The sequence below is a fragment of the Acrocarpospora macrocephala genome (genome assembly GCF_009687865.1).
GTDB classification, from domain to species: Bacteria; Actinomycetota; Actinomycetes; order Streptosporangiales; family Streptosporangiaceae; genus Acrocarpospora; species Acrocarpospora macrocephala.
The window spans coordinates 21,436-69,161 of sequence record NZ_BLAE01000061.1 but is presented as its reverse complement, the minus strand read 5'-3'; the positions used below and the strand labels follow the sequence as shown (position 1 = coordinate 69,161).

Here is a 47,726-nt window from a genome sequence, read left to right as displayed (position 1 = left end):
CGAACAGCAGGTCCTCCGTCTCGCCCACGCACAACCCGGCGCTGTCGGGCAGGTCGGTCACCGCAATCCGGGAGGCGAGCTGCCGGAACTGGGCCACCAGCACCCCCGAACCCACCGGCTCGCCCCAGGCCTCCGGCCCTGCCGAGCGGCCAGCGTCAGCCGAGCGGCCAGGATCGGTGGAGGGGCCAGAGTCGGGGGAACGACCGGCGTCGGCCGATCGGCCAGGCTCGGGGGAACGTCCAGAGTCGGTGGAGCGGCCGTGGAGGAACTGCTGCCGGGTGTTCTGCTGTGGAGTGTTCTGCTGCCCTGCCTCGCCGTATGTGTCGCTGTGCGCGTCGTCGTGGGTGTCGTTGGCGGAAGGCTGGGGCGGGACGTAGTCAGGGTCCAGCACGGTGCCCTTCAAGAACGCGGGCAGCTCGCGTCCGCGGACTCGAGCTGCACGGGAGGAATCCCGCCCGTCGAGCAGAGAACCGAGCATGAAGACGCCCCCCTTTCGCTCCAGCGGACCCGAACAACCACCCCCACGCTATCCAGCAGCTACGACAAAACCTGGACTTGATCTGCGGCAAAACCGCAGGTCACGCTGCCGGTGAAAAGATCTACCTACCCGCTGGCATCCGAAGATCCATCCGCCACGCTCGACCAGGAGCAGGACATCAACCCGCGGAGCCTCAACCGCGAATCTGGGTCGATGCTCTGCCCGTCGTCGATTCGTAGCCACACCCCCGAGCTGAGCCGAGGTCAAGGTTTTGCTCGGCGACCCCGCGGTCTCTGCGGATAGGTATGAAGCCCAGTTCTGCGATCGATTCGCTTATCCAGCCGTCATTGTCGGTGCGGTGCCCCCAAGGGCATATCGGGCACGAACACGTGGCGCGGCACCGTGCGGAGCGTCTGCTCCACAGCGCTGCTGGTCACCCCGCCCCAGCTCAGGAGCTGGCCCACCATCGCGTCATGCAGGCTCTCAGCCCTTGAGTTCACCACCGCACCAGCATGGGGATGAACACCTCCGAGGACCGGGCAAGGACGACGCCGAGCAGCTGGGCTCCCACCACGAGCTGGTGGCCGTGAAGGGAGCCTATGCCGCGCTCTGGGACAGCTGGCACGGGAAGTCGCGCTAGTCGAGGGCTTTCTTGAGGAAGTCCAGTTGCAGGTGGAGCAGGTTCTCGGCGACGACCTCCTGGGGGGTTATGTGGGTCACCCCGGACAGTGGTAGCACGCTGTGGGGGCGGCCTGCCGCCAGGAGGGCTGAGGAGAGTCGCAGGGTGTGGGCGGCTACCACGTTGTCGTCCGCGAGGCCGTGGATGATCAGTAGGGGGCGCTGGAGTTTCTCCGCGTCGGCCAGGAGGGATGAGCGTTCGTAGTGGCCTTCGGTCGGGTCGCCGAGGTAGCGCTCGGTGTAGGCGGTGTCGTACAGGCGCCAGTCGGTGACCGGGGCGCCCGCGATGGCCGCGTGGAAGACGTCGGGGCGGCGGATCACCGCGAGCGCGGCCAGCCAGCCGCCGAAGGACCAGCCGCGGATGGCCACCCGGGTGAGGTCCAGGTCGGGGTGGGGCATCGACTGGAGGGCGTCCACCTGGTCGTCCAGGGTGAGGGTGAAATCGTGCAGGACCTCGCGCTCCCAGGCGGGGGAGCGGCCGGGGGTGCCGCGGCCGTCGGTGATGATGACCGCGAAGCCCTGCTCGGCCCACCACTGGGACTCCAGGTAGGGGCGGCTGGCGGCGATGACTCGCTGGGCGTGCGGGCCGCCGTAGGGGTCCATCAGGACCGGGAGCTTAGCCGAGCCCTCGACGTGCCAGGAGGGCAGCAGGACTGCTGTGGACAGGCCGCGTGAACCTGTCCTGACCAGGGAGATCCGCAGGTCGAGGCCGGGGCGTTCGGCCGCGGAGCGGATCGGCAGGACCGTGCCGTCGGGGCGGATCGCCCGGACCGAGGTGCCTTCCGAGGTGAGCGTCTGGCCGGCCACGACGGTGACGCCGCCTTGCCGGCGGCCGGCGTACGCGCCCGCCTCGGTGACGACCGGGGTGAGCGTTCCGTGGGCGTATGTCCAGAGCATGATCTCGGTGGGTTCGCCGCTGGCGCGGAACAGCACGGTGTCGCCGTCGATGTCGAGGACCTCGCGGACCTGCAGCGAGGGCGGGGTCACCGGGCGGTCGCCGATGACCAGGCGGCGGCCGCCGTCGGAGTCGGCCACCCAGACCAGGGTGCCGTCGGACAGGTGGCCCGGCACGCCGGGGATGGCCTCCACCCAGGCCGGGTCGGTGTCCTCGCGGACCAGCGTGCTCGCGCCGGTGGCCGGATCGATCTTGAGTAGCCGCATGCTGCGCTGGTCCCGGGAGAGCGTCACCAGGGCCATGCCGTGCGCGTCCCAGAGGGCTGTGACGAGGTATTCCTGGTCGAAGTGCACCTCGACCCTGGGGCCGCCAAGGTTGTACACAAACAGCCGTACGTCCGCGTTCGGGGTGCCTGCCGCCGGATAGGCGACGATGTTCGGTTCGCGGTCGGGGTTGGCGGGGTCGGCGATGTGCCAGCGCTGGACGGGGGCCTCGTTCACCCGGGCCACCAGCAGCGCGTCATTGGTGGGCGACCACCAGTAGCCGCGCAGGCGCATGAGTTCCTCGGCCGCGATGAACTCGGCCAGGCCGTAGGTGACGCCCTCCTCTTCGGCGACCTCGACGTCCTCGCCGGATTCCACGTGATGGACCCGGAGCGCGCCACCGGTCACGTACGCCACCCGCTCCCCGTCCGGGGACAACCGGGGGTCGATGACCGAACCAGGGGTGGCCAGGGACCGTACCGCCCCTGACTCCCACAGGAACAGGTTGCCGGACAGGGCGAACACGATCCGGCGGGCCGTGGCGTCGGTCGCGTAGGCGACCACGCCGCCGGCCGACTCGCGGGCGCGCTCGCGGCGGGCGCGCTCCTCCGCGGGCAGGTTCTCCTCGGTGGCGTCGAGCGTCAGCGGGTCCACCAGCAGGCGCTCCGCGCCGGAGGTCAGGTCGAGCTCCCACAGGCAGGTGACCGCGTCCACACCCGAGTTGCTGCGCAGGAAGAGCACGCGGTCGGGGGCGATCGTGAAGTTGCGCGGCACCCCGAGGGTGAACCGCCGGGTACGGGCATGCAGTCGCGGGAAGCTCTCACTCATAGTTCCTCATAGTGCCAGTTAGGCTCGGGGCATGATTGATCGGCGATTGCTGCTGGTGCACGCGCATCCCGACGACGAGACCATCGGCACCGGCGCGACGATGGCCAGATACGTTGCCGAAGGCGCTCAGGTCACGCTCGTGACCTGCACGCTGGGCGAGGAGGGGGAGATCATCCCGCCCGAGCTGGCGCATCTGGCCGCCGACCATGAGGACGCGCTGGGGGGCCACCGGATCGGCGAACTGGACGCGGCCTGCGCGGCCCTGGGCGTCACCGATCACCGGTTCCTCGGCGGGGCGGGGCGCTGGCGCGATTCCGGGATGATGGGCGTGGCGAGCAACCGCGACCCGCGCTGCTTCTGGCGGGCCGATCTGGACGAGGCCGCCGGCGCGTTGGTGGAGGTCATCAAGGAGGTACGGCCTCAGGTGATCGTCACCTACGACAGGATCGGCTTGTACGGCCACCCGGACCACATCAAGGCCAATCGCGTCGCCTGGCGGGCCTTCCAGATGGTTCAGGACACGCCCCTGGAAGTCGCGAAGTTCTATCACACGGCCATGGTGAAATCCGTGATGAAGCGGGGCGCAGAGGCCATGCACGAGGCCGATGTGGCGTTCTCGGCCCCGGAGTCCGTGCCTTTCGGGGCCGATGATGGGGAGATCACCACCGAGATCGACGCCCGGCCGTACCTGGCGGCCAAGCTCGCGGCATTGCGGGCGCATGCCACCCAGGTTTCGGTGCGTGAGCCCTGGTTCGCGCTGTCCAACAACATCGGGCAGGAGGCGTTCGGGGTCGAGCATTACGTCCTGTGGAGTGGTGTGCGCGGTCCTGCCGGGGTGGGCGCGCCGGTCGAGGTGGGGGGCATCGGCGAGCCCTACGACCGGGAGGTCTGCCTGTTTGCGGGGATCGGCTAATCTCGGCGCATGATGGGTACGGCGGCGCCCGAGGTCACCGAGGGGTCCGAGATCGAGGCGGGCTTCGGGGCGGCGATCGCCGGGGCCGCGTATGGAACGCTGGCTGTGCTCGGGGTGGTGCTCGGGGTGCTGGGCGGCTTCTCGCATGCGTGGGAGGTGCTGGGGGTGCCGGCCGCTGCGATCGGGTGGGTGGTGGTCTTGTTTGCGGTGCCGTACGGGATGGGCCGGTTGATGCGGACTCGGATGGCGGCGCTGATTCTGGTGGTGGGCTGGATGGCCACGGTGTTCTTGTTCGCCGGGAGGCGTCCGGAAGGTGATCTGACCATCGCGGCGAACGTCGCGGGATATGTCTACCTGTATGGCGGCGCGGTGGCTGTGCTGGTCGCGATCCTGTTGATCCCTTCGACGGGGGGCTCCTGGTTGATCCGGCAAAATGTCCGAATAAAGTGACCTTTGTGCAAGTAGACAGGGATCTTTACCGGAAGGTCGTCGGTCGTTATGCCAGCGGCATCGCGATCGTCACCACCGTGGACGAAGGCGTGGATCACGCGATGACGGTCAACTCGTTCACGTCCGTCTCCCTGGATCCCCTGCTCGCGCTCTTCTGTGCCGAGAAGATCGCCAGATTTCATGATTCGGTGCTGAAAGCGGGCGTCTGGGGCGTCTCGGTGCTTCCCGAAGACGCCGAGGAAACCTCCCGCTTCTTCGCCCGCCGCGGCCGCCCCCTGGAAGGCCAACTCGCCGACCACCCCCACCACCGCGGCTTCCTCGGCGTCCCCCTCCTGGACAACGCCATCGCCACCCTCGAATGCCGCACCACCGGCGCCCACGACGGCGGCGACCACACCATCATCCTCGGCACCGTCGAACACGTCGGCACCCCCCGCGACGGCGAACCCCTCCTCTACCACGAGGGCCGCTACCGCCGCTTATAAGCCCCACCTGGCCGAAACCTCCGCTTGTACGCCCCCGCCTGGCTGGACCTCCCTCCGCTTGTACGCCCCGCCTGGCCGGGATCCCCCCTTCGCCCAGTGAGCCCTGCCTAGCCGGAATCTCACCTCCCCTTGTGAGACCCTGCTTGCTATGTGGTACCGGATCCGCCGCATCATCAACTGGATAAACCTGTCCACACCGGCCGGGCTCCTCATCGCCAGGATCGGCGGCGCCCACACCCGAAAAGGCGAGTTCGGCCTCGTGTACGCCCACGACTACCGCATCCCGTTCCCCATCGCCAACGCGTTCACCGTCGGAAACGTGGTCCTCACCAAATACCCGGACGGCTTCCTCCAAGGCAGACTCCTGGCCCACGAATCCCGCCACGCCTCCCAGTACGCAGCCTGCATCGGCCTCCCGATGCTGATCCTCTACCCGCTCTCGCTGGTCATCTCGGTCGCCGTCTGCGGAGACATCGCCTCCTGGAACCTCTTCGAACGCCTAGCCAACCTGGAAGACGGAGGCTACCGCCGCCACCCCCCACGCTGGAGAAGGACATCTCCACATTAAGGACGGTTTGTCACTGGGTGGGTGGGAACCCTACCGGGTCCAGGTTTGGCCGTCCGGGGTGTCGGCGACCTTGACGCCGAGTTCGGCGAGGGCGTCGCGGAGGCGGTCGGATTCTGGCCAGTCTTCGGCGGTGCGGGCGCGGGAGCGTTGGTCTATGAGTTCGGCGGCGCCTGGGGGGAGGACGGGGATGCGGCCGATTTCGGAGGAGAGGTCGAGGCCGAGGAGGTGGTCGAAGTGGAGGAAGGTCTCGAATTTTGAGCCTGGGGGGATGGCAGGGTCGCGTTCGAGGGCGCGGAGGAGGCGGAGGGCTTGGGGGGTGTCGAGGTCGTCGTTGAAGGCTGACTGGATTGCGGGGGCGGAGTCGGTTGCGATGGGTTTGCTGGGGGATTCGGCCCATTCGGCGACTTTTGAGCGCCAGCGGTTCAGGGTGCGGTCGGCGGCGTGGAGGGTGTCCCAGGTGAGGTTCATCTGCTGGCGGTAGCGGTGTTCCATGAGGGCCAGGCGGACGGCGAGGGGGTCCAGGCCAGCGTCGGTCACGTCGCTGAGCAGGACCACGTTTCCGGTGGATTTGGCCATCTTGCGGCCGTCGAAGAGGAGGTGTTCGCCGTGGGCCCAGTGCCGCACGACCTCGTGGCCGACCGCGGAGTCGGTTTGGGCGCGCTCGTCCTCGTGGTGGGGGAAACGTAGGTCGATGCCGCCGGTGTGCACGTCCACGTGCTCGCCCAGGAACGCCAGCGACATGGCGGAGCACTCGATGTGCCAGCCGGGAAAGCCACGGCCCCAGGGGGTGTCCCAGGTCAGGTCGCGGTGGGCGGGCTTCCAGAGGGCCCAGTCGGCGTGGAACCGTTTGCGGGGGTCCACGCCGCCGACCCGGTGGCCGGGGTGCAACGCGTCGAGGCGGTTTCCGGAAATTTCGCCGTACGACGCGAAGGATTCGGCGGAGAAGAACACCGAGCCGTCGGGGCCCTTGTAGGCGTGGCCCTTCTCAAGGAGTTTGATGATCAGTTCGATCATCAGGTCGATGGTCTCGGTGGCGCGCGGCGTGCGCTCGGGCACGCGCAGGTTGAGGGCCCCCGTGTCCCGCCGGAACGCGTCCTCGTAGAACCGGGCGATCTCCAGCGCCGACCGCCCCTCGGCCCGCGCCTGGGCGAGAACCTTGTCCTCGCCCAGGGGATCGATCTCCGCGTCATCGGCCAGATGACCCACATCGGTGATGTTCTGGCACACCATCGCCCGCACCCCCTGCCGCTCCGCCACCCGCCGGATCAGATCCGCGAACAGGTACGAGCGCAGGTTGCCCAGATGGGCATAGCGGTAGACGGTCGGCCCGCAGGTATACATGCGCAACGCTCGCGCCCCCACCGGCAGAATCGGCTCGACCTGCCGGTGACGTGTGTCATAGAGGCGCAGCATGCCCCGAGCCTACCCAGACGCCCGCAAGGTCAGCTTCAACGAGCCCACCTTCAGGTTGATCCCGACGGGCCCGGTCGCCTTCGGCTTGGTCGCCAGCGTGAGCTTGACCGATTTGCCGGGCGCGATGGAGGTCAGCGTGCACCGCAGCACGGTCGAGGTGATCTTGCATGCCCGGGGCGCCTTCACCAGCTTGTTCCCCCCGAACGTCTTCCCGTACACAGACAGCTTGCCGACCGTCCGCGGCCCGGTGTTGCTGATCGTCACCGTGTACGCGTTCCGCCGCACCACCAGCCCCGTCGCCCAGTAGGTCGCGGGCGGGAACGCCAGCCGCTGCAGCTGCGCCTTGCTCCCGTTGAACCGATCCTCGCCCCCCGCGTGGTTACCCTTCTCGGCCGACTGCCAGAATGTGTGCCTCTTCCAGGACGCCGGCAGCGGCCCCGCCGACGTGCCCCACCGGGCCACCCAGAGCGGATTCTTGCCGAAGCCCTTCGCGTCACCGGTGCAACTGCGCCACCACGCCGTGGTCGTGTAGATCACCACATCCCGGTGCGTCCTGGCCCGATACCGCTTGGCGAAGTCGCTGATCCACTTCACCATCTCGTCCTGGCCTAACCCGTAGCAGTGGTTCAGCCCGTTCCGGTTGTTGTACGGATTGTCCTCAACATCCAGCACCCCCGGCAGCGTCTTGCTGTCGGCGATCCAGCGCCCCCCGTTGCGTACGAAGAAATCGGCCTGCGCGGCCCCGCTGGACTCGTGCGGCTGCGCGAAGTGATAGGCCCCCCGGAAGATGCCCGCCTCCTTCGCCCCGCCGAACTGATCGGCGAAACGCGGATTGCGATAGTCCAAACCCTCGGTCGCGTGCACGTACGCGAACCCGGCCCCGCCATCGGCCACCGAATCCCAGTCGACGTCCCCGGTCCAGTTGCTGACATCGACGCCGAGGACCTTGGTCGCCGCCTGCGCCGGAGCGGCCGTCGCCACTCCCAGCACGCCAGCGAGCATCACCGCCGACCCGGCCCATATCGCCGGAAATTTCACGCTAAATCCTTCCCCGAACGGACAATTGCCCCAAGATCCTGGCAGATCCCGACAAAGGCCGTTACAGGAACGTGAGAATGTCCCGGTCGCCGCGCTCGCGCAGCCGGGCCAGCACCTCATCCCGCGCGGCTCCGTCGGGCAGCCCGATCCGGGCCCCGATCAGCCGCAACCCCTCCGCCTCCGAAGCCACCGGAGCCGTGTACCCGATCAGGTGCAGGGCGCGGTTGAGCGTCGGCAGCCCGGGCGGGCTGGCGGGCAGGAACCGGGTCAGCAACTCGCCGCCGTCCGACACGGTCAGGAAGACATGATCGCCCTCCGCCGCGTTGTACTCCGCGAGCACCGGCCGGATCGACCCCATGGTCGGCTGGTTGTGCCAGCTGATCACGACCTCGCCCGACGCCGTGGACGCCGTCAGCTGCCCGCCGGGCGCCATGCCCAGATGGGCCGCGAACCCGGTCGGCAGCGGCGAACCCGAACCTCGCAGATGCTCGGCGTTCACGTCCACCCGATGCCACCAGCGCCCGTCCCGGCTGCGGAAGCAGCGCCGCGTCATCGAGACGTCCCGGCGCGGCTGGTACTCGCCCTGCTCCGCACCGGCCACCCGGATCCACCCCCGCTGGGTGCGCTCGAACCCCGGCCCGCCCGCGTACGCGCGCACCGAGCTCTCGCTCACCTCATACCGCGAGGTCAGGCTGGTCACGATGGTGTTCACCGACGCCTCACCCCCGGCCCGTTGGATCTCCCTGGCGATCATCTCGCGGATGCCCAGATATTCCTCGCCGCCCCACCGGGTGAGTCCGTACTTGTTGCGATCCAGCCGCAGGAACCGCTCATCGGCGGTCAGCTGGTTACGGATGCCGACCAGGCTGTAATCTTCGCCGATCCTGGTCTGGATCTCCTCCGGCGACAGCGGCATCCCAGCCACCGCCAGCACCGCCTCGGCCTTGTCGTTCACGCTGCGCGGCCACGGCACCACGTGCCCTTCCAGCACCCGCAGGTGCGGCACCGCCGCCAGCCACCGCTCGGCCACGTCCTCGCGCACGCCCAGCTGGGAGACCATCACGATCGCCTCGGCCAGCGGCACCGGGCCGTCGGTGAACAGGCCTCGGGTCTTCTCCCGCAGCTCGTCCGCGCCGCCCGCGATCAGCCAGCCGTCCACCTGCTCGTAGCCGGTCAGCAGGGTGCGCACGAACCGCCAGGCCGGGATCCCCAGGGTGGCCAGCTCGGTGCGGTGCCACGGCACGGCGGCGGTCAGGTCGTCGGCCGGCACGGCCGAGCCGAGCCGGGTGCGCAGCCAGCTCAGGTGCGCGCTCAGCGGGGCCGCGTCCTGGCTGGACAGCCAGGCGTCCACGTGGTCGCGCAGGTCCCGCTCGATCTGCCTGATCCGCTCCCGGGTGACGGAGAAACGCTGGGCCAGCTCGTCCAGGGTGGCGCGCTGCTCGGCGTACAGCCGGTCCCTGGCGATGGCGCGCTGGCGGTCGTCGAGCCGGGCGAAGACCTCGTCCACCAGCTCGGGCAGCGGCCGCTCCGGCACCGCGGGCGGGGCCGCGACCCGGTCGCCCGGCTCGGTCTCCAGCAGCTTGTCCAGCACGCCGGAGAAAAGCTGGAGCACACTCTCCCTGGTCCCCGGCAGCTGCTGGCTCTCCACCGGATTGGTGAACCTCAGCAACGGCATGATGTCGCCCAGCACCAGATGACCCCAGCACGCTGTGGTCAGATCGGCCAGCCGCGACGCCACCCGCTCCGTGCCCACCGCGGCGCACGCGCGGTCCAGCGGAAGCGCCTGCCACCACGCGTCGGGGAGGCCGGGGTCGCTGGCGATCGGCTCGACCTGGCTGGGCGCGGTCCAGCGCAGGGAGGGCACGATGTCGCTCAGGCTTAGATTCATGCAGGTCCAACCGGCAAGGGGAGTATCTCCGCAGTTCAGATTAGGGGATCAGGTGGGCAGGAAGGGACTCGCCCGGCCGGAGTAGGACACGTAGAGCAGCTCGTTCGCCCGCGTGCAGGCCACATAGAGCAGCCCCCGTTCTCGTTGCAGGTCATGGGCTCGGGCCGTGGGATCTTCCGAGGCCGGAGTGAGCTGCTCCGGCGCCGGAACGATCCCGTCTGCAACGCCTATCACGGCCACCCGGCGAAACTCCAGACCCTTCATGCCGTGCAGCATCGTCACCTTCACCTCGATGCCCGCCGCGCGCAGCGCCGCCCGCGCGGTCCTGACCAGTTCCACGGTCCTGGCCGCCACCGCGACCTGGTTCGGCGGCACCCCGTCGGCCAGCCAGTCGGTCACGTGCGCGACCAGCCCGGTGATCTCCGCCTCCGGGCTGACGTAGTTGCGCACCATCGGCCGGGGGCCGTGCTGGAGCGAGCGGTAGCCGTACATCTCGGAGACGCCCTCGGCGAGGCCGTCCACCGGGCCGCCGCCGCGCAGCCGTACGCCGAAGGAGAGGATCTCGTGCGGCAGCCGGTGCGAGATCTTCAGGTGGAACCGCCGGACCGGGATGCCCATCCCGGCCAGCGCCGCCCGGGTGTCGAACATGCGCTGGTGCGGGTCGCCCACCACGAACAGGTCGTTCGGCCCCGGTGGCACCGCCGCCCGCAGTAGCCGCCACTGCGCCGGGTGCAGGTCCTGCGCCTCGTCCACCACCACATGCTTGTACGGCTCACGCCCCGGCGCCTGGTCCCCCAGCATGTCCCCGGTGGCCTGCCCGAGCAGATCGGCGGCCTCGCTGACCAGCTGCAGCAGCGTGCGCCGCCCCGAGGCCCGCAACTGCCCCTCCACGTGCTCGACCGCCCGCCACACATTGCTCTTGATCTCCGGCGACAGCTGGGTGCCCCGGCCAGGCCGCTCGGCCGCCAGATACTCCTCCAGCGAGCGCAGGTTCTGCGACAGGATCACCTGCTCCCACTCGCGCAGCAGGAACGCGGCCCCGAACCTGCTCCCGGCCGCCTCCTGCCAGAGCTTGGCCACGTCCCCGACCACCTTCGGCGGCCGCCCCTCGTGCTCGGCCACGATCCGGTAGGCCAGCCGGTCCACGTTGGTCACCTCGACGCGCTTGCGCAGCACCTCGTCGTCGATGATCATGTCCAGCTTGGTGGCCAGCTCGTTCACCAGCACCTGCGAGAAGGTGGCCAGCAGCACCGGCCCGGTGCCGTGGCGGGCCAGATGGGCGGCCCGGTGCAGCGCGATGATCGTCTTCCCGGTGCCCGCGCCCCCGGTGATCAGCGCGGGCTGCTCGTAGTTCTCCCAGTTGGAGTACGTGTGCTGCGGCGGGTACAGGAACGTGCACCAGTCCGGCACGGTCAGGATCCGGTCCAGCTCGATCCGGTCGGCGGCGAACGCGGCCTTGCCGGGGCTGCGCAGCAGCGCGGTGGCCAGGTCCTCGGTGTCGATCACGTCGGCCAGCACGCACCGGCACCCGTCCAACTCCCGCCAGGCCTCGGCCAGCGAGCCGCCCTGGGCCAACGCGCTCAGCGGCGCGAACTGGCTCTCCGGCAGCAGCGGCTCCACCGCCGCCAGGTGCGCGTCGGTGCTCATCAGCCGCAGCAGCGGCAGCAGCTGGGGGTCGATGCCGATGCTGAGCAGGTCGCTGTCGCAGACGTGGCCGTACAGGCGGCGGGGGGAGCCGGCCGAGGAGCGGCGCAGCGCGGGCTCGACCCGCTCCAGCGCCTCGGCGTCCCAGACCTCGATCACGCCGATGGCGGGGTTGACGGTGAACCGGTGGCGCTGCGCGTAGGTCCAGGCCTCGGCGTCGGGCAGGATCGCGACCAGCCAGTAGACGTCGCGCTGGCGGAGCACCACGCCCCGGTAGCGGTCGCTGAGGCGCAGCGTGAAGACGCGGGGATCGCGGGCGTTGCGCACCCGTTCTGGAGTGGGCCCGGCGGGGGAGTTGTGCAGGAAACGGCGCACCGCGACCACGGCGTCTCGGCGGACTGGCCGGGCCAGCGCGCCGAGTTCCTTGGTGAACTCCAGGGAGACCGCGAGCCGGGGCATGGGCGGCTACCCGAGCAGGGACAGCAGATCGCGGTCCCCGCGTTCTCGGAGTCGGGCCAGGAGTTCCACGGTGCCGACCGGGCCGGTCAGGCCGATCCTGGTGGCGATCACCCTGGTTGCCTGGTCGGGGGTGCCGCCGGGGGCGGTGTAGCCGACCAGGCGCAGCGCCCGCGAGGTGGCGTCACCGCCGGTGGCCGAGGGCAGGTGCCTGACCCGGAGCATGCCCTCCTCGGAGAGGGTCAGGAAGATGTGGCCGCCCTCCTTGGCGGCGACCTCGGTCAGGATGCGCTGGAGCGAGCCCACCGCCGGGCGGCCGTCCCAGGTCAGTTCCACGTCGCCGGCCGCGCTCCGCACGCTCCTGCTCTCGCCGGGGGTGAGCCCCAGATAGGAGGCGAAGCCGCTGGGCAGCGGGATCTCCGCACCCGCCAGGTGGTCGGCGGTCACGTCCACCCGCAGCCACCACCGCCCGTCGGGCTGCCGGAAGCAGCGCACGGTGTGCGCCACGTCCTTCAGTCCCGGCTCGGCTTTGGGCTTCGGTTCGGTCCGCGGCGGCGGCTTCGGCACCGGCTTGGGGACGGGCTTCGGCACCGGCTTGGGCGCGGGTTCCGGCTCCGGCTTCGACTCGGGTTCGACGTCGATCGCCGGTTTCGGCGGGGGAGCGGGCTTGGGGCGCGGCCGGGGCCTGGGTTTGGGCGGGGCGCCGTTGGTGCCGCTCTGGATGCGCAGCTGGGGCACGTTCTCCAGCCACTCCTTGGCCACCTCGGGCCGGATCCCCAGGCTGGAGACCAGCTCGCGGGCCCGGTTCACCGTCGGCGGCCGGTCGGAGTTCACGATCAGCTTGCGGGTCTTCTCCTGCAGCTCGGCCATGTCCCCGGCCACCAGCCACTCGCCGGACACCTGGTAGCCCGGCAGCGAGGCCAGCACGAACTGCCAGGCCAGCACGTCCAGCGAGCGCAGCTCCTCCTCGTGCCAGTCGGCCGCGTTGATGAGCCGCGTCTTCGGCGCGGCCACCCCCAGCAGCTCGGCCACCCGCTCCAGGTGGGCCCGGAACGGCGCCGACTCGGCCGACTCCAGCCACTCCTCCAGCCGGGCCCGCAGCGCCTTCTCCATCGCCTCGATCAGCCCGGCCGGCACGGCCAGCAGCCGCCCCAGCTCCTCCACGGCCGTCGGCGTGTCGGTGAAGACCCGGTTCTGCGCCACCATCCAGGTCTGGTCGTCCAGCGCCGCGAACACCCCGTCCAGCAGCGCGCACAGGTCTTCGGAGGCGGGCCGCACCACCACGGCCACATCGGCGGGTTCGGCCGCCAGGGCGGGCCGCACCGTCAGCGCGGTCCGCGGGCCCTGGGTCTGCCCGAGCCGGGTGAACACCGCGCCGAACAGGGCGATGAGCACCGGCCGCACCTTCACGAACGGCTGGTCGGCCAGCTCCCTGCCGGTCAGCGCCAGCAGCCCGGTCCAGGATCCGGCCCGGTCCAGCGCGATCGCCACCTGCGGGTCGTCGGCCTCGTCGGGGTGGAGCACGTGCAGGGCGGGCAGGATGTCGCCGACCGCCGCGGCCCGCCACTGGCTCAGCGTCAGATCGGTCAGCAGCTCGGCGAGGTTGTCGGCCCCGACGGCGGCCAGCACCCGGCTCATGGGCAGGCTCCGCCACCAGGCCGCGGGTAATTCCGGCGGGGTGGGAATGGTGGCGGCATCACTCCAGCGCAGCGGTGGCACAAGGTCACTCAGGCAGAAGTTCATCGCCATCCCCATCACGTACGTAAGACCAGACCATAGTCTGGCAAATCCCCCGCGTTGGCGGGAGTTTCTCGGTGACGACCTTGATTTTGGCGGCTACTGCCGAACCGCCGCGAACCGCAGGCGCACGTAGTCGGCCATCCAGCCGGACTCCCGGCGCAGCGCGGGCGCGGCCAGCTCGTTCACCCGCCGCAGCAGCGGCTCCACGGTGGCCACCGGCACGCCCTCCAGCAGCGAGGGAGCGAACATGCGCACCCAGTCGGCGGCGCCGTTGGGGCAGTCGTCCAGCGGGGTCGGCCGGTCGAAGTTCTCCACTAGGCGCAGCGTGAAACCGGCACGCTCCAGGCGCACGGCGTACTCGGCGGGGCTGGGGAAATACCACGGCAGGTGCGGGTCGCGCAGGCCGTGTTCCCGCCAGGCGGTGAGCATCGCGGCGACGAGCGCGGCGCAGTTGCCCGCGCCGCCCAGCTCGCCCACGAACCGGCCGCCCGGCTGTAGCGCCATCCGGACACACTCGATCACGGCGTCCGGGTCGCGGCTCAACCAGTGCAGCGCCGCGTTGGAGAAGACCGCGTCGTACGGCTCGGCGACGGTGAAGTCGTGCCCGTCCCCGACCGTGAAGTCCAGGCCGGGGAACTGGGCGATGGCGGTCTCGATCATCGAGTGCGAGCCGTCGATGCCGAGCACCCTGGCGCCGCGCGAAGCGATCTCGGCGGTCAGCACGCCGGTGCCGCAGCCCAGGTCGAGCACGCGCTCGCCCGGCTGCGGATCCAGCAGGTCCACCAGCGGAGCGCCCTGCGCCGAGACATAGCCGAACGAGCTGTCATAGGCACGAGCGTTCCACTGTATGAGACTAGGGGTGTCATATCGCAAGATCGGCTCTCATTCCACGGTATAGGCATACTGTACGGCCTTCGTGGAATGGATGGTGGTCAGCCTATCTGCTGCGGCCAATGTTGCTGAAGGTAGGTCTTCGCGGCGTCCTGCTGGGGAATCGTGAGGGTTACCGGGGTTCCGTACACTTTGGGCAGCTTGGCGGCCGCTTCCTGGTCGAGCCCGCCGCGCATCTCCATGGCCTCCAGCCGGACCGGCCTGGCGTAGCCGCGCAGGAACAGGTTCTGGCCCTCGTTGGAGAACAGGAACTCCTGCCACAGCCGGGCGGCGGCCGGGTGCTTGGCGTTGGCGTTGACGGCCTGCACGTAGTGCGAGGCGAGCACGGTGTCCTTCGGGATCGTCACCCGCAGTTCCGGCTTGTCCTGCTCGGCGGCGGTGGCGGCCCTGGCCATGTTCAGGTAGTCCCAGTCGAGCAGCGCCGCCGCGCGGTCGGGGGTCGACAGCCCGCCCGCCTTCTTCAGGTCGGCGAAGAACTTCAGGCCGCGCGCGGCGTCCGGCTTGCCGCCCGCCAGCGAGGTGGCCATCACGCCGCCGAACCCGGAGGCGGTGCGGATCGGGTCGCCGGGCAGGGCCACCGTGGTGCCCGGCTTCAGCAGGGCGGCGAACGAGGCCGGGGCGGCCATCTTGGCGGGGTCGTAGCCGATCGACATGTAGCCGCCGTAGCCCGCGTACCAGGCGCCGGCGGCGTCCTTGAGGTCGTCGGCGATGTCCTGCCAGCCGAGCACCCGGTAGGGCGCGAACCTGGCCGCGTTGGCGACGGCCACGTCCAGGCTCAGGTCGTACACGTCGGGGTTCTCGGGGGCGGCCAGCTGCTGGGCGCTGGTGGCCTCGGGCTTGAGGGCGGTCACCTTCACGTCGTACTTGTCCGAGAACTCGTCGATGATCTCGCCGTAGTTCACCCAGTCCCTGGGCACCCCGACGAGGACGAGCTCGCCCTCCTTCTGCGCCGCCTCGATCAGCCGGTCCATGGTGGTGAAGCCCGACTGCAGGCTGGCGGCCTTGGGGTTCACCGGCGGCAGGTTCTTGTTGTCCGTAGCCGGGGCGGAGCAGGCGGCCGCGGCCACCGCGAGCAGGGCTATCAGACCTAGAGCACGTGTGGTCACGATTCGAATACTTGGCGTGATTTTCCAGCCGGTCGAGGAGGCACGCCGTCAGCCGGGGACGACCTTTGCCGCCACCATGGTGTTCTCGGGAAACTCCACCAGCGTGCCGTCCCGTTTGCGGACCGCCAGCATGCCGTCTGACCAGGCCTCCAGGATGCCGACGACGTCGCGAAAACCCTCCGGAACCTGGCGGCGCACGGTCACCTTACGACCCACGTCTTCCGCGGAAATGCTCACCGTAAGGCGAAAGGACACAGGTTTGACCCCCTCCTGTTTCAGCCACCTGGCAGGCAACGCAATACTAGGCCTTAGCAACCCGCGGCCCATGTCGTGCTGGAGAGAAGGAGCCTGAGGTGACCTACGTCATCGCGCAGCCCTGCGTGGACGTCCTGGACAAGGCGTGCATCGAGGAATGCCCCGTCGACTGCATCTACGAGGGCAACCGCATGCTCTACATTCACCCTGACGAGTGTGTGGACTGCGGCGCGTGCGAGCCGGTCTGCCCGGTGGAGGCCATCTTCTACGAGGACGACCTGCCCGAGCAGTGGAAGGACTTCTACCGCGCCAACGTGGACTTCTTCGAGGAGCTGGGGTCGCCGGGCGGCGCCTCCAAGGTCGGCAAGATCGAAAGAGACCACGAGGTCGTCGCCGTGCTGCCCCCGCAGGCTGAGGACCACTGAGCTACGTTTGAATATCGCCTTGGCCGCCCACTGGTCCCTCGGTGGGCGGCTTCAGCATGCCCGTTTGGGGGAGCTCTATGATCAAACTGCCTGATTTTCCGTGGGATCGGCTCACGCCGTACAAGGAGGTGGCCCAGGCCCACCCGGACGGCATCGCCGACCTGTCGATCGGCACGCCGGTGGATTCCGTGCCCGAGGTGGTACGGCAAGCGCTCGCCGCCGCCTCCGACAGCCCCGGCTACCCCCAGACGCACGGCACGCCCGGCCTGCGCTCCGCGGCGGCGGGCTGGCTGGCCCGCCAGCACGGGGTCACGGTCGACCCGGACAATGTGCTCCCCGTCATCGGCACCAAGGAACTCGTCGCCTGGCTGCCCACCCTGCTCGACGTCCGCGCGGGCGACCGGGTGATCTTCCCCGAGCTGGCCTACCCGACCTATGACGTCGGGGCGCGGCTGGCGGGGGCGGAGCCGTTCGCGACCGACGGGCTGGTCGCGCTCGGGCCGGAGCGGGTGCCGCTGGTGTGGGTGAACTCGCCGTCCAACCCGACCGGGCGGGTGCTCCCGGCCGGGCACCTGGCCAAGGTGGTGGCCTGGGCCCGCGAGCGCGGCGCGATCGTCGCCTCCGACGAGTGCTACATCGGCCTCGGCTGGGAGGAACAGCCGGTCTCGATCCTGCACCCGGACGTCTGCGGCGGCTCCTACGAAGGCCTGCTGGCGGTGCATTCACTGTCGAAACGATCCAATCTGGCCGGGTATCGCGCCGGTTTTGTCACCGGTGATCCAGATCTCGTGGCGCGTCTGCTGGAAGTCCGCAAGCACGCCGGGATGATCATGCCGGGACCGGTCCAGGCCGCCATGACCGTCGCCCTCGAGGACGATGCGCACGCCGAGGAACAGCGGGCCAGATACGCGGCGCGCCGAAGCGCGCTCAGGACCGCATTGGTATCGGCGGGATGGCGGATCGAGCATTCCACCGCCGGTCTCTATCTGTGGGCGAGCGACGGTTCCGGCTGCTGGGAGCAGGTGCGGCGGCTGTCGGAGTCCGGGATCCTGGTGGCTCCGGGAGATTTCTATGGAGTGGCCGGAAAGCAACACATTCGCATCGCGATTACCGCCACAGATGAACGGATAAATGCGGTTGTGCGTCGGCTCCAGTAGGATCGCGCGCCATGACGACAGCGGTGGTGCTCGGACTGAGCGTCGCGACGCTTATCGTCGTGCTGGGCGCGTTCATCGCCACCACCCGCCAGGACCGGCGGGTGGTTCCGGCGAACGGGGGACTGGACTTCGGCTCTAACGACGGACCGGCGTTCTTCGACCCTCGAACTATCAAGGTGGGCGACACCGTGCATATCGCGGGTGTGCGCTACAAAGCCATGGGAGCGTTGCATCTTTCCTGGCACGGCGAGCAGTGGACCGAGCACCTGCTGGACGACGGCACCCGCCGCTACCAGTGGCTCTCGGTCCAGGAGCGCGGCGACCGGGAAGAGGCCGTTCACCTGGAGGTCCTGCTCTGGACCCAGGTCCCGGCGCAGGGCATGGTGCCCGCCAAGAGCATGCTCATCATGGAGGGCGTGGAGTTCTTCCCGACCGAACGGGGCACTGTCGCGTTCCGGGCCGAGGGCATGACCGGCCTGCCCGACCGGGGGCTGCTCGACTTCGCCGACTACCGGGCCAATGACGGGCGGTTGTTGTCGTTCCAGCGGGTGCAGGGCGGGCAGTGGGTGGCCTCCTACGCCTCGCCGCTGACCCCTGGTTCGATCCAAGTGGAACGGCTGGGCTAGGCGACCGCCATCGGGGCGTCCTTGCCGGACTCGTCCTGCTGCCAGCCGTCGTAGCCGGATTCCGCGGTCCATTTCACGCCCTGGTAGCTGATCTGGTGGAGGCCGTACTTCTGGGCGTGGGTGACGTACCAGGTCGCGACCAGCCAGCTGTCCTTCCTGGCGGCGGCGCCCAGCGCGCGGGTGAGCTCGGTGCGGGCCTTGTCGAGGGTGGTCTTGACCGGCTTCTCTGCGGGCGGGTACCAGCAGTGCACCGCCTTCGGGACCCGGCCGCTGAACGCCCCGGCCAGGATGATCGCCATGGCCCGGTGGTCGGCGTACGCGCCGCCGTCGGCGGAACGTTGCACCTCCTGGGCGGCGTCGTGCAGCGGCATGTCCAAGTAGCCCTCCACCTTCTCCAGGGCGGCGAAGAACTTCCTGGTCGCGTAGACCGGGTCCATCAGCTGCTCCACCGTGCCCCAGCCCTGGGAGGGGCGCTGCTGGAAGACGCCGACCGAGTCGCGGTCGCCGTACGGGATGTTGCTGAGCTTGGACTCCTGGATGGCGGTGATGTAGGCGATCTCCAGGGCCCGCTCGGGGAGCTTGCGCCGGGACGCCACGGCGGCGATGGTCGAGGCCACCTGGGACTGCTCGATGTCGAGTTCGAGCGTGCCGTCCGGAGTGGTGATCTGGCAGTTCTCGCCCCGCACGTACGGTTCCGCCTGGCGGATCAGCTGGGAGACCGCGAAGAAGATGCCGGCGCCCAGAACGACGACGATGGTCAGGATGATCAGAGCTGTTCTGGGGACGCGCGTTGTCACGCCCCAGAACCTACCCGCAGTCCCTAGGCTGGTGTCCCATGCGATTGGATCAGGACGTCAGGACGCTCACCGCCGAACTGGTGGACATCGCCTCCGAGAGCGGCCAGGAGAAACCGCTCGCCGACGCCATAGAACGGGCGCTGGCCGGGCTCGGCCACCTCACCGTGGACCGGGACGGGGCGAACATCGTGGCCCGCACCCACCTCGGCCTGGCTCAGCGGGTGGTGGTGGCCGGGCACCTGGACACCGTCCCCATCGCCGGGAACGTGCCGAGCCGCGTCGAGGGCGACCGCCTGTGGGGCTGCGGCACCACCGACATGAAGAGCGGCGTGGCCGTCCAGCTCAAACTGGCCCTGCTGGCCGAGCCCAACCGCGACCTGACTCTGGTCTTCTACGACTGCGAGGAGGTCGAGGCGGCCCGCAACGGCCTCGCCCGCCTGGTCCGCGACCACCCCGACTGGGTGCGCGGCGACTTCGCCGTGCTGATGGAGCCCACCGACGGCGCGATCGAGGGCGGCTGCCAGGGCACCGTCCGGGCCGAGGTGATCGCCACCGGCGTGCGCGCCCACAGCGCCCGTTCCTGGCTGGGCGTGAACGCGATCCACGAGGCGGCCGAGATCATGAGCAGGCTGCGCGCTCATGAGCCCCGCCAGCCGGTGGTGGACGGCCTGCGGTACCACGAGGGCCTGAACGCGGTCCTGATCAACGGCGGGCATGCCGGGAACGTGATCCCCGACGAGTGTGTGGTGACGGTGAACTACCGGTTCGCCCCGGACCGCACCGAGGAGGAGGCGCAGGCGTACCTGGCCGAGGTTTTCGACGGCTTCGAGGTCCGGATCGTGGACAGCGCGCCCGGTGCCCGGCCCGGCCTGGACAACCCGATCGCGTCGGCGTTCGCGGCCATTGTCGGGGGTACGCCCCAGGCGAAGGTGGCATGGACGGATGTGGCGCGTTTCTCCGCGCTCGGCGTGCCGGCCGTGAACTACGGACCCGGCAATCCGGAAGTCGCCCACAAACGGGACGAGTACGTCGAACTTGCCAAGATCGTCGAAGCCGAGCGCGTAATGACCAGCTGGCTGACCTGAGGAAACACCCCCGGAACGGAGAAAGTGGCTTTCCTCGCCGGCCATTTGGCGGGGAAAGCCACTTTCAGTCCCGAGCAGCACCCTCGACTCTTAGACGCGGCCTCCGCGAAAACCGGTTCCGCTCGTTTCCGAAGAATTTCAAGATTCTTTCCGGGCCGCGGGTACGGTGGGTCGGCATGAACACGATCCGCCCTGAACGACGCCAGGGGCCGGCCCTCCTGCGCGGCAGCATGGTGTCCCAATCCACCCACGACCAGCGCCTCCTCGACCGCCGTGGCCCCGCCGACTGGGTGCACATGGACCCGTGGCGGGTGCTCCGCATCCAGGCCGAGTTCGTCGAAGGCTTCGGGGCCCTCGCCGAACTGCCGCCCGCGGTCACCGTCTTCGGCTCAGCCCGTACCAAACCGGACGCGCCCGAGTACGAGATGGGCGTGCGGCTCGGCCGCGCGCTCGCCGAGGAGGGCTACGCGGTCATCACCGGCGGCGGCCCCGGCTGCATGGAGGCCGCCAACCGGGGCGCCCTGGAGGCGGGCGGCATCTCGGTCGGCCTCGGCATCGAGCTCCCGCACGAGCAGCGCATGAACGAGTTCGTGGACCTCGGCGTCGAGTTCCGCTACTTCTTCGTCCGCAAGACCATGTTCGTGAAGTACTCCTCCGGCTTCATCACCCTGCCGGGCGGCTTCGGCACCCTGGACGAGCTGTTCGAGGCGCTCACCCTGGTGCAGACCCGCAAGGTCACCTCCTTCCCCGTGGTCCTGATGGGCACCCGGTTCTGGGGGCCGATGATCGACTGGATCAAGGGCACGCTGCTGGCCGACGGCAAGATCTCGCCGCCCGACGTCGACCTGATCAGGTGCGTGGACGACGTGGCCGAGGCCGTGCAGATCATCGTCGGGGCCGACCAGGAACGCGGCGAGACCGAGTCTCGCGAGCGGAAATCGGTTGGACAGGTGGTCGCGGACGCCGAATAGAGTGGGCGCGTGGATCGCAACCAGGCCGGCAATCAGGGCGTCGGCCGGAGATCCGACCGGCATCGGCCCTCCGGGGTCAGTGAGGATCGCAACGTCTGTGTGTTCTGTTCCTCCAGTCAGCGGATCGCCCCCAAGTTCCTGAAGCTGGCCCGGGAGGTGGGCGGCGAGCTGGCTCGGCGTGGCCACACCCTGGTCAGCGGGGGTGCCATCGTCTCCTGCATGGGCGAGGTGGCGCGCGCCGCGCGGGCCGGCGGGGCCAGGACTGTCGGGGTTATCCCGCAGGTCTTGGTGGACATCGAGATCGCCGACACCGACTCGGACGAGCTCGTGATCACCTCGGGCATGCGCGAGCGCAAGGGCGAGATGGACGCCCGCTCTGACGCCTTCCTGGTGCTCCCCGGCGGCATCGGCACCCTGGAGGAGTTGTTCGAGATCTGGACAGCCCGGGTTCTCGGCCTGCATGCCAAACCGCTGGTCATCCTCGACCCCTGGGGCCTGTACGACCCGCTCAGAGCCCTGGTCGAAGGCATGTACGACCAGGGCTTCACCCGCCCTGGCGTGTTCGACGCCATCTCCTGGGCCACCGGCGTCCCCGAAGCGTTCGACCTGCTCGAGAAACGACAGCACCACATTCCCCTGGTCGATCCGGACTGACGGCCTGCGGCCCTTGGGAGTTGTGGCACGATTCGTATGTGCTGGTCGTACTCGTGGTCGCCGCTCTCGCCGTGCTGGGATGCGTGGTGCTGGTCTCGCTGGGCCGGGGCGGTGAGCTGGCCGAGTTTCCCCCGGACGTGCCGCCGCTGGAGCTGCCGGAGGCGGGGCAGCTGAACGCGGTCGACTTCGCGTCCCTGCACCTGCCCATCGGCCTGGTCGGCTACCACACCCAGACCGTGGACGAGACCCTGCAGCGGGCCGCCACCGCGCTGAGCGAGCGTGACACCCGGATCGCCGTGCTGGAGCAGCGGGTGGCCGAGCTGCTGGCCGGGCGGTTGCAGGCCCGGCAGGAGGCGTTCGCGCGCCCGGCCGAGCCGCCCAGGACCGAGCACCAGCCGGATGTGCCCAACGGCGCGGGCGGCTGGGAGAAGGACCGGGTCGACGTGATCGAATCGGGTGATGTGGAGGAGGCGTGGTAGTCAGGTGCGCCTGGGCTACCTCTGATCCGCTCTACCTGGCCTATCACGACGAGGAGTGGGGCCGTCCGGTCCGCGATGACGACGGCGTCTACGAGCGGGTCACGCTGGAGGCGTTCCAGTCGGGGCTGGCCTGGATCACGATCCTGCGGAAGCGGGAGAACTTCCGGGCGGCCTTCGACGGCTTCGCGATCGCGAAGGTCGCCGCGTACGGGGAGGGCGACGTGGCCCGCCTGATGGCCGACCCCGGCATCGTCCGCAACCGCGCCAAGATCGAAGCCGCCGTGGCCAACGCCCGGGCCGCCCAGGAGCTGGCCGACGGCATTTCCGCCCTGGTCTGGAAATATGCCGACCCGGACGCGCCGATCCCGCAGACCATGGCCGACATCCCGGCCACCACCCCCGGCTCCACCGCCCTCGCCAAGGACCTCAAGAAGCGCGGTTTCCGCTTCGTCGGGCCCACCACCGCGTACGCGCTGATGCAGGCCATCGGCCTGGTCAACGACCACCTCGCCGAGTGCGTCGCGAGGCGACCCGGTCAGTGACCGAGGTTGCGGTCCACGAACGCGGCGGCCCGCGGGTGCAGCCTGGCCGCCTCCTGCTCGAAGTAAGTCCGTGCCTTCTCGCCCGGCCACCCCGGCGGCAGCAGCGCGGGCGGCAGCCCCGGGTCGCGGAACAGGAAGTTCCGCCAGGTGTGCACGAGCCGGCTGCGGGTCGCGAACACCCGGTCGTCGGGGGCGTCGTCCGGCAGCGAGGCGACCAAGGTCATCGCCCCGGCCAGCCACTCCTCGTATGACCGCCCGATGCCCTCCAGGTCCCACGCCCTGGCCACCAGATCGCGCGGATCCCCTTCCAGCACGGCCTCGAATCGGTCGGCCGTTACCCCCAGTGCGTCGAGTTCGGGCGATGGTCTAGGACCGATCCAGGTCGTTTCCGAAAGGGGAGCGTAGCCCAGGAACGAAAGATCGGCTCTGAGCCGCTCGCGGCGTGGCCGGTCCCGGATTGGCTCCAGCACAAGCAAGTGCCAGCGGCCCGGCCAGGTGACCGTGGCGCCCCGGTAGATCCGCGCGGCGGTCTGGTCGAGGCGTCTGGCGCACTTGGGGGTGAGCCCGTAGCCGGGGCCCTGGGGCAGCCGTACCGGGTCCAGCCAGCCCTGTCGCACCATGCGAGAGATGGCGGTGCGTACTGCGGGGGCGGCGACCTCCAGCGGCGCGAGCAGCCGGACGAGGGCCGCCACCGAGGCGCGCCCGCCCCGCGTGCGCAGGTGGTCCCCGTAGAGATCGAAAAGCGCGGCTCGGGCGTTCACCCCACCCAGTGTGGGGTCAGGATCTGTCTCCGACAATCCATAGGTGGGCACGCTTTGATCCACAAAAGAGCCCAGGGCATTACCCTATTGAGCTCGGAGGCGGGATAATAGGACATCACAGAAGACGTGAATGCGCCGACCGCCTCCTCGGGGGCGGTCGACAACGCGGGAAGGGATACACGCATGGCGGCGATGAAGCCGCGGACTGGTGACGGTCCGCTGGAGGTCACCAAGGAAGGCCGGGGCATTGTCATGCGGGTCCCGCTGGAGGGTGGTGGGCGGCTCGTCGTCGAACTGTCCGCGGACGAGGCCAGCGCCCTCGGCGACGCACTGAAGAACGTGGTCGGCTGACCAGCCGCATATCACTTGATATCGGCCCTGGCAGCGGGTGCTATCCCGCGCCGGGGCCGCTCTTGTTTCTCCCCATCGAGGAGTGATCGTGCCCATTCACACTCGCCTGACCGTCGCGCCCCACGCCGCGTCCGACGCCGAATTTCTGGCCGTCCCGTTCGGCGGCGACCTTGACGCCGCGGTCGAGCTCCCCATCCCGCTGCCCGCCTTGCTGGCCCACTACCAGGTCAAAGGCGACGCGGGCGAGGTGCTGGAGATCCCCGTCGCCCAGGGCGACGGGGTCAGGCGCATCCTCCTGTACGGCGTCGGCGACAGCTCCGCCAAGGACCTGCGCAAGGCCGGAGCCGCGCTGACCGGCCGGGCCAAGGGCCGCCCGAGCCTGACCGTGCTGCTCCCCCCGGAAGGCGACGTGGCGCCCCTGGTGGAAGCCGCGCTGCTGGCCGCCTACACGTTCACCATCGGCGAGATCAAGACCAAATCGGTAGCGGAGATTGTCTTCGCCGGCGGGGACGCCGGCGCCGTCCGCCGCGGCGAGGCGACCGCCCGCGCCACCAGCGTGGCCAGGGACCTGGTCAACACCCCGGCCTCGATCAAGACCCCTGGCTGGCTGGCGGCCCAGGCCGTGGAGATCGGCGCGAGCGCGGGTCTCGGCGTCCGGGTCGACACCGAGCTCACCGGCTTCGGCGGCATCCGCGCCGTCGGCCAGGGCTCGGTCAACCCGCCCTGCCTGGTCGAGATGTCCTACGAGCCCGCCTCGTACGACCGCCACGTGGTCCTGGTCGGCAAGGGCATCACCTTCGACAGCGGCGGCCTGTCGATCAAGACCTCCGAGGGCATGAAGACCATGAAGACCGACATGGCGGGCGGCGCGGCCATCATCGCCGCCATGGGCGCCCTCCCCGAGTTCAACGCGCGGGTCCGGGTCACCGGCCTGATCGCCTGCGCCGAGAACGCCTTCTCCGGTTCGGCCCAGCGCCCCAGCGACGTCATCGTCCAGTACGGCGGGCGCACCGTGGAGATCCTCAACACCGACGCGGAAGGCCGCCTGGTGATGGCCGACGCGCTCGCCTACGCCGACGCCGAACTCGACCCGGACGCGCTGGTGGACATCGCCACCCTGACCGGCGCCGCCAAGATCGCCCTCGGCACCGGCATCGCCGCGCTGTACGCCAACGACGAGGCCCTGGCCGCCCAGTTGCTGGCCGCGAGCGAGCGGACCGGCGACCGGCTGTGGCGCATGCCGCTCATCGACGACTATGTCGGTGACCTGGACTCCGACGTGGCCGACCTGGCCAACGTGGACAAGCGCATGACCGGCGCGGCCGGTTCGGTGGCGGCGGCGCTGTTCCTGCGCGAGTTCACCGGCAAGCGGCCGTGGGCGCACCTCGACATCGCCGGACCGGCCAGGGCCGAGAAGGGCGCGACCGGGTTCGGGGTGCGGCTGCTGCTGGACTGGCTCAGCCCGTGAGGGTGCGCCGGTGTCTGGACTGAGGAGCGGAGCGACGAGGGAAGACACCGGGGTTGAGCACCCGAACCGCGATGCGCAGCATCGCAATCATGACAGCTTGATCGCGGCTAGTAGGCCGTCGCCGAGCGGGAACATCAGGGGGCGCAGGCGCTCGTCGGAGCGGACCAGCTTGCCCAGTTCGCGGATGGCGACGGTGTCCGGGTCGCGCTGGGTGGGGTCGGCCACCCGGTCGTGCCAGAGGGCGTCGTCGAAGGCGACGATGCCGCCCACCCGCAGCAGCCGGATGGCTTCGGCCAGGTAGTCGCCGTACTCCTGCTTGGCGGCGTCGCAGAAGACCAGGTCGTACCCGCCGTCGGCGAGGCGGGGCAGGACGTCCAGGGCACGGCCGACGATCAGCCGGATCCGGCTTCCGGAGAAACCGCCCTCGGCGAACGTCTGGCGGGCCAGCCGCTGGTGCTCCGGTTCCGCGTCCACGCTCGTCAGGGTGCCGTCCGGCCGCATGCCGCGCAGCAGCCAGAGCCCGGACACCCCGCACCCGGTCCCGATCTCCACCACCGCTCTGGCGTTGATCGCGGTCGCGAGGAAGCTCAGCGCGGCCCCACCACCAGGAAGGATGGGTGGCGCGCCCACCTCTGTGCCCCGCTGCCGCGCGGCCCGCAGCACCTCGTCCTCGGGGACGAAATCCTCCGCATGAGCCAGGCTCGCCGTATTCATGGTTCTGAAGCGTAGGGGAGTAAGCCCCGAACGGGAACTCACGCCACAACGAGGACGTTGCACGCTTTGAACGGTCTTTATTCTCGCGGCATCAAAGCAGCAGCCGCACAGCTGGCGCGGCAATGAGAACAGAAGGGCACAATGGGTGTAGCGACGGTCTTGGAGAAAGGGTTGCTGGTGGACGACGCCGACCGCCAGCCGGACGCCTCGGTGTCCGACTGGACGCCTCCCAGCTGGGAGGAGGTCGTTCGCACGCACTCCGCGCGGGTATACCGGCTCGCGTACCGCCTGACCGGGAACGTGCACGACGCCGAGGACCTGACCCAGGAGGTCTTCGTCCGGGTGTTCCGATCATTGTCCAGCTACACGCCTGGGACGTTCGAGGGCTGGCTGCACCGCATCACCACCAACCTGTTCCTGGACCAGGCGCGGCGCAAGCAGCGCATCCGGTTCGAAGGCCTGGCCGACGACGCGGCGGAGCGGTTACGCGGCCGCGAGCCGTCTCCGGCCCAGGCATACGACGACGCCCATCTGGAACCCGACATCCAGGCCGCGCTGGACGCGCTGCCGCCGGATTTCCGGGCCGCCGTCGTGCTCTGTGACATCGAAGGCCTGTCCTATGAGGAGATCGCCGCGACGCTCGGGGTGAAGCTCGGCACCGTCCGCAGCCGCATCCACCGCGCCCGCTCGCAGTTGCGCGAAGCCCTGGACCATCGGGCGCCCCGCGACGACCAGCTCCCCCCTTCGTCGTTCACCCGGGAGGGCAGATGAGCGACTCGCGCGCCGCCTGCCCCCGACAGCACCACGAGGAGGGAGCATGACACACCTTGGAGAGCGCGTCTCCGCGCTGATCGACGGCGAGCTCGGCCACAACGACCGGGAACGCGCCCTGGCCCACCTGACCTTCTGCGCCGACTGCCGGGCGGAGGTGGAGGCGTTCCGCGCGCTCAAGAGCCGCCTGCGCCTGATGGATCCGCCTCCGGTTCCGGCGGATCTGACCATGTCGCTGCTGAGGATGCCGCCACCCGGCCCCCCTGATCTCCGGGCTCTGCCCGGTATCTACAGCCTTGCCCCGGTCGACAACCGCCCCCGCCGAGCCGCCGGATCTTCCGGGCCCGGACGCGGTAGTCGCCGCATCGGCTATGTCGCGGTGGGCGTGGCCTCGGCCGCGGTCGCGCTCGGCACGCTGTTCATGGTCAGCGGCGAGCCTCGCCCGGCCACGCCGCCGGAGATGATGGTGCCCGCGCCGAACACCGCGGCGCCGTTCCGGCTCAGCTCGCCGTCCGCCACCCCGAGCCCGCGACCCTCGCTTGCGCGGTGATGTCCTGATCGGGCGACTACCCTGCCGAATGATGGGGATCGACGGCATACGATTTCGCTTTACATCAGTCGTATGCCGTTCGCCTGAGGATGGCACGAGGCCACCGCTGACTTCGCGTGGGAGTGAAAAACACCGATGACCGACGACACGCGTTCCTTCAACGCGTCGGACCGGCCTGAGTTCCTTCCGGCGGAAGGACCCCACCCCGGCTGGGGCAGCCCATCCGGCGGCCCCGGCCCGCAGTACCGGCAGCAGGGGCCCGACTTCCTCCAGTCGCAGCACCCGACCGACCCGTTCGGCGACCAGTACGGTCAGCCGCCGGGTCCGCCGCCACCGGTCAACGCGTACGGGATGGGCCCGGCCTGGGCGCCGCCGCCTGGCGCCCCGCCGGCGCGGACGGACGCGCCGAGGGGGCCGCGCTCCGGCGTCCTGGTGCTGCTGGCGGTGGTGATCGCCCTGCTCGCGGGCGGGGCGGGGGCCTACGGCACCTACCTGCTGACCGGGTCGACCTCAGGCCTCGACCCCAACTACGCGATCCCGACGACCCCGGCCGGCAGCACCGCCCGGCCGCCGGAGTCGGTCGCCGGGGTGGCCTCCCGGGTGCTGCCCAGCGTGGTCTCGCTGGAGGTGCGCGGCGGCAGCGAGTCGGGCACCGGCTCCGGCTTCCTGATCAAGGGCGGCTACATCGTCACCAACAACCACGTGGTCGCGGTGGCCTCCGCCGGGGGCGAGATCCGGATCAAGTTCAGCAACCGCAGGTCAACCACCGCCAGGATCGTGGGCCGGGACCCCAACTCCGACATCGCCGTGGTCAAGCCGGAGGAGACGTTCGGCTCGCCGGAGGTGGCGCTCGGCAACTCCGACTCGATGGTGGTCGGCGACCCGGTCATCGCGATCGGCTCCCCGCTCGGCCTGACCGGCACGGTCACCACGGGCATCGTCAGCTCGCTCAACCGCCCGGTCGAGGCGGGCGGGGAGAGCGGCAGGGACTCGGCGCTGATCAACGCCATCCAGACCGACGCGGCGATCAACCCCGGCAACTCGGGCGGCCCGCTGGTCAACGCGGCCGGTGAGGTGATAGGGGTCAACTCGGCCATCGCCACCCTGGGCGGCGGCTCCCCGCTCGGCCAGCAGACCGGCAGCATCGGCCTCGGCTTCGCCATCCCGGTCAACCAGGTGCGCCGGATCGCGGAGGAGCTCATCACCACGGGCAGCGCCCGTACGTCCCGGATCGGGATCAGCATCGACCAGCAGTACCAGGGGCAGGGAGTGCGGATCGCGGCGCAGGCCGAGCGCGGGGTCGAGCCGGTCACCCCGGACGGGCCCGCCGACAAGGCGGGGCTGCGGCCCGGGGACGTGATCCTGGAGGTGGACGGCCAGCCGGTGAGCGACAGCCGCGAGCTGATCGTCACCATCCGCAGCAAGGCCCCCGGCGACAAGGTGGTCTTCAAGTACCAGCGCGCGGGTTCCGAACGGTCCGCGACGGTGACTATCGGGGCCGCCCCCGCTCCCAGTGCTCAGCCTTCGTGAGTAGTCTGAACGCGTTGGTACTTGGAGGGAGATCGCCGTGTTCGGACTCGGCTGGCCGGAGATCATAGCGTTGGTGGTGATCGCGCTGCTCGTCTTCGGCCCGGAGAAGCTTCCGCAGGCGGCCTCCCAGGCGGGACGGACGTTGCGGCAGCTCAGGCAGATGGCCAACAACGCGCGCAGCGATCTGGAGGCGAATCTGGGGCCGGAGTTCAAGAACTTCGACCCCGCCGACCTGAACCCCAAGACGTTCGTCCGCAAGCACCTGCTGGACGACGTGGAGAAGGACTGGAAGGACGACGAGCCGGACCTGCCGCCGCTCGAACCCCCGGCCCCGGCTTACGCGGAGCTGAACTTTGGGGAGATTCCGCCGTACGACAACGAGGCGACCTGAAAGCCGGATAGGCCGGTTCCTCACGCCGTCTGCGGCACCGGCTGAACCAGCGTGATCTCGCTCGAGGCAAGCCAGCCCTTGCGGCGAAGGGGTGCGGCGGTGAGTACCTGGCCATGAGGGCTTCGTGCGCTCGGCGTCTTCCACGGACCGGCCCAGGATCTGGGTGTCCGGTCCGTGGAGATCATTCCTGGTGAGTCTGCTCCGCGATGGCCGCCAGGCCGTCCCAGGGAACTCGGTCCGGTGCCGCGACCTGGCCTTCCGGGCAGTGGCGGCGGAAGTCGCACCAGGAGCAGATCGGGCCCGGGGACGGGGGGAAGAGCGCGTCGATCTCGGGGGGCACCGACGCGGCTCCGGGGCCGTTGGATTCGGCAGGCGTGGATTTGGCGGCCGTAGATCCTCGGCTGGAGCGCTTGCCGACGCTGGGGATGCGGGCGCGGTAGGCCTCGTCGGCGGTGGAGGCTTCTTCGGCGATCTGTTCGGCGCGGGTCAGGTGGCGGCTGAGGGTTTCGTCGGTGTGTTCCCAGTCGGCGATCTGCCCGGTGGGCAGGTGATGCAGCTCGACCCGATGGCAGGAGCGGCGGAGCACCCGGGAGGCGGCCACCGCGTAGATGGCCAGGGCCAGGGAGGAGCGGGCGTCATCGGGGCCGGGAGGGCGGCGGCCGGTTTTGTAGTCGACCACGACCAGTTCGTCGCCGCGGCGGTCGAGGCGGTCGATCCGGCCGGAGACGGCGATGATCGCAGTGCGGGTGGCGACAGTGCGCTCGACCCCGACCGGCTCGTCCGCCGCATCTAAAGTCGCGACATATCCGGACACCATCTCGCGGGCCCTGTCCCGCCACGCCAGCGACTGCTCCTGATCCCTGAAGCCCTCGGCGATCCAGCCGTTGCTGACCAGGATCGCCGCCGTCATCGGCGTGCGCCGCTCGTACGGCTCCCGCCACCACGCGGCCAGCGCGTTGTGCACGGCGGCCCCGACGCTGTTGTGCGCCCATGGCGGACCCTTGGGCGGCGCGGGCCGGTCCAGGTAGGCGAACCGGTAGCGCCTGCGGCAGTCGAGCCAGGAGTTGAGCCGCGACGGCGTGCACGAGTACAGCCGCCGGGGCATGCCCTCAAGACCGAGCTGCTCCACTAATGGTCGTCGTCGTCGAGGTCGAGCTTGATCCCGGACGCGCGCGAGCCGTCGGGCAGCGGCGGCTCCGACTCCTCCAGGGTCCCGGTCAGCGAGCCGGACAGCCACCGATCGAACTGGGGCTCCAGATCGCCGATGGTGGTCTCCTCGCCGTGCGCGGGCAGCACCCGGGTCTCGTGCGGCAGCGTGAACAGCCGCTCGCCGATCGAGGTCAGCTGGTCGGCCAGCGACGGATACTCCCCGCCGAGCTTGCCGGGCCCGTCGGCCAGCAGCGTCTCGCCGGTGAACACCACGCCCAGCGACTCCGACAGCAGCGACACGCCGCCGGGCGTGACCCCGGGCGTGGTCAGGACCTCCAGCTCGGTGTCGGCGACGGCGAACAGGCCCTCGTCCTCCATGTCGATGTCCGGCCAGGTGTCCTCCCAGGTCTGCCGCCAGAGGCGCTTGTCCTTGGGATGCAGGGCGATCACCGCCTCGTCCTTGGCCGCCACCTCGATGGCCGCGCCGACATGGTCGGCCAGGCCGTGCGTGCAGATGACGGCGAGGATCTCGCGCTCGCCCACCTGCTCCAGAATCTTCTCGGCGTCCCGCGCCGGGTCGATGACGATGACCTCCTCGTCATCACCCACGATCCAGGTGTTGTTCTCCACCTTGTGCTCGACGTCGTCGATCTCCACGACCCCGGCGGTCACCACTCGTTCGATACGCGCTGTCACGCCTCAGAACCTTACCCGTCCCCAGCCGTGAGCGGGATCCGTGCGCTACTAACGGGAAACCTGCTCATCAGTCAGCCTCCGCCCCACTGTCTTGCCGGGTCAGAACCGTAGTGGCAGTCCATTTAGCAACTTCCCATTAGTACTCCGCCTCCAGCCGTGGCGAGAAAGCCCCGAACGGGACATCAAAGTCGACGTCCCGGAAGTCGGTCAGGGTCAGCTGGGCGAGCACCAGCAGCCATCCGGCGTCGGCCGGCCAGACGATCGTCCACAGCCAGCGGCCGAGCGCCTCTCCCGCGTACGCGGCCCGGTCGCCGGGCACATCCTGCACGCACCAGAGCGGGGTCGGACGGCCGTTCACGTTGACCTTCGCGTGCGGAGGCCCCGCGCCAACGCCGACGCCGGGATCGGGCCCGGCCAGCCCGGCGTAGCCCGCGCCCAGGCCGACCCCCGGTTCCTCAGCGATCAGCAGCAGGTCGGCCGGGCCGTGCGTGATGGACGGTCCGGAAAGGGCCACCACACTGCCGCGTACGCCGGTGCGCTCGTCGCCCGCCTCACCGAAGCCGGTCACCAGCCAGCCGATGGGCAGCGGCCAAGGCACCCAGAGGGGCACGGTGGCGGACTCCCGTACCAGGGTGAGGGCGGCCAGGGAGGGGCGGTGCGAGGTGTAGGGCAGCACGTCGCCGTGCGGGCCGCAGCGCCAGGAGCTGGACCAGATACTCGGCTCCTGCAGCGGTCCGAAGCAGCGCGGGCAGGTGGGCGCGGCTCTCACACCTCCCCACGGTGCGTCGCGAGGCGCGACCTAGTCAAGGGTTTTCCTGTTATCCAGCCGTAATCTTGGGCGTATGCGATGTGTAGGGGCCGTAATCCGCGACGCCGACGGGCGGCTGCTGCTGGTCAGGCGTGGGCGGCCGCCGGGGGAAGGGCTCTGGTCGCTTCCGGGCGGGCGGGTGGAAGCCGGGGAGAGCGATTTCGAGGCGGTGGTCCGGGAGATCCGCGAGGAGACCGGGCTCGATGCGACGCCCGGCGAGCTGGCGGGGACGGTGTGGCGGCCGCCATTCGAGATCCACGATTACTACGCGACGGTCGTGGGCGGCGATCTGCGGGCGGGGGACGACGCGGCGGATGTGCGGTGGGTGTCCGAGGCCCAGTTGCGCTTATTGCCATTGACGGACGGGCTGCTCGGCTTTCTGGACGGGCTCAGCGGTCCGCCCAGGTGAGGGTGCTGAGCCTCAGCGGTCTTCCGAGGTGAGAGTGCTGCGCCAGATGATGATGTTGTCGGTGGTGCCGGTGGTGGAGCGGCCGATGGCGATCACGCGCTGGCCGGAGATGGTGACCGCGCCGAGCCATTGCGCGCCCGCGCCGCCCAGGCCGTCCTCGACCAGGGCGTGCCGCTGCCAGGTGAGGCCGTCGGCCGAGGCCCAGACCGAGCTGTCGCCCTCGCTGGAGCGGCCGTGCGAGCCGACGGCGACGATGCCGCGCTCGCTGGCGGTCAGGTCCAGCACGACGGCGGCCTCCTCGGCGGGCAGCCAGCTGTACTCCCAGGTCGATCCGCCGTCCACGGAGACCGCGGCGAACGGGCGGGAGCCCTCGTCGGTGACGGCGGCGCCGACCGCGACGATGCGGTCGTCGCGGGCCACCACGTGCCGCAGCCCGGCGGAGCGGGCGTCCTCGGGGATCACCCGGCGCTCGGCCTTCCAGCTGAGCCCGTCGGAGGAGATCCACACCACCCCGGACTCGCGTTCCGCGGGCCCCGAGCTGCCGACGGCGATGAACCCGGACGGGGTGGCGGCCACGTCCTGGATCCGGATCCCGGCCCCGCCCGCGGGGAGCTTGCCCACCCGGGTGAAACGTTTGAGGTCGGGGCTGAACCACAGCGCGGGGACGATGCCGGAGGCGGTCTGGTCCTCCCCGGCCAGCACGTAGCCCGCAGGTCCGGCGGCGACCGTACGGGGGGCCAGGAAGAGATGCCCGTCCGGCACGTCGATGACCGGTCCTGGCCGCCACCCCTTGCCGTCGCCGGAGGTGACCAGGAGGGGTTTGGTGATGACCGGGTCGGCCATCGTGCTGCCGACGGCCAGCCAGCCCTTCTCGCCGTGGGCGACGTCGGTGAGCTCCTGCCGTCCCAGGCCGCCCAGCCATTCCGACTCGATGGCCTTCCAGTTGGCGCCGTTGTTGCCGCTGGTCCAGATGCCGGCGTCGCCGTTGGCCGAGCCGACGGCCACGAAGGCGCCGCCGGAGGCGAGCACGCTGGCGGTGTTGCGGGCCAGCCGGTTGAGGCCGGCCACCGCGTCCAGCGGCACCGCGCGGGCGGCCTTGCCCCGCTCGGCCGTCATCAGCACAGCGAGGTTCTCGACGTCGCCGGGGCCGCGCGCGTCGCCGCCCGCCACCAGCAGGCCGTCGCCGGTCATGGTGACCGCGCGCAGGGTGCCGGGGATGTGCCCGAGGTCGGTGCTCTTGGCCCATTTCTTGCCGTCGCCGCTGCGGAAGACCACGTACTCCTCCCAGGCCGACTCGGCGACGGCGGCGATGCCGTCAGAGGAGGAGGCCAGGCCGCGGACGCCGGTGCCCTGCGGGCTGAGCGGGCCGATGGCGCCGCACTCGCTCCACTGGCCGCCGTCAGGTGAGCAGTGCACCGGGACGCCGTCGCCGCCGAACCGCTGGCCGGTCGGGACCAGCACGAAGCCATCCTTTCCGACCGCCAGCGCGCCCGGTTCGGGGCGGATGTCGGGCAGTTCGGTGGCGGTGCGCAGCCAGTTGGCGCCGCCGTCGTCGGAGCGCAGGATCACGGTCGCGGTGCCCGCGCCCGGATCGGCCAGCGCGACCACCTGGTCGCCCTTGGCGATCACCGACTGGATGCCCCTGATCTTGTCGGAGGTGCCGATCCTGGCGTTGTCCACCCGGGACCAGGACTGGCCGTCCGGCGAGACCCAGGCGACCGCGCCGAGGGTGCCGTCGCCCAGCACGGTGGTGCCGACGGCGACGAAGCCCGAGGTGGTCCTGGCCAGGTCGGTGATGCGGTCCTGGGCGAGGAACGGGCTCAGCCGGGCGGGGTCCACCGCCGTCCAGGTACGGCCGTCCGCGGAGGTCCACATGCCGCGGCCCTCCGGTCCTGGCTCGTCGGTGCCGACGGCCAGCCAGCGCCCGTTGCCGCCGGTGACCCGGCCGGGCGAGCCGGGGACCGGCTCGTAGCCGGGCGGGCCGATGACGGTGCCGAGCTCCCAATCCTTGCCGCCGTTGACCGAGAAGATGAACAGGGGGCGGGCGATCGGGCTGGTGGTGTCGGTGCCGACGGCCACGATGGTGGATCCGGCGGAGGCGACCGAGGTGAGCAGCTGGCGGGAGCCGTTGCCGGGCTGTCCCGGCGCGGCGAAGGCCGAGTCGCCGGACTGGCCGTCGCCGACCGCGAGGGTGATCCCGGTGGTGGTGGGCGCGCTGGCCCACTGGACGGCGAACCAGCCGAGCACGGCCACGGCGAGCAGGGAGGCGACCACGAGCAGCGGCAGCCGGAACGACTGGGGGGTGGCACGGCGGGGCACCCGTACGCTCCGGCGGTGGTGCCGTCCCCCGCGCGGCGGTCCCAACGAGACCAGCACGTCCGGACGGGCCGGGCGGCCGCCGGGCGGGCGGCCGATGCGCTGCGGGGGTGGCGGCGGTGGAGGCGGCGGCGGGGGTGGCAGGAGGGGTTGCCTCGGCGGCGGGAGTTCCTCAGGCTCTGCCTGGATCTCCGGGCTTCTACGGATGCCGCTCGGTGGCGGTCCGGAGGCGACGAGCTTGTCCGGCCGGTTCACCAGCCGCCGGGGCGGCCGGGGTTCTTCCTCGACTTCGGCCTGCCAGGACCAGCTCGGCTGCGGGCGCGGCTGCTCGCCGTAAGGGGGACGGCCGGTTCTCGGCTCCGGGGGATCCGGCTGGCTGTACGGCTGGCCATGACGGAACTCGGCAGGCTCCGGCGGATCGTCGTACGGCCGGCGTCCGGTCCTGGGGTTCGGCGACCAGGTGTGCTCCTCCGGGGGTTCCTCCGCGTCCTCGGGAACGGGCGCGCCGAACGGCGGCAGCGCCCATGGGGAAGAGCCCGGGGGGCGGGGCGATCGCTCCTCGGCGGGTCCCGGCGGCGAGTGATGCAGCGTCGGGGGTGACTCCGCTGGCTCCTCGTCTTGGGGGGGCACGACCGGTACCTCCTATATCAGGACCGTTCCAGACATATCGGGGACGCGTTCGTCTTTTACCCCCTCACTGCCGAGCGATCACCTCTTCTCTAGTCAGATTTATCGCGACACCGTCTGAACTGCGGATTTTCGCGCGAATGTCAGGACGACGATGGTGTACACGGCGAACTGCACGACGGTTCCGACCACCGTCTGCCACGGCAGCGACCCCTGTTCCAGGGCTCCGTCCAAATTTCCATCCGCCGCGCTGAACCCGAACGCGACCACGTTGTTGACCACATGCAGCGCGATGGGCGCCTCCAGACCGCCCGTCCGCACCGCCAGCCAGCCGGACAGGATCCCGAACCCGAAGACGTACGCGATGCCCCAGTCGGTGTACCCGTGCAGCGCGGCGAACCCGGCGGACCCGATGATGAAGGCAGGCCACGGGTTGCGCATGTAGGCCCCGAACGCCTGGATGACCCAGCCGCGGAAGACGTACTCCTCGGCCGCGGCCTGGAACGGCACCAGCAGCACGATCACGGCCATGGCCTGCAGGAACGGGGTCCATCCTCCCCACTCGTAGGTGACGGGCTCGCCGCTCAGGAACACCGTCAGCTGCTGGGCGGCCTCGCCGACCACCACCGCCAGCAGTCCCAGGGGCACGCAGGTGAGCAGCCACCGCCAGCGTAGCCGCCCCACCACCGACGAGACCGTGCCGGGCCGCCGCCGCTGGACCAGCCAGACCGTGCCGAGCACCACGGGGATGGCCGCCGCCAGCACCAGCAGCTGGAAGGCCACGTCCAGCAGCGGCTCGGTGAACACCCGGGAGCCTTCGGCCACCATCGGGATGCCCGCCATCCGGGCCAGCAGGCCGACGACCAGGCCGAGCACCAGCGAGCTGATCAGGAAGCCGACGATCAGGAAGACCGTGCCGAGGATCGGCCGCCACCAGCTGTTGATCGCATTGCGGGCCATGTGGTCGAATCGCAACCCGGAGGGGGTCGGCAGCGACCACGGCTGGGGCTGCGGTGTCGGGAACCAGCCCCCCGGCGGGTACTGCTGCTGATACCCTGACTCACCCGATTGCGCCGCATATTGTGCCGGATATTGTGGCGCGTCCGAAATGCTCGGTGTACCCGAAGGAGGCGACGGGTCAGTCGGTGCGGGATTGGCAGATGCCCAGGTCGGAGGGTGGGCAGGCGGCGGCGTCCGGTCCGGGCGCGGCTCATGGTCGTTCATGTGACCCATTCTCCGTAATCAGAGCCGGTTTCGTCGCGATCCACTTTGCGCATTTGTTCACAGACAGAACGGGGCCGGAAGAGTTCACTCACCGGGGTACGAACTATCCCAGGAGAAGGCAATGAGTCGGTTAGGACCTGTCTATACATTGGCCGTCGGCGCGGTGCTCACCGTCGCCCTCGGCGTCGCAAGCGCCCAAGCCTCGCCCGCGGTCGAGCAGGCGACGGCGACACCCATCGAAACCGCGTCCACCGCCCCTCCCGTCGCCGAGGAGGAGGCCCCCACGCCCGAGGAGACCGCGCCGCCTGAGGAGGCGGCACCCGCCGACACGACCCCCAAGAAGGTCGACTACGCGGGCGTGGTGCAGGGCAACGGCGGCTTGGTGGCCATCTCGATCAGGAACGGCAAGGCGGTCGCGTACTTCTGCGACGGCCACATCGAGGCCTGGCTGAAGGGCACGGCGGAGAACAACACGGTCACCCTTGAGGGCAAGGACGCCCTGATCACCGCCAGCCTGGGCGGCGGCAAGGCGCAGGGCCGGGTCGAGTTCAAGGGCAAGTCGTGGCGGTTCTCCGCCGCGGTCGTGAAGAAGCCGTCCGGTCTCTACCGGGCGACGGCCCAGGTCCGGGGGGCCAGGATCGTCGGCGGCTGGATCAAACTGCCGAGCGGCCAGTCGGTCGGCCGGCTCACCATCGGCGAAAGCGGCGCGGGCGAGGCCGCGGCCGCGTTCGAAGGCGGCGTCGTCACCTGGTACGGGATCCCCTTGACCCCGCAGGAGCCGGACGCTTTCATCGACACAATCAACCCCTGATAGCGAGCCCGAGATGAGCCACACACAGCAGTACTCCACCCCCCGTCGGGGCTCCGCCGTCGTCCTGCTCGTCGTGCCCGCCCTGGTCGGCGGCGCCATCGCCACCGCCCTCGGCGTGTACGGCGAGCTCCATCCCCCCACCGGCTTCGCGGTCGGCCCGGGCGGGTTCACCGGACCGCTGGCCATGAAGGCGTGGCTGACCACCGGCGCGGCCCTGCTGGCCATCCTGCAGGTGCTGACCGCCATGGCGATGTGGGGCAAACTCCCGTTCGAGGGCGCCTGGGTGGAGCCCACCCACCGCTGGTCGGGCCGGATCGCCTTCCTGCTGACCGTGCCGGTGGCCTTCCACTGCCTGTACGCGGTGGGCGCCCGCTACGACGAGCCCCGGGTAATGATCCACTCCATCCTGGGCTGCCTGTTCTACGGCATCTTCGCCACGAAGATGCTGGCGCTGCCGAAGCGCGGCGTGCCGGGCTGGACCCTGCCCGTGCTCGGCGGGCTGCTCTTCACCCTCCTGGTCGGCCTCTGGCTGACCTCGTCGTTCTGGTTCTTCACCACGATCGGCGTGCAGTTCTGACACCCCGGGACCGCTTCAGGGGCCACCCCACAGCCCCTGAAGCGCCCGGAAGTCAGGGCCGCTGGAACGACGTGGTCCGGGTGAGCCCGGCCGCCCGCCCCTTGGCGGAGATCACCAGGGCCATCTTCCGGGACGCCTCGTCGATCATCTCGTCCCCCAGCATGACCGCGCCGCGGCCCTCCACGGTCGTGTAGTACTCGTACGCGTCCAGGATCAGCTCCGCGTGGTCGTAGTCGGCCTGCGACGGCGAGAACACCTCGTTGGCGGCGGCCACCTGGCCCGGATGCAGCACCCACTTGCCGTCGAAGCCGAGCGCCGCCGCCCGCCCGGCCGCCCGCCGGAACCCCTCGATGTCCTTGATCTGCAGATAGGGCCCGTCGATGGCCTGCAGATCCCGGGCCCGGGCCGCCATCAGGATCCGCATCAGGATGTAGTGGTAGGCGTCGCCCTCCGAATATCCGGGCGGCTGTTCCCCCACCACCAGCGTGCGCATCCCGATCGAGGCCATGAAGTCGGCGGGCCCGAACACCAGCGTCTCCAGGCGGGGGCTCGACCCGGCGATCTCGTCCACGGCGACCAGGCCGCGCGCGCTCTCGATCTGGGCCTCGATCCCGATCCCGCCCACCGGCAGCCCGACCGTACGCTCGATCTGGCTGAGCAGCAGGTCCAGCCAGCGCACCTGGGCGGCCTCCTCGACCTTGGGCAACATCACGCAGTGCAGCCGGTCACCGGCCGCCTCCACCACCTCGATGACGTCCCGGTAGGTCCACGGCGTGGACAGGTCGTTGACCCGGACGACCACGGTCTTGCCGCCCCAGTCGCCCTCCTTCAGCGCCGCCACCACCGAGCGGCGGGCGCCCTCCTTGGCGCTCGGGGCGACCGAGTCCTCCAAGTCGAGGAAGACCTCGTCGACGGGCAGGCTCTGGGCCTTCTCCAGGAACCGGGGATTGCTGCCGGGCACGGCCAGGCAGGATCGTCGCGCGCGCATGGGCCCCACGCTAGCGCTGTGGCGTTCCTACAAACGGCGGCGGGCGACCTTGGTCGTGACGTCGTACTGCGCGCTCACCATTCATCCCAAGAATGGGCAAAGGAAACAAAAGACGAAGGGACGCAGAGCGATGGCCAACGCCACCATGGGGGACCGCCCCGCCGTTTTGTCCGATCTCATCCCCGGACGGCTGATCCGGGACGCCGTGCTCGTCGTGGGCGCGGCCGCGCTCACCGGACTGGCGGCGCAGATCAGCGTGCCGCTGCCGGACACGCCGGTGCCGATGACGCTGCAGACGCTGGCGGTGCTGCTGTCGGGTGCGGCGCTCGGCCTGCACCGGGCGTTCCTCGGCATGGCGATCTACTTCCTGGTGGGGCAGGTCAGCGATCTGGCCGGGCTCGGCCTCACCTGGTTCGCGCCATCCGGGGGCAACGCCACGCTGGGTTACATCGTGGGATTCATCGCGGCGGCCTCGCTGGTGGGACACCTGGCCGGGCGGGGTGGTGACCGCACCGTGGGGCGGACGATCCTCACCATGCTGGCCGGGACCGCGGTGATCTACGCGGTCGGCGTGCCGTGGCTGATGGTCTACACGGGCATGGATCTGGGCACCGCGTTCGCCAAGGGCGTCGTGCCGTTCCTGGTCGGCGACGGGATCAAGCTGGTGATCGCCGCCGGGCTGCTTCCGGCGACCTGGAAGCTCATCGGCAGGACGAAGCCGTGAAAGTCTGAAAAAGTAGGAGCATGACCCTGCGGCTGATCGAAGAGGGCGCGAAGAAGTCCAGTGTGCTCTGGCTGGCGCTGCCGGCCGGGACCCGGCTGGCCTGGCACGTCTGGCACGACGGCGCGATCCACGTCGTGACCGGCGGCGGCGAGCAGGAGCTCCCGGGCCTGGCGGGCAGCCCGGAGATCGAGGTCATCCTGCGCAGTAAGGACAACGGCGCGCAACTCGTGCGCTTCCCCGCCACCGTGACGGTGCTCAACCAGGCGGAGCACCCGGAGGTGGTGGCCGCGCTGGCCAAGGAGCGCCTCAACGCCATCGACAGCACGGCCCTGACCGCCCGCTGGGCAACCCACTCCCTGGTCGTACGGCTAACGCCCCTGAACGCCGGTTAGCACGGGTTCGCCCACCGGCGGGACAGTCTGCCGGGCGGCGGTGGCGGTCTGCGCGAGTAGCGCGCCCAGCAGCACCACCGCGCCGCCGGCGATCTGAGCCACCCCGAGGTGCTCGTCGAGCAGGATCCAGGCGAGCAGGGCCGCGCTGATGACCTCCAGGCTGGCCACCGTCGCCCCCACCGCAGCCGAGAGCCGCCGCACCGCCGTCACCCCGGCCACGTACGCGATGACGGTGGCCACCACGATCAGCCAGGCCAGCGCCCCCGCCACCGGCAGCGTGACGTCGCTCACCGTGGCGTTCCCGCCGAACGCGGCCCAGTCGATGCCCCACGGCTGCGAGAGCGGCACCAGGACCACGGCGGCCCCGATCATGCCCCAGGCCACCAGCCCGAGCGGATCGACGTGCAGGTTATCGCTCATCAGGAAATATCCGGCGCAACACGCCGACGCCAGCAGCGCCAGCACCAGCCCCAGCGCGTCCAGCCGCAACCCCTGCCAGACCTCCACGACCACCCCCAGACCGATCACCGCCACCAGGGACCCGAGGTAGGCGGCGCGCGGGAGCCGTACCCGCCGAATGAAGCGCACCCACAGCACCACCAGCACGGGCGCGGTGTATTCGATCAGCAGGGTCACCCCGACCGGGAGCCGGGTGAGCGCCAGGAAGAACAGGGCCTGCACCCCGGCCACCGCGATCACCGCGTACGCCGCGAAGAAGCCGAGCCGGTCGCGGGGGATGCGCAGCGCGCCCGGCCGGACCACGGCCAGGATCGCCACCAGCACCAGGCTGGCGCCGACCATCCGCACCCAGACCGATTCGAGCGGGCTCAGCCCGGCGGCCCCCAGAAACTTGGCCATCGGCCCGGAGAACCCGAAGCACAACGCCGACACGACCGCGATTCCCAGGCTTATTGACCGGATCATGACCCATCCATGTAACTACCGTTTAATAGTATTGATCCTGTCATACCGTCCGGGGCGGCCGCAGCGCCATACCGTCGAGGAGTGGATCGGATCTTCGTGGCCCGGCTGGCGGGGCTCGCGGTGTTCGACCCGGCCGGGGACCGGATCGGCCGGATCAGGGACGTCGTGGTCGCGCTGCGTGGCGCCCAGCCGCCCCGGGTGCACGGCTTCGTGGTCGAGGTCCAGCCGCGCCGCCGGGTGTTCCTGCCGATCACCCGGATCATCAGCGTGGAGGCCGGCGCGGTCATCTTCACCGGCCGCCTCAACCTGCGCCGCTTCGAGCAGCGCGCCTCCGAGACGCTGGCCATCGGCGAGCTGCTGGACCGCGGCGTCACCCACGACGGCGAGCCCGGCACCGTGCTGGACCTGGCCCTGGAGAACCGCCCGCCGGACTGGCGGATCACCAAGGTGGCGGTCAGGCACGGCACCCGCCGCCGGGGCCAGACGGTGATCGCCGACTGGAGCGAGGTGACCGGCCTGGAGCAACCGCAGCCCGTCCAGGGCGCGGCCAGCCTGCTCGCCGCCTTCGACACCATGCGCCCCGCCGACCTGGCCAACCTGCTGCACGAGCTGCCCGACAAGCGCATGGCCGAGGTGGCCGCCGCCCTGGCCGACGACCGCCTCGCCGACGTGCTGGAGGAGCTGCCCGACCGGGACCAGGTCGTGGTGCTCGGCAACCTGGACGCCGAGCGCGCCGCCGACGTGCTCGCCGTGATGGGCCCCGACGACGCCGCCGACCTGCTCCAGGACCTGCCCGCCGACCAGGCCGAGAGCCTGCTCCAGCTGATGATCCCGGAAGAGGCCGAGCCGGTACGGCGGCTGCTCGACTACCCGGAGGAGACCGCCGGCGGCATGATGACCACCGAGCCGGTGATCCTGCCCCCCAACGCCACCGTGGCCGAGGCGCTGGCGCACATCCGCAACCACGAGCAGCCCCCGGCGGTGGCCGCCCAGGTGTTCGTCTCCCGCTCGCCCACCGAGACCCCCACCGGGCGTTACCTGGGCCTGGTGCACTTCCAGCGGCTGCTGCGGGAGCCGCCGTCCGCCCTGCTCGGCGGCCTGGTGGACCCCTCGCTGGACCCGATCAGGCCGGAGTTCTCGCTGCCCGAGGTGGCGTCGTACCTGGCCACGTACAACATGGTCGCCAGCCCGGTGGTGGACGGCGTGGGACGGCTGATCGGCGCGGTGACGGTGGACGACGTGCTGGACCATCTGTTGCCTGAGGACTGGCGGGAGCGGCGTGACTGACCGACTGGACCAGCCAAGGGAGCTGGGGATCCGGCTGCGGCCGCACTACGACCCGGAGGCGTTCGGGCGGCTGGCCGAGCGGATCGCCCGGTTCATCGGCACGGCCAGGTTCCTGGTCTACATGACCGTGTTCGTCACGGTGTGGGTGCTGTGGAACGTGCTGACGCCGCTGAAATTCGACCCCTATCCGTACATCTTCCTGACGTTGATGTTGTCGTTGCAGGCCTCGTACGCGGCGCCGCTGATCCTGCTGGCCCAGAACCGGCAGGACGACCGGGACCGGGTGCAGTACGAGCAGGACCGGCTGGCCGCCGACCGGAACCAGGCCGAGATCGAATATCTGACCCGGGAGATCGCCGGGCTGCGGATCGCGCTGGGCGAGGTGGCCACCCGCGACTACCTCAGAGCCGAGCTCCAGCGGCTGGGGGACCAGCTCGGTTCGTCGGAACGCCGCTGAGTTCGTAGCATGAACGTATGGCACCGACCCCTGAACTGGTGACGGCAGCGCTGGCCAAGGTCAACGACCCCGAGATCCGCCGACCGATCACCGAGCTCGACATGGTGAAGAGCATTGACATCTCCCCTGACGGGGCGGTGCGCGTGGGCATCTATCTGACGGTCGCCGGATGTCCGATGCGGGACACCATCACCCGCGACGTGACCGCGGCCGTCTCCGCGATCTCCGGCGTCGCCCGGGTGGCGGTGGAGATGGACGTCATGAGCACCGAGCAACGCAAGGTGCTGCAGACCAAGCTGCGCGGCGACCGCGGCCCGGAGAAGGAGATCCCGTTCGCCAAGCCCGGCTCGCTGACCCGCGTGTTCGCGGTCGCCAGCGGCAAGGGCGGGGTGGGCAAGTCCTCGGTGACGGTCAACCTGGCCGCCGCCATGTCGGCGAGCGGCCTCAAGGTGGGCGTGCTGGACGCCGACATCTACGGGCACAGCGTGCCCCGCATGCTCGGCGTGGGCGACCGCCCCACCAAGGTGGAAGACATGATCATGCCGCCGGTGGCGCATGACATCAAGGTCATCTCGGTGGGCATGTTCAAGCCGGAGGGCAACAGCGCGGTGGTCTGGCGCGGCCCGATGCTGGACCGGGCGCTGCACCAGTTCCTGGCCGACGTCTACTGGGGCGACCTGGACGTGCTGCTCATGGACCTGCCGCCCGGCACCGGCGACATCGCCATCTCGGTGGCCCAGCGCATGCCGACCGCCGAACTGCTGGTGGTCACCACGCCGCAGCAGGCGGCGGCCGAGGTGGCCGAGCGGGCCGGGTCCATCGCCGCGCAGACCCACCAGCAGGTGGCCGGGGTGATCGAGAACATGTCCTGGCTGCCCTGCCCGCACTGCGACGAGCGCATCTCGGTGTTCGGCGAGGGCGGCGGCCAGACCGTGGCCGACGCGTTGACCAAGACGCTCGGGTCGCGGGTGCCGCTGCTCGGCCAGGTGCCGATCGACACCCGGCTGCGCGAGGGCGGCGACGAGGGCAAACCCCTGGTCATCACCGAGCCCGACGCCCCGGCGTCGGTCGAGCTGCGCCGGATCGCGCAGGGGCTGAGCAAACGGTCGAGCAGCCTCAAGGGCATGAAACTCGACCTCTCCCCGGTCGCCAAGTAGCCACTCAGCGTAGTGGACTCGTTCCGCCTTTCCGGCCTGGGGTGATCAGGCCGGTCTCGTAGGCGGCGACGACCGCCTGCACCCGGTCCCGCAGCCGCAGCTTGGTGAGGATCCTGGTCACGTGCGTCTTCACCGTCGCCTCGCTGAGGTGGAGGGCGTTCGCCAGTTCGGCGTTGCTGAGGCCTTGCGCGATCAGCGTGAGCACCTCGCGCTCGCGAGGGGTGAGCGCGGCGAGATCGCGGTGCAGGTCGGCCTGGTGGGTGGCGGGTTTGGCGAAGCGTTCGATGAGCCGGCGGGTGATGGCGGGGGCGAGCAGGGCGTCGTCCTTCTGGACCAGGCGGACCGCGTGGATGAGGTGGTCGGGGGTGATGTCCTTGAGCAGGAATCCGCTGGCCCCGGCGTTGAGCGCGGCGTAGACGTACTGGTCCAGGTCGAAGGTGGTCAGGATGAGCACGCGGGTCGGGTCACCCGCCGTGGTGGTCGGGTGTTCGGCCAGGATGCGCCGGGTCGCTTCGAGCCCGTCGAGGACCGGCATGCGGATGTCCAGGAGCACGACGTCGGGCCGCAGCCGCCGTACCGCGGCTATGGCCTGGGCTCCGTCGGCGGCCTGGCCGACGACGTCGATGTCGGCCGCGGCCAGGATCATCGTGAATCCGGTGCGGACCAGGTCCTGGTCGTCGGCGATGACCACGCGCGGGGTCACGGCGGATCCAGCGGGATGCGGGCCGACACACGGAACCCGCCGCCAAGGCGGCGGCCGGTCTCCAGCGTGCCGCCATACAGCCGCAATCGCTCGGCCAGCCCCATCAGGCCCATGCCCGTGCCCTTGCCGCCATGCCCGGCAGGGGTCGTGCCCTCATCGGTCACCTCGACGACGAGCGCGTCGTCGTCGGGTTTGACGACGACCGTGGTCGGGGCGCCGGAGGCGTAGCGCAGCGCGTTGGTCAGCGCCTCCTGGACCACCCGGTAGGCCGCGATGTCCACCCCGTGCGGCAGCCTGACGGCGGTGTGACACACGGTCACCGGCTGGCCGGCGGCGCGGACCTTCGCCACCAGCGCGTCGAGTTGGTCCAAACCGGGCTGAGGGCGCAGCAGGTCGTCCTGCCCGGCGGGGACGAGCAGGCCGAGCAGGTGCCGCAGCTCACCCATCGCCTCCCGGCCGCTGGCCTGGATCGCGCCCAGCGCGCCGCGGGTCAGGTCCGGGCTGCGGTCGATCATCTTCTCGGCGGCGCCCGCCTGGATCACCATCACGCTCACATGGTGGCTCACGACGTCGTGCAGTTCCCGGGCGATCCTGGCTCGTTCCTCGGCGACGGCGGCCCGGGTGGCCGCCTCCCGGCCGCGCCGCAGCGCCTCGGCGCGCTCGGCCGACGCGGTGACGCGGGCCCGGGCGGTCCGGATCGTGGTGCCGAGCAAGGCGATCGGCACCAGGATCGCGAACGGGACGGCCCGGTCCGGCAGGGACGGAGCGATCTTGGAAAAGCTGAGCGCGACGACCGTGGCGGCGGCCAGCAGGGTACCGATGGCCAGATACGGCCGCCGCCCGTCGACAGCCAGCGAGTACGCGCCGATCAGCAACGCGACGAAGGTCACCCACGTGCCGCCGCCGGCCACGGCCAGGCTGGCCAGGAACTGCACGACGAAGACGGCCAGCGGCGCCCGGCGTCGCCACGCCAGCGGCATGGTGACCAGCGTGCTCGCCGCCGTGACGACGGCCGTGCTCGGCCCGTCCCCGCCCGCGCCCGGATCGATCGGCTCCGGGCGCGACCTGAGCCCGGTGGGATCGGAACCGTCGGGCGGTGACGGCACCAGGCCCGCCCCTGTGGTGTGATCCCCGGCCTGCAGCGCGAGCCATGTCGCGGCGGCGGTGAACAGCAGCGCCATGGCCAGATCCAGCCACGGGGGGCGGGCGGCTTCCAGCCGACTGCGGAGAAGCCGGTGCATTCCTTCATTCTGTGCGCGGCCCGCCCGCAGGGCGTCCATCTCGCCGCCTACATCCCAAGGATGATCCGGCGGCGGCGTCGTACGAACGAGGTAGTCATGATCAGACCCGCGCTCGACGCCCGGACCCGGCCCAGGAACCTACGGTGGCCCCTCCGCGATACGAGCAAGGGAGGGCGTCATGGCCGAACTGGTACGACTCCAGGCCGTCGGCAAGCAGTACGAGGCCGCGGGACCGCCCGCACTCGACGGCGTCAGCGTCCACATCGCCGCCCGTGAGGCGGTGGCGATCATGGGGCCGTCGGGGAGCGGAAAGTCGACCCTGCTCCACCTGATCGCCGGGCTGGACCGGCCCACGGCCGGCACGGTCGAGGTCGCCGGGGTTGACCTTGGCGGGCTCTCCGAAAAGCGCCTGGCCGTCTTCCGCCGCGCCCACATCGGCATCGTCTTCCAGTTCTTCCATCTTCTGGACGATCTGACCGTGCGGGACAACGTGCTGCTGCCCGCCCGCCTCACCGGCACGCCGGGCCGCACGGCGAGAGGCCGCGCCGAACACCTGCTGGACGAGCTCGGCATCGCCACCAAGGCCGATGCCTACCCGGCACGGCTGTCCGGTGGGGAGCGGCAACGCGTGGCGATCGCCAGGGCGCTGATCAACCGGCCGGAACTGCTGCTGGCCGACGAGCCCACCGGCGCGGTCGACGCCCGGACCGGCGCGCAGGTCACCCAGCTGCTGCGCGATCTCAACCGCGACGGTCAGACCCTGCTGCTGGTCACCCACGACCGCGCCCTGGCCGAATCGTGCGCCACCAGAGTGATCGAACTGTCCGACGGCCGCGTCACCGGAGAGCGGTCGTGACGGCGGTCGCCATGGCCGTGCGCACGGCGGTGATCCGCCACAGGCTGCCCAGCCTGGTGATCGGCGTCGTCGTGCTGCTGTCGGCGGCGACCTCGGTGCTCGCGGCCATGCTGCTGGTCGAGTCGAACGCCCCGTTCGACCGCGCGTTCGCCCGCCAGGCCGGCGCGCACGTCTCGGCCGTCTTCGACCCGGCCAAGGCCAGCGCCGCCGCGCTGGCGGCGACGGCCCACCGCCCAGGGGTGACCGCGGCCGCGGGCCCGTTCGACGCGGTGACCGCCGGGCTGTCGGCGGGGCCGATCAAGCTGGGGCTGGCACGCGTGGTGGGCCGCGCCGACCCCGGCGGCCCGGTGGACCGGATCACGCTCGACGCCGGCCGCTGGCTCACCGGACCCGGCCAGATCGTGCTCTCCCGCGACCTGGCCGGCGGGCCGAGAGGACTGGAGTACGGCTCGCTGACCGCCGACATCCCCGGCTCCCCTGCCCTGCGCGTGGTGGGCGTCGCCGACTCGATCACCGACACCGCCGACGCCTGGGTCTGGCCCGGCCAGCACGACGTCCTTCAGGCCGAGGGCGTGCTGACGATGCGGCGGATGCTGTACCGGTTCGCCTCGGCCGAGGACGACGCGGCCGTCCGCGGCAGCCTCGACGTCGCCCTGGCGGACCTGCCCGCCGACGCCTCGATCGGCCTGTCCTTCTATCTCGCCAACAAGAGATCCGTGGACCGGACCAGCGGGATCGCGCTGCCGTTCGTGCTCGCCTTCGCCGTGCTCGCCCTGGTGGTGTCGGTGCTCATCGTGGCCACCGTGGTCACCGGCGCGGTGGTCGCGGGATACCGCACGATAGGGATCAGCAAGGCGCTCGGATTCACCCCCGGCCAGGTGGTCACGGTCTACGCCGGGCAGGCGCTCGTCCCCGGCCTCCTCGGCTGCCTGCTCGGCGTCGCGGCGGGCAACGCCCTGGCCGTGCCGCTGCTGGCCCGGACCCAGCAAGCCTACGACGTCGTCGGCGGCGTGGATCCGCCGCTGTGGGTGGACGCCGCCGTCGCGCCCGCCGTGCTGGCGTCGGTCGGCGTCACGGCGGTGGCGGCGGCGTGGCGGGCCGGTCGCATCCCGGCCGTAC

General features: G+C 70.5%; 51 protein-coding genes. 29 read left to right on the top strand and 22 right to left on the bottom strand.

Annotation, left to right across the window (positions count from 1 at the left end):
* On the bottom strand, positions 1 to 478 hold a 478-nt coding region (locus Amac_RS40640), incomplete at its 3' end, for a hypothetical protein (RefSeq protein WP_218041587.1).
* A 490-nt stretch (positions 479 to 968) separates the two neighbouring features.
* Between Amac_RS40640 and Amac_RS40635 the strand changes: the two genes are divergently transcribed.
* Positions 969 to 1,118: a hypothetical protein gene (locus tag Amac_RS40635; RefSeq protein ID WP_155359753.1), complete on the top strand. Its 150-nt coding sequence runs from the start codon at positions 969 to 971 to the stop codon at positions 1,116 to 1,118.
* Here the strand turns inward: Amac_RS40635 and Amac_RS40630 are convergent.
* Positions 1,115 to 3,142: a S9 family peptidase gene (locus Amac_RS40630; protein WP_155359752.1), complete on the bottom strand. Its 2,028-nt coding sequence runs from the start codon at positions 3,140 to 3,142 to the stop codon at positions 1,115 to 1,117. The genes Amac_RS40635 and Amac_RS40630 overlap by 4 nt on opposite strands.
* 31 nt (positions 3,143 to 3,173) lie before the next feature.
* On the opposite strand from Amac_RS40630, the gene mshB reads away from it, so the two are divergent.
* The 4 genes from mshB (at position 3,174) to Amac_RS40610 (ending at position 5,558) form a co-directional block, all read left to right on the top strand.
* Positions 3,174 to 4,055, top strand: coding sequence for an N-acetyl-1-D-myo-inositol-2-amino-2-deoxy-alpha-D-glucopyranoside deacetylase (gene mshB, locus Amac_RS40625; RefSeq protein ID WP_155359751.1), 882 nt, complete (start codon positions 3,174 to 3,176; stop codon positions 4,053 to 4,055).
* A 12-nt stretch (positions 4,056 to 4,067) separates the two neighbouring features.
* Positions 4,068 to 4,505: a DUF6113 family protein gene (locus tag Amac_RS40620; RefSeq protein ID WP_155359750.1), complete on the top strand. Its 438-nt coding sequence runs from the start codon at positions 4,068 to 4,070 to the stop codon at positions 4,503 to 4,505.
* Between the two features lie 5 nt (positions 4,506 to 4,510).
* Positions 4,511 to 4,990, top strand: a complete 480-nt coding sequence (locus Amac_RS40615) for a flavin reductase family protein (protein WP_246269028.1) — start codon at positions 4,511 to 4,513, stop codon at positions 4,988 to 4,990.
* A gap of 148 nt (positions 4,991 to 5,138) precedes the next feature.
* Entirely contained in the window at positions 5,139 to 5,558 is a 420-nt protein-coding gene (locus Amac_RS40610; protein ID WP_155359748.1) for a hypothetical protein, read from the top strand.
* Positions 5,559 to 5,588: 30 nt separating this feature from the next.
* On the opposite strand, the gene cysS is transcribed toward Amac_RS40610, so the two are convergent.
* The 8 genes from cysS to Amac_RS40570 all read right to left on the bottom strand — a co-directional run bounded on the left by cysS (position 5,589) and on the right by Amac_RS40570 (position 15,971).
* Positions 5,589 to 6,971 (bottom strand): cysteine--tRNA ligase, encoded by a 1,383-nt coding sequence (cysS, locus tag Amac_RS40605; protein ID WP_155359747.1) that lies wholly within the window; start codon positions 6,969 to 6,971, stop codon positions 5,589 to 5,591.
* 9 nt (positions 6,972 to 6,980) lie between these two features.
* Positions 6,981 to 8,009 carry a lysozyme gene (locus tag Amac_RS40600; RefSeq protein ID WP_170322913.1) on the bottom strand — a complete coding sequence of 343 codons (1,029 nt, stop codon included), beginning with the start codon at positions 8,007 to 8,009 and terminating at the stop codon, positions 6,981 to 6,983.
* A gap of 61 nt (positions 8,010 to 8,070) precedes the next feature.
* Positions 8,071 to 9,897 carry a sigma factor-like helix-turn-helix DNA-binding protein gene (locus Amac_RS40595; RefSeq protein WP_155359745.1) on the bottom strand — a complete coding sequence of 609 codons (1,827 nt, stop codon included), beginning with the start codon at positions 9,895 to 9,897 and terminating at the stop codon, positions 8,071 to 8,073.
* 48 nt (positions 9,898 to 9,945) lie between these two features.
* Positions 9,946 to 12,000, bottom strand: a complete 2,055-nt coding sequence (locus Amac_RS40590) for a UvrD-helicase domain-containing protein (protein ID WP_155359744.1) — start codon at positions 11,998 to 12,000, stop codon at positions 9,946 to 9,948.
* A gap of 6 nt (positions 12,001 to 12,006) precedes the next feature.
* On the bottom strand, positions 12,007 to 13,740 hold the full coding sequence (locus Amac_RS40585) for a hypothetical protein (protein ID WP_155359743.1): 1,734 nt from the start codon (positions 13,738 to 13,740) through the stop codon (positions 12,007 to 12,009).
* A 93-nt stretch (positions 13,741 to 13,833) separates the two neighbouring features.
* Positions 13,834 to 14,610 carry a class I SAM-dependent methyltransferase gene (locus Amac_RS40580; protein WP_155359742.1) on the bottom strand — a complete coding sequence of 259 codons (777 nt, stop codon included), beginning with the start codon at positions 14,608 to 14,610 and terminating at the stop codon, positions 13,834 to 13,836.
* A gap of 59 nt (positions 14,611 to 14,669) precedes the next feature.
* Positions 14,670 to 15,734 (bottom strand): ABC transporter substrate-binding protein, encoded by a 1,065-nt coding sequence (locus Amac_RS40575; protein WP_246269027.1) that lies wholly within the window; start codon positions 15,732 to 15,734, stop codon positions 14,670 to 14,672.
* A 48-nt stretch (positions 15,735 to 15,782) separates the two neighbouring features.
* Positions 15,783 to 15,971, bottom strand: a complete 189-nt coding sequence (locus tag Amac_RS40570) for a putative acetyltransferase (protein ID WP_246269026.1) — start codon at positions 15,969 to 15,971, stop codon at positions 15,783 to 15,785.
* Positions 15,972 to 16,087: 116 nt separating this feature from the next.
* Between Amac_RS40570 and fdxA the strand changes: the two genes are divergently transcribed.
* The 3 genes from fdxA (at position 16,088) to Amac_RS40555 (ending at position 18,197) form a co-directional block, all read left to right on the top strand.
* Complete coding sequence (gene fdxA, locus Amac_RS40565) at positions 16,088 to 16,414, top strand: ferredoxin (RefSeq protein ID WP_155350205.1); 327 nt, start codon at positions 16,088 to 16,090, stop codon at positions 16,412 to 16,414.
* Positions 16,415 to 16,491: 77 nt separating this feature from the next.
* Entirely contained in the window at positions 16,492 to 17,571 is a 1,080-nt protein-coding gene (dapC, locus tag Amac_RS40560; RefSeq protein ID WP_155359739.1) for a succinyldiaminopimelate transaminase, read from the top strand.
* An 11-nt stretch (positions 17,572 to 17,582) separates the two neighbouring features.
* Positions 17,583 to 18,197 (top strand): DUF4178 domain-containing protein, encoded by a 615-nt coding sequence (locus tag Amac_RS40555; protein WP_155359738.1) that lies wholly within the window; start codon positions 17,583 to 17,585, stop codon positions 18,195 to 18,197.
* Here Amac_RS40555 and Amac_RS40550 read toward each other — a convergent pair.
* A complete protein-coding gene (locus tag Amac_RS40550; RefSeq protein WP_246269025.1) occupies positions 18,194 to 18,994 on the bottom strand; it encodes a hypothetical protein in 801 nt (266 codons plus the stop codon). The genes Amac_RS40555 and Amac_RS40550 overlap by 4 nt on opposite strands.
* Positions 18,995 to 19,032: 38 nt before the next feature.
* On the opposite strand from Amac_RS40550, the gene dapE reads away from it, so the two are divergent.
* From dapE to Amac_RS40525, 5 genes are all read left to right on the top strand, one after another.
* Positions 19,033 to 20,079 (top strand): succinyl-diaminopimelate desuccinylase, encoded by a 1,047-nt coding sequence (dapE, locus tag Amac_RS40545; protein ID WP_155359737.1) that lies wholly within the window; start codon positions 19,033 to 19,035, stop codon positions 20,077 to 20,079.
* A gap of 176 nt (positions 20,080 to 20,255) precedes the next feature.
* A complete protein-coding gene (locus Amac_RS40540; RefSeq protein ID WP_155359736.1) occupies positions 20,256 to 21,050 on the top strand; it encodes an LOG family protein in 795 nt (264 codons plus the stop codon).
* A 9-nt stretch (positions 21,051 to 21,059) separates the two neighbouring features.
* Positions 21,060 to 21,704: an LOG family protein gene (locus Amac_RS40535; protein ID WP_425544334.1), complete on the top strand. Its 645-nt coding sequence runs from the start codon at positions 21,060 to 21,062 to the stop codon at positions 21,702 to 21,704.
* Positions 21,705 to 21,742: 38 nt separating this feature from the next.
* Positions 21,743 to 22,183 (top strand): hypothetical protein, encoded by a 441-nt coding sequence (locus Amac_RS40530; RefSeq protein ID WP_155359735.1) that lies wholly within the window; start codon positions 21,743 to 21,745, stop codon positions 22,181 to 22,183.
* Positions 22,177 to 22,725 carry a DNA-3-methyladenine glycosylase I gene (locus tag Amac_RS40525; RefSeq protein WP_155359734.1) on the top strand — a complete coding sequence of 183 codons (549 nt, stop codon included), beginning with the start codon at positions 22,177 to 22,179 and terminating at the stop codon, positions 22,723 to 22,725. Before Amac_RS40530 ends, Amac_RS40525 begins: the two co-directional genes overlap by 7 nt.
* Here Amac_RS40525 and Amac_RS40520 read toward each other — a convergent pair.
* Positions 22,719 to 23,486 carry a PaaX family transcriptional regulator gene (locus Amac_RS40520; RefSeq protein ID WP_155359733.1) on the bottom strand — a complete coding sequence of 256 codons (768 nt, stop codon included), beginning with the start codon at positions 23,484 to 23,486 and terminating at the stop codon, positions 22,719 to 22,721. The genes Amac_RS40525 and Amac_RS40520 overlap by 7 nt on opposite strands.
* A gap of 183 nt (positions 23,487 to 23,669) precedes the next feature.
* Here Amac_RS40520 and Amac_RS40515 point away from each other — a divergent pair, with 183 nt between their 5' ends.
* On the top strand, positions 23,670 to 23,837 hold the full coding sequence (locus Amac_RS40515) for a DUF3117 domain-containing protein (RefSeq protein WP_083502187.1): 168 nt from the start codon (positions 23,670 to 23,672) through the stop codon (positions 23,835 to 23,837).
* An 88-nt stretch (positions 23,838 to 23,925) separates the two neighbouring features.
* Complete coding sequence (locus tag Amac_RS40510) at positions 23,926 to 25,305, top strand: leucyl aminopeptidase family protein (RefSeq protein WP_155359732.1); 1,380 nt, start codon at positions 23,926 to 23,928, stop codon at positions 25,303 to 25,305.
* Between the two features lie 87 nt (positions 25,306 to 25,392).
* Here the strand turns inward: Amac_RS40510 and Amac_RS40505 are convergent, their stop codons facing one another.
* Entirely contained in the window at positions 25,393 to 26,019 is a 627-nt protein-coding gene (locus tag Amac_RS40505) for an O-methyltransferase (protein ID WP_155359731.1), read from the bottom strand.
* Positions 26,020 to 26,160: 141 nt separating this feature from the next.
* On the opposite strand from Amac_RS40505, the gene sigE reads away from it, so the two are divergent.
* The 4 genes from sigE (at position 26,161) to Amac_RS40485 (ending at position 29,261) form a co-directional block, all read left to right on the top strand.
* Complete coding sequence (gene sigE / locus Amac_RS40500; protein ID WP_174900286.1) at positions 26,161 to 26,790, top strand: RNA polymerase sigma factor SigE; 630 nt, start codon at positions 26,161 to 26,163, stop codon at positions 26,788 to 26,790.
* A gap of 46 nt (positions 26,791 to 26,836) precedes the next feature.
* Complete coding sequence (locus tag Amac_RS40495) at positions 26,837 to 27,340, top strand: anti-sigma factor family protein (protein WP_155350194.1); 504 nt, start codon at positions 26,837 to 26,839, stop codon at positions 27,338 to 27,340.
* A 135-nt stretch (positions 27,341 to 27,475) separates the two neighbouring features.
* The gene (locus Amac_RS40490) at positions 27,476 to 28,870 is read left to right on the top strand and encodes a S1C family serine protease (protein WP_246269024.1); all 1,395 of its coding nucleotides are present in this window, start codon (positions 27,476 to 27,478) and stop codon (positions 28,868 to 28,870) included.
* Positions 28,871 to 28,907: 37 nt separating this feature from the next.
* The gene (locus Amac_RS40485; protein ID WP_155359730.1) at positions 28,908 to 29,261 is read left to right on the top strand and encodes a sec-independent translocase; all 354 of its coding nucleotides are present in this window, start codon (positions 28,908 to 28,910) and stop codon (positions 29,259 to 29,261) included.
* A gap of 181 nt (positions 29,262 to 29,442) precedes the next feature.
* Here the strand turns inward: Amac_RS40485 and Amac_RS40480 are convergent, their stop codons facing one another.
* The 3 genes from Amac_RS40480 to Amac_RS40470 all read right to left on the bottom strand — a co-directional run bounded on the left by Amac_RS40480 (position 29,443) and on the right by Amac_RS40470 (position 31,875).
* Positions 29,443 to 30,390, bottom strand: coding sequence for a RecB family exonuclease (locus Amac_RS40480; protein WP_155359729.1), 948 nt, complete (start codon positions 30,388 to 30,390; stop codon positions 29,443 to 29,445).
* A complete protein-coding gene (locus Amac_RS40475) occupies positions 30,390 to 31,106 on the bottom strand; it encodes an MBL fold metallo-hydrolase (protein ID WP_155359728.1) in 717 nt (238 codons plus the stop codon). The genes Amac_RS40480 and Amac_RS40475 overlap by 1 nt, the downstream gene beginning before the upstream one ends.
* Positions 31,107 to 31,242: 136 nt before the next feature.
* A complete protein-coding gene (locus tag Amac_RS40470; RefSeq protein ID WP_155359727.1) occupies positions 31,243 to 31,875 on the bottom strand; it encodes a DUF6758 family protein in 633 nt (210 codons plus the stop codon).
* A gap of 73 nt (positions 31,876 to 31,948) precedes the next feature.
* Here Amac_RS40470 and Amac_RS40465 point away from each other — a divergent pair, with 73 nt between their 5' ends.
* Positions 31,949 to 32,323 carry an NUDIX hydrolase gene (locus Amac_RS40465; protein WP_155359726.1) on the top strand — a complete coding sequence of 125 codons (375 nt, stop codon included), beginning with the start codon at positions 31,949 to 31,951 and terminating at the stop codon, positions 32,321 to 32,323.
* Between the two features lie 12 nt (positions 32,324 to 32,335).
* On the opposite strand, the gene Amac_RS40460 is transcribed toward Amac_RS40465, so the two are convergent.
* Positions 32,336 to 35,269 (bottom strand): beta propeller repeat protein, encoded by a 2,934-nt coding sequence (locus Amac_RS40460; protein WP_155359725.1) that lies wholly within the window; start codon positions 35,267 to 35,269, stop codon positions 32,336 to 32,338.
* A 99-nt stretch (positions 35,270 to 35,368) separates the two neighbouring features.
* On the bottom strand, positions 35,369 to 36,226 hold the full coding sequence (locus Amac_RS40455; protein ID WP_155359724.1) for a CPBP family intramembrane glutamic endopeptidase: 858 nt from the start codon (positions 36,224 to 36,226) through the stop codon (positions 35,369 to 35,371).
* Positions 36,227 to 36,611: 385 nt separating this feature from the next.
* On the opposite strand from Amac_RS40455, the gene Amac_RS40450 reads away from it, so the two are divergent.
* Both Amac_RS40450 and Amac_RS40445 read left to right on the top strand, forming a co-directional pair.
* Positions 36,612 to 37,301: a hypothetical protein gene (locus Amac_RS40450; protein WP_155359723.1), complete on the top strand. Its 690-nt coding sequence runs from the start codon at positions 36,612 to 36,614 to the stop codon at positions 37,299 to 37,301.
* A 13-nt stretch (positions 37,302 to 37,314) separates the two neighbouring features.
* The gene (locus tag Amac_RS40445; protein WP_155359722.1) at positions 37,315 to 37,878 is read left to right on the top strand and encodes a DUF6529 family protein; all 564 of its coding nucleotides are present in this window, start codon (positions 37,315 to 37,317) and stop codon (positions 37,876 to 37,878) included.
* Positions 37,879 to 37,930: 52 nt separating this feature from the next.
* Here the strand turns inward: Amac_RS40445 and Amac_RS40440 are convergent, their stop codons facing one another.
* Positions 37,931 to 38,866: an HpcH/HpaI aldolase/citrate lyase family protein gene (locus tag Amac_RS40440; RefSeq protein WP_155359721.1), complete on the bottom strand. Its 936-nt coding sequence runs from the start codon at positions 38,864 to 38,866 to the stop codon at positions 37,931 to 37,933.
* A gap of 130 nt (positions 38,867 to 38,996) precedes the next feature.
* Here Amac_RS40440 and Amac_RS40435 point away from each other — a divergent pair, with 130 nt between their 5' ends.
* Both Amac_RS40435 and Amac_RS40430 read left to right on the top strand, forming a co-directional pair.
* A complete protein-coding gene (locus Amac_RS40435) occupies positions 38,997 to 39,590 on the top strand; it encodes a biotin transporter BioY (protein WP_155359720.1) in 594 nt (197 codons plus the stop codon).
* A 20-nt stretch (positions 39,591 to 39,610) separates the two neighbouring features.
* Positions 39,611 to 39,982, top strand: a complete 372-nt coding sequence (locus Amac_RS40430) for a hypothetical protein (RefSeq protein WP_246269023.1) — start codon at positions 39,611 to 39,613, stop codon at positions 39,980 to 39,982.
* On the opposite strand, the gene Amac_RS40425 is transcribed toward Amac_RS40430, so the two are convergent.
* A complete protein-coding gene (locus tag Amac_RS40425; RefSeq protein ID WP_155359719.1) occupies positions 39,959 to 40,906 on the bottom strand; it encodes an EamA family transporter in 948 nt (315 codons plus the stop codon). The genes Amac_RS40430 and Amac_RS40425 overlap by 24 nt on opposite strands.
* A gap of 81 nt (positions 40,907 to 40,987) precedes the next feature.
* Between Amac_RS40425 and Amac_RS40420 the strand changes: the two genes are divergently transcribed.
* The 3 genes from Amac_RS40420 to Amac_RS40410 are packed head-to-tail and all read left to right on the top strand — an operon-like array spanning position 40,988 to position 43,807.
* Positions 40,988 to 42,193 (top strand): magnesium transporter MgtE N-terminal domain-containing protein, encoded by a 1,206-nt coding sequence (locus Amac_RS40420; protein WP_155359718.1) that lies wholly within the window; start codon positions 40,988 to 40,990, stop codon positions 42,191 to 42,193.
* Positions 42,186 to 42,650 (top strand): DUF1003 domain-containing protein, encoded by a 465-nt coding sequence (locus tag Amac_RS40415; protein WP_155359717.1) that lies wholly within the window; start codon positions 42,186 to 42,188, stop codon positions 42,648 to 42,650. The genes Amac_RS40420 and Amac_RS40415 overlap by 8 nt, the downstream gene beginning before the upstream one ends.
* 17 nt (positions 42,651 to 42,667) lie before the next feature.
* The gene (locus Amac_RS40410) at positions 42,668 to 43,807 is read left to right on the top strand and encodes an Mrp/NBP35 family ATP-binding protein (RefSeq protein ID WP_155359716.1); all 1,140 of its coding nucleotides are present in this window, start codon (positions 42,668 to 42,670) and stop codon (positions 43,805 to 43,807) included.
* 4 nt (positions 43,808 to 43,811) lie between these two features.
* On the opposite strand, the gene Amac_RS40405 is transcribed toward Amac_RS40410, so the two are convergent.
* Positions 43,812 to 44,510: a response regulator gene (locus Amac_RS40405; protein WP_155359715.1), complete on the bottom strand. Its 699-nt coding sequence runs from the start codon at positions 44,508 to 44,510 to the stop codon at positions 43,812 to 43,814.
* Positions 44,507 to 45,751: a sensor histidine kinase gene (locus Amac_RS40400; RefSeq protein WP_246269022.1), complete on the bottom strand. Its 1,245-nt coding sequence runs from the start codon at positions 45,749 to 45,751 to the stop codon at positions 44,507 to 44,509. Before Amac_RS40400 ends, Amac_RS40405 begins: the two co-directional genes overlap by 4 nt.
* A gap of 178 nt (positions 45,752 to 45,929) precedes the next feature.
* On the opposite strand from Amac_RS40400, the gene Amac_RS40395 reads away from it, so the two are divergent.
* The gene (locus tag Amac_RS40395) at positions 45,930 to 46,607 is read left to right on the top strand and encodes an ABC transporter ATP-binding protein (RefSeq protein WP_155359714.1); all 678 of its coding nucleotides are present in this window, start codon (positions 45,930 to 45,932) and stop codon (positions 46,605 to 46,607) included.
* Positions 46,604 to 47,726, top strand: a 1,123-nt coding sequence (locus tag Amac_RS40390; RefSeq protein WP_170322912.1) for an ABC transporter permease, incomplete at its 3' end; no start/stop codon positions are given. The genes Amac_RS40395 and Amac_RS40390, both read left to right, overlap by 4 nt.

Coding starts and splice junctions, on each gene's coding strand:
- Amac_RS40630 (WP_155359752.1), bottom strand. CDS start 3,142: ATGAGTGAGAGCTTCCCGCGACTGCATGCCCGTACCCGGCGGTTCACC.
- mshB (WP_155359751.1), top strand. CDS start 3,174: ATGATTGATCGGCGATTGCTGCTGGTGCACGCGCATCCCGACGACGAG.
- Amac_RS40620 (WP_155359750.1), top strand. CDS start 4,068: ATGGGTACGGCGGCGCCCGAGGTCACCGAGGGGTCCGAGATCGAGGCG.
- Amac_RS40610 (WP_155359748.1), top strand. CDS start 5,139: ATGTGGTACCGGATCCGCCGCATCATCAACTGGATAAACCTGTCCACA.
- cysS (WP_155359747.1), bottom strand. CDS start 6,971: ATGCTGCGCCTCTATGACACACGTCACCGGCAGGTCGAGCCGATTCTG.
- Amac_RS40595 (WP_155359745.1), bottom strand. CDS start 9,897: ATGAATCTAAGCCTGAGCGACATCGTGCCCTCCCTGCGCTGGACCGCG.
- Amac_RS40590 (WP_155359744.1), bottom strand. CDS start 12,000: ATGCCCCGGCTCGCGGTCTCCCTGGAGTTCACCAAGGAACTCGGCGCG.
- Amac_RS40585 (WP_155359743.1), bottom strand. CDS start 13,740: ATGAACTTCTGCCTGAGTGACCTTGTGCCACCGCTGCGCTGGAGTGAT.
- dapC (WP_155359739.1), top strand. CDS start 16,492: ATGATCAAACTGCCTGATTTTCCGTGGGATCGGCTCACGCCGTACAAG.
- Amac_RS40555 (WP_155359738.1), top strand. CDS start 17,583: ATGACGACAGCGGTGGTGCTCGGACTGAGCGTCGCGACGCTTATCGTC.
- dapE (WP_155359737.1), top strand. CDS start 19,033: ATGCGATTGGATCAGGACGTCAGGACGCTCACCGCCGAACTGGTGGAC.
- Amac_RS40540 (WP_155359736.1), top strand. CDS start 20,256: ATGAACACGATCCGCCCTGAACGACGCCAGGGGCCGGCCCTCCTGCGC.
- Amac_RS40515 (WP_083502187.1), top strand. CDS start 23,670: ATGGCGGCGATGAAGCCGCGGACTGGTGACGGTCCGCTGGAGGTCACC.
- Amac_RS40505 (WP_155359731.1), bottom strand. CDS start 26,019: ATGAATACGGCGAGCCTGGCTCATGCGGAGGATTTCGTCCCCGAGGAC.
- sigE (WP_174900286.1), top strand. CDS start 26,161: ATGGGTGTAGCGACGGTCTTGGAGAAAGGGTTGCTGGTGGACGACGCC.
- Amac_RS40495 (WP_155350194.1), top strand. CDS start 26,837: ATGACACACCTTGGAGAGCGCGTCTCCGCGCTGATCGACGGCGAGCTC.
- Amac_RS40490 (WP_246269024.1), top strand. CDS start 27,476: ATGACCGACGACACGCGTTCCTTCAACGCGTCGGACCGGCCTGAGTTC.
- Amac_RS40465 (WP_155359726.1), top strand. CDS start 31,949: ATGCGATGTGTAGGGGCCGTAATCCGCGACGCCGACGGGCGGCTGCTG.
- Amac_RS40455 (WP_155359724.1), bottom strand. CDS start 36,226: ATGGCCCGCAATGCGATCAACAGCTGGTGGCGGCCGATCCTCGGCACG.
- Amac_RS40450 (WP_155359723.1), top strand. CDS start 36,612: ATGAGTCGGTTAGGACCTGTCTATACATTGGCCGTCGGCGCGGTGCTC.
- Amac_RS40445 (WP_155359722.1), top strand. CDS start 37,315: ATGAGCCACACACAGCAGTACTCCACCCCCCGTCGGGGCTCCGCCGTC.
- Amac_RS40440 (WP_155359721.1), bottom strand. CDS start 38,866: ATGCGCGCGCGACGATCCTGCCTGGCCGTGCCCGGCAGCAATCCCCGG.
- Amac_RS40435 (WP_155359720.1), top strand. CDS start 38,997: ATGGCCAACGCCACCATGGGGGACCGCCCCGCCGTTTTGTCCGATCTC.
- Amac_RS40430 (WP_246269023.1), top strand. CDS start 39,611: ATGACCCTGCGGCTGATCGAAGAGGGCGCGAAGAAGTCCAGTGTGCTC.
- Amac_RS40425 (WP_155359719.1), bottom strand. CDS start 40,906: ATGATCCGGTCAATAAGCCTGGGAATCGCGGTCGTGTCGGCGTTGTGC.
- Amac_RS40410 (WP_155359716.1), top strand. CDS start 42,668: ATGGCACCGACCCCTGAACTGGTGACGGCAGCGCTGGCCAAGGTCAAC.
- Amac_RS40400 (WP_246269022.1), bottom strand. CDS start 45,751: ATGCACCGGCTTCTCCGCAGTCGGCTGGAAGCCGCCCGCCCCCCGTGG.
- Amac_RS40395 (WP_155359714.1), top strand. CDS start 45,930: ATGGCCGAACTGGTACGACTCCAGGCCGTCGGCAAGCAGTACGAGGCC.